The organism is Mycobacterium sp. NGS66 (assembly GCF_059812225.1).
Window position 1 is genome coordinate 55,461 of record NZ_JCALCG010000012.1, and the last position, 52,749, is coordinate 108,209.

The 52,749-nt window shown below is 65.6% G+C and carries 61 protein-coding genes and 1 pseudogene (2 of these 62 running past the window's edge); 29 read left to right on the plus strand and 33 right to left on the minus strand.

Annotation, left to right across the window (positions count from 1 at the left end; translation table 11 throughout):
* The 3 genes from AC5Y2L_RS20385 to AC5Y2L_RS20395 all read right to left on the minus strand — a co-directional run.
* Window positions 1-87, minus strand: the 5' portion of a protein-coding gene (locus AC5Y2L_RS20385; RefSeq protein WP_499937593.1) for a hypothetical protein. The gene continues 354 nt to the left of window position 1, outside the view; only the first 87 of its 441 coding nucleotides appear in the window; its start codon is at window positions 85-87; the stop codon falls past the left edge of the window.
* 76 nt (window positions 88-163) lie between these two features.
* A complete protein-coding gene (gene aceA, locus AC5Y2L_RS20390) occupies window positions 164-2,452 on the minus strand; it encodes an isocitrate lyase ICL2 (RefSeq protein ID WP_499937595.1) in 2,289 nt (762 codons plus the stop codon).
* 195 nt (window positions 2,453-2,647) lie between these two features.
* Window positions 2,648-3,349: an MBL fold metallo-hydrolase gene (locus tag AC5Y2L_RS20395; protein WP_499937597.1), complete on the minus strand. Its 702-nt coding sequence runs from the start codon at window positions 3,347-3,349 to the stop codon at window positions 2,648-2,650.
* Window positions 3,350-3,408: 59 nt separating this feature from the next.
* Here AC5Y2L_RS20395 and AC5Y2L_RS20400 point away from each other — a divergent pair, with 59 nt between their 5' ends.
* The 4 genes from AC5Y2L_RS20400 to AC5Y2L_RS20415 are packed head-to-tail and all read left to right on the plus strand — an operon-like array spanning window position 3,409 to window position 6,217.
* The gene (locus AC5Y2L_RS20400) at window positions 3,409-4,125 is read left to right on the plus strand and encodes a hypothetical protein (protein WP_499937598.1); all 717 of its coding nucleotides are present in this window, start codon (window positions 3,409-3,411) and stop codon (window positions 4,123-4,125) included.
* 27 nt (window positions 4,126-4,152) lie between these two features.
* Window positions 4,153-5,157: a synaptic vesicle VAT-1 family membrane protein gene (locus AC5Y2L_RS20405; RefSeq protein WP_499937600.1), complete on the plus strand. Its 1,005-nt coding sequence runs from the start codon at window positions 4,153-4,155 to the stop codon at window positions 5,155-5,157.
* Between the two features lie 54 nt (window positions 5,158-5,211).
* On the plus strand, window positions 5,212-5,658 hold the full coding sequence (locus AC5Y2L_RS20410) for an SRPBCC family protein (RefSeq protein WP_499937602.1): 447 nt from the start codon (window positions 5,212-5,214) through the stop codon (window positions 5,656-5,658).
* A gap of 37 nt (window positions 5,659-5,695) precedes the next feature.
* Complete coding sequence (locus AC5Y2L_RS20415) at window positions 5,696-6,217, plus strand: YbhB/YbcL family Raf kinase inhibitor-like protein (protein ID WP_499937820.1); 522 nt, start codon at window positions 5,696-5,698, stop codon at window positions 6,215-6,217.
* An 11-nt stretch (window positions 6,218-6,228) separates the two neighbouring features.
* Here the strand turns inward: AC5Y2L_RS20415 and AC5Y2L_RS20420 are convergent, their stop codons facing one another.
* Window positions 6,229-7,797 carry a phytoene desaturase family protein gene (locus tag AC5Y2L_RS20420; protein ID WP_499937604.1) on the minus strand — a complete coding sequence of 523 codons (1,569 nt, stop codon included), beginning with the start codon at window positions 7,795-7,797 and terminating at the stop codon, window positions 6,229-6,231.
* A gap of 133 nt (window positions 7,798-7,930) precedes the next feature.
* Between AC5Y2L_RS20420 and AC5Y2L_RS20425 the strand changes: the two genes are divergently transcribed.
* Window positions 7,931-8,530, plus strand: a complete 600-nt coding sequence (locus tag AC5Y2L_RS20425; protein ID WP_499937821.1) for a TetR/AcrR family transcriptional regulator — start codon at window positions 7,931-7,933, stop codon at window positions 8,528-8,530.
* Between the two features lie 67 nt (window positions 8,531-8,597).
* On the opposite strand, the gene AC5Y2L_RS20430 is transcribed toward AC5Y2L_RS20425, so the two are convergent.
* On the minus strand, window positions 8,598-9,287 hold the full coding sequence (locus AC5Y2L_RS20430) for a hypothetical protein (protein ID WP_499937823.1): 690 nt from the start codon (window positions 9,285-9,287) through the stop codon (window positions 8,598-8,600).
* Between the two features lie 105 nt (window positions 9,288-9,392).
* Here AC5Y2L_RS20430 and AC5Y2L_RS20435 point away from each other — a divergent pair, with 105 nt between their 5' ends.
* From AC5Y2L_RS20435 to AC5Y2L_RS20445, 3 genes are read left to right on the plus strand one after another with little or no spacing between them, the layout of a single operon-like run.
* Window positions 9,393-9,962: a carboxymuconolactone decarboxylase family protein gene (locus AC5Y2L_RS20435; RefSeq protein WP_499937606.1), complete on the plus strand. Its 570-nt coding sequence runs from the start codon at window positions 9,393-9,395 to the stop codon at window positions 9,960-9,962.
* A 23-nt stretch (window positions 9,963-9,985) separates the two neighbouring features.
* On the plus strand, window positions 9,986-10,615 hold the full coding sequence (locus AC5Y2L_RS20440) for a nitroreductase family protein (protein ID WP_499937608.1): 630 nt from the start codon (window positions 9,986-9,988) through the stop codon (window positions 10,613-10,615).
* Window positions 10,616-10,627: 12 nt separating this feature from the next.
* A complete protein-coding gene (locus AC5Y2L_RS20445) occupies window positions 10,628-11,122 on the plus strand; it encodes an SRPBCC family protein (protein WP_499937610.1) in 495 nt (164 codons plus the stop codon).
* A 30-nt stretch (window positions 11,123-11,152) separates the two neighbouring features.
* Here the strand turns inward: AC5Y2L_RS20445 and AC5Y2L_RS20450 are convergent, their stop codons facing one another.
* Window positions 11,153-11,464 (minus strand): hypothetical protein, encoded by a 312-nt coding sequence (locus AC5Y2L_RS20450; RefSeq protein WP_499937612.1) that lies wholly within the window; start codon window positions 11,462-11,464, stop codon window positions 11,153-11,155.
* Between the two features lie 226 nt (window positions 11,465-11,690).
* On the opposite strand from AC5Y2L_RS20450, the gene AC5Y2L_RS20455 reads away from it, so the two are divergent.
* Window positions 11,691-12,263 carry an Rv1352/Rv1906c domain-containing protein gene (locus tag AC5Y2L_RS20455; RefSeq protein WP_499937614.1) on the plus strand — a complete coding sequence of 191 codons (573 nt, stop codon included), beginning with the start codon at window positions 11,691-11,693 and terminating at the stop codon, window positions 12,261-12,263.
* Window positions 12,264-12,286: 23 nt separating this feature from the next.
* Entirely contained in the window at window positions 12,287-13,246 is a 960-nt protein-coding gene (locus AC5Y2L_RS20460) for an FAD-dependent oxidoreductase (RefSeq protein WP_499937616.1), read from the plus strand.
* Window positions 13,247-13,298: 52 nt separating this feature from the next.
* Here AC5Y2L_RS20460 and AC5Y2L_RS20465 read toward each other — a convergent pair whose 3' ends face one another.
* Window positions 13,299-13,718 (minus strand): anti-sigma factor antagonist, encoded by a 420-nt coding sequence (locus tag AC5Y2L_RS20465; RefSeq protein ID WP_499937618.1) that lies wholly within the window; start codon window positions 13,716-13,718, stop codon window positions 13,299-13,301.
* A 264-nt stretch (window positions 13,719-13,982) separates the two neighbouring features.
* Between AC5Y2L_RS20465 and AC5Y2L_RS20470 the strand changes: the two genes are divergently transcribed.
* On the plus strand, window positions 13,983-14,687 hold the full coding sequence (locus AC5Y2L_RS20470) for an enoyl-CoA hydratase/isomerase family protein (protein ID WP_499937620.1): 705 nt from the start codon (window positions 13,983-13,985) through the stop codon (window positions 14,685-14,687).
* Between the two features lie 11 nt (window positions 14,688-14,698).
* Here AC5Y2L_RS20470 and AC5Y2L_RS20475 read toward each other — a convergent pair whose 3' ends face one another.
* Both AC5Y2L_RS20475 and AC5Y2L_RS20480 read right to left on the minus strand, forming a co-directional pair.
* Entirely contained in the window at window positions 14,699-15,097 is a 399-nt protein-coding gene (locus tag AC5Y2L_RS20475; protein ID WP_499937622.1) for a phage holin family protein, read from the minus strand.
* Window positions 15,098-15,121: 24 nt separating this feature from the next.
* Window positions 15,122-16,189, minus strand: coding sequence for an amidohydrolase family protein (locus tag AC5Y2L_RS20480; protein WP_499937624.1), 1,068 nt, complete (start codon window positions 16,187-16,189; stop codon window positions 15,122-15,124).
* Window positions 16,190-16,319: 130 nt separating this feature from the next.
* Here AC5Y2L_RS20480 and AC5Y2L_RS20485 point away from each other — a divergent pair, with 130 nt between their 5' ends.
* The gene (locus tag AC5Y2L_RS20485) at window positions 16,320-17,534 is read left to right on the plus strand and encodes an MFS transporter (RefSeq protein WP_499937824.1); all 1,215 of its coding nucleotides are present in this window, start codon (window positions 16,320-16,322) and stop codon (window positions 17,532-17,534) included.
* Between the two features lie 22 nt (window positions 17,535-17,556).
* Here AC5Y2L_RS20485 and AC5Y2L_RS20490 read toward each other — a convergent pair whose 3' ends face one another.
* The 3 genes from AC5Y2L_RS20490 to AC5Y2L_RS20500 form a co-directional block, all read right to left on the minus strand.
* On the minus strand, window positions 17,557-17,994 hold the full coding sequence (locus AC5Y2L_RS20490; protein ID WP_499937626.1) for a type II toxin-antitoxin system VapC family toxin: 438 nt from the start codon (window positions 17,992-17,994) through the stop codon (window positions 17,557-17,559).
* On the minus strand, window positions 17,981-18,238 hold the full coding sequence (locus AC5Y2L_RS20495; protein WP_499937628.1) for a ribbon-helix-helix protein, CopG family: 258 nt from the start codon (window positions 18,236-18,238) through the stop codon (window positions 17,981-17,983). The genes AC5Y2L_RS20490 and AC5Y2L_RS20495 overlap by 14 nt, the downstream gene beginning before the upstream one ends.
* Before the next feature lie 103 nt (window positions 18,239-18,341).
* Window positions 18,342-19,637: a competence/damage-inducible protein A gene (locus tag AC5Y2L_RS20500; RefSeq protein ID WP_499937630.1), complete on the minus strand. Its 1,296-nt coding sequence runs from the start codon at window positions 19,635-19,637 to the stop codon at window positions 18,342-18,344.
* Window positions 19,638-19,709: 72 nt separating this feature from the next.
* On the opposite strand from AC5Y2L_RS20500, the gene AC5Y2L_RS20505 reads away from it, so the two are divergent.
* Window positions 19,710-20,201, plus strand: a complete 492-nt coding sequence (locus AC5Y2L_RS20505; protein ID WP_499937826.1) for a macro domain-containing protein — start codon at window positions 19,710-19,712, stop codon at window positions 20,199-20,201.
* A gap of 64 nt (window positions 20,202-20,265) precedes the next feature.
* On the opposite strand, the gene AC5Y2L_RS20510 is transcribed toward AC5Y2L_RS20505, so the two are convergent.
* The gene (locus tag AC5Y2L_RS20510) at window positions 20,266-20,565 is read right to left on the minus strand and encodes an MTH1187 family thiamine-binding protein (RefSeq protein ID WP_499937631.1); all 300 of its coding nucleotides are present in this window, start codon (window positions 20,563-20,565) and stop codon (window positions 20,266-20,268) included.
* 57 nt (window positions 20,566-20,622) lie between these two features.
* Here AC5Y2L_RS20510 and dtd point away from each other — a divergent pair, with 57 nt between their 5' ends.
* The gene (gene dtd / locus AC5Y2L_RS20515) at window positions 20,623-21,054 is read left to right on the plus strand and encodes a D-aminoacyl-tRNA deacylase (RefSeq protein ID WP_499937632.1); all 432 of its coding nucleotides are present in this window, start codon (window positions 20,623-20,625) and stop codon (window positions 21,052-21,054) included.
* A 16-nt stretch (window positions 21,055-21,070) separates the two neighbouring features.
* On the plus strand, window positions 21,071-21,982 hold the full coding sequence (locus AC5Y2L_RS20520; protein ID WP_499937634.1) for an SAM-dependent methyltransferase: 912 nt from the start codon (window positions 21,071-21,073) through the stop codon (window positions 21,980-21,982).
* Here the strand turns inward: AC5Y2L_RS20520 and AC5Y2L_RS20525 are convergent.
* The 5 genes from AC5Y2L_RS20525 to AC5Y2L_RS20545 form a co-directional block, all read right to left on the minus strand.
* Entirely contained in the window at window positions 21,979-23,004 is a 1,026-nt protein-coding gene (locus AC5Y2L_RS20525; RefSeq protein ID WP_499937635.1) for a zinc-binding dehydrogenase, read from the minus strand. The genes AC5Y2L_RS20520 and AC5Y2L_RS20525 overlap by 4 nt on opposite strands.
* A gap of 10 nt (window positions 23,005-23,014) precedes the next feature.
* Window positions 23,015-24,955 (minus strand): flavin-containing monooxygenase, encoded by a 1,941-nt coding sequence (locus tag AC5Y2L_RS20530; RefSeq protein ID WP_499937637.1) that lies wholly within the window; start codon window positions 24,953-24,955, stop codon window positions 23,015-23,017.
* Between the two features lie 109 nt (window positions 24,956-25,064).
* Window positions 25,065-26,117 carry an NAD-dependent epimerase/dehydratase family protein gene (locus AC5Y2L_RS20535; protein ID WP_499937639.1) on the minus strand — a complete coding sequence of 351 codons (1,053 nt, stop codon included), beginning with the start codon at window positions 26,115-26,117 and terminating at the stop codon, window positions 25,065-25,067.
* Between the two features lie 120 nt (window positions 26,118-26,237).
* On the minus strand, window positions 26,238-26,675 hold the full coding sequence (locus tag AC5Y2L_RS20540; RefSeq protein WP_499937641.1) for a type II toxin-antitoxin system VapC family toxin: 438 nt from the start codon (window positions 26,673-26,675) through the stop codon (window positions 26,238-26,240).
* Window positions 26,672-26,968, minus strand: coding sequence for a hypothetical protein (locus AC5Y2L_RS20545; RefSeq protein WP_499937643.1), 297 nt, complete (start codon window positions 26,966-26,968; stop codon window positions 26,672-26,674). Before AC5Y2L_RS20545 ends, AC5Y2L_RS20540 begins: the two co-directional genes overlap by 4 nt.
* 216 nt (window positions 26,969-27,184) lie before the next feature.
* On the opposite strand from AC5Y2L_RS20545, the gene AC5Y2L_RS20550 reads away from it, so the two are divergent.
* Window positions 27,185-27,649, plus strand: a complete 465-nt coding sequence (locus tag AC5Y2L_RS20550; protein WP_499937645.1) for a hypothetical protein — start codon at window positions 27,185-27,187, stop codon at window positions 27,647-27,649.
* A 115-nt stretch (window positions 27,650-27,764) separates the two neighbouring features.
* Complete coding sequence (locus tag AC5Y2L_RS20555; RefSeq protein WP_499937646.1) at window positions 27,765-28,895, plus strand: nitronate monooxygenase; 1,131 nt, start codon at window positions 27,765-27,767, stop codon at window positions 28,893-28,895.
* 5 nt (window positions 28,896-28,900) lie between these two features.
* Here the strand turns inward: AC5Y2L_RS20555 and AC5Y2L_RS20560 are convergent, their stop codons facing one another.
* The 3 genes from AC5Y2L_RS20560 to AC5Y2L_RS20570 are packed head-to-tail and all read right to left on the minus strand — an operon-like array spanning window position 28,901 to window position 29,878.
* Window positions 28,901-29,125 carry an Rv1893 family protein gene (locus tag AC5Y2L_RS20560; protein WP_499937648.1) on the minus strand — a complete coding sequence of 75 codons (225 nt, stop codon included), beginning with the start codon at window positions 29,123-29,125 and terminating at the stop codon, window positions 28,901-28,903.
* A gap of 58 nt (window positions 29,126-29,183) precedes the next feature.
* Complete coding sequence (locus AC5Y2L_RS20565) at window positions 29,184-29,474, minus strand: hypothetical protein (protein WP_499937650.1); 291 nt, start codon at window positions 29,472-29,474, stop codon at window positions 29,184-29,186.
* Window positions 29,471-29,878, minus strand: coding sequence for a hypothetical protein (locus tag AC5Y2L_RS20570; RefSeq protein ID WP_499937652.1), 408 nt, complete (start codon window positions 29,876-29,878; stop codon window positions 29,471-29,473). The genes AC5Y2L_RS20565 and AC5Y2L_RS20570 overlap by 4 nt, the downstream gene beginning before the upstream one ends.
* Window positions 29,879-30,180: 302 nt before the next feature.
* Between AC5Y2L_RS20570 and AC5Y2L_RS20575 the strand changes: the two genes are divergently transcribed.
* Genes AC5Y2L_RS20575 through AC5Y2L_RS20585 form a run of 3 tightly spaced genes read left to right on the plus strand, consistent with a single transcriptional unit; the run spans window position 30,181 to window position 33,038 of the window.
* Window positions 30,181-31,461 (plus strand): cytochrome P450, encoded by a 1,281-nt coding sequence (locus AC5Y2L_RS20575; protein ID WP_499937654.1) that lies wholly within the window; start codon window positions 30,181-30,183, stop codon window positions 31,459-31,461.
* A gap of 18 nt (window positions 31,462-31,479) precedes the next feature.
* A complete protein-coding gene (locus AC5Y2L_RS20580; protein ID WP_499937656.1) occupies window positions 31,480-32,493 on the plus strand; it encodes an alcohol dehydrogenase catalytic domain-containing protein in 1,014 nt (337 codons plus the stop codon).
* A complete protein-coding gene (locus AC5Y2L_RS20585; protein WP_499937658.1) occupies window positions 32,490-33,038 on the plus strand; it encodes a YceI family protein in 549 nt (182 codons plus the stop codon). Before AC5Y2L_RS20580 ends, AC5Y2L_RS20585 begins: the two co-directional genes overlap by 4 nt.
* On the opposite strand, the gene AC5Y2L_RS20590 is transcribed toward AC5Y2L_RS20585, so the two are convergent.
* On the minus strand, window positions 33,035-34,114 hold the full coding sequence (locus tag AC5Y2L_RS20590; protein ID WP_499937828.1) for a DUF7159 family protein: 1,080 nt from the start codon (window positions 34,112-34,114) through the stop codon (window positions 33,035-33,037). The genes AC5Y2L_RS20585 and AC5Y2L_RS20590 overlap by 4 nt on opposite strands.
* A gap of 586 nt (window positions 34,115-34,700) precedes the next feature.
* Here AC5Y2L_RS20590 and ag85B point away from each other — a divergent pair.
* Window positions 34,701-35,681, plus strand: coding sequence for a diacylglycerol acyltransferase/mycolyltransferase Ag85B (gene ag85B, locus AC5Y2L_RS20595; RefSeq protein WP_499937660.1), 981 nt, complete (start codon window positions 34,701-34,703; stop codon window positions 35,679-35,681).
* Between the two features lie 144 nt (window positions 35,682-35,825).
* On the opposite strand, the gene AC5Y2L_RS20600 is transcribed toward ag85B, so the two are convergent.
* Window positions 35,826-36,407, minus strand: coding sequence for a lipoprotein LppJ family protein (locus tag AC5Y2L_RS20600; RefSeq protein WP_499937662.1), 582 nt, complete (start codon window positions 36,405-36,407; stop codon window positions 35,826-35,828).
* A gap of 249 nt (window positions 36,408-36,656) precedes the next feature.
* Here AC5Y2L_RS20600 and rpfC point away from each other — a divergent pair, with 249 nt between their 5' ends.
* From rpfC to AC5Y2L_RS20625, 5 genes are read left to right on the plus strand one after another with little or no spacing between them, the layout of a single operon-like run.
* Entirely contained in the window at window positions 36,657-37,076 is a 420-nt protein-coding gene (gene rpfC / locus AC5Y2L_RS20605) for a resuscitation-promoting factor RpfC (RefSeq protein WP_499937664.1), read from the plus strand.
* Between the two features lie 43 nt (window positions 37,077-37,119).
* Complete coding sequence (locus AC5Y2L_RS20610) at window positions 37,120-37,593, plus strand: SRPBCC family protein (protein WP_499937829.1); 474 nt, start codon at window positions 37,120-37,122, stop codon at window positions 37,591-37,593.
* Window positions 37,594-37,630: 37 nt separating this feature from the next.
* Window positions 37,631-38,464 (plus strand): SDR family oxidoreductase, encoded by an 834-nt coding sequence (locus tag AC5Y2L_RS20615; protein WP_499937666.1) that lies wholly within the window; start codon window positions 37,631-37,633, stop codon window positions 38,462-38,464.
* Window positions 38,465-38,508: 44 nt separating this feature from the next.
* Window positions 38,509-38,943 (plus strand): lipoprotein LpqH, encoded by a 435-nt coding sequence (locus AC5Y2L_RS20620; protein WP_499937668.1) that lies wholly within the window; start codon window positions 38,509-38,511, stop codon window positions 38,941-38,943.
* A gap of 43 nt (window positions 38,944-38,986) precedes the next feature.
* Window positions 38,987-40,312, plus strand: coding sequence for a cytochrome P450 (locus AC5Y2L_RS20625; protein ID WP_499937670.1), 1,326 nt, complete (start codon window positions 38,987-38,989; stop codon window positions 40,310-40,312).
* A 19-nt stretch (window positions 40,313-40,331) separates the two neighbouring features.
* On the opposite strand, the gene AC5Y2L_RS20630 is transcribed toward AC5Y2L_RS20625, so the two are convergent.
* The gene (locus AC5Y2L_RS20630; protein WP_499937831.1) at window positions 40,332-42,257 is read right to left on the minus strand and encodes a potassium transporter Kup; all 1,926 of its coding nucleotides are present in this window, start codon (window positions 42,255-42,257) and stop codon (window positions 40,332-40,334) included.
* Between the two features lie 160 nt (window positions 42,258-42,417).
* Between AC5Y2L_RS20630 and AC5Y2L_RS20635 the strand changes: the two genes are divergently transcribed.
* Together AC5Y2L_RS20635 and AC5Y2L_RS20640 are read left to right on the plus strand one after the other, a co-directional pair.
* Complete coding sequence (locus AC5Y2L_RS20635; RefSeq protein WP_499937672.1) at window positions 42,418-42,879, plus strand: nuclear transport factor 2 family protein; 462 nt, start codon at window positions 42,418-42,420, stop codon at window positions 42,877-42,879.
* 46 nt (window positions 42,880-42,925) lie between these two features.
* A complete protein-coding gene (locus AC5Y2L_RS20640) occupies window positions 42,926-44,275 on the plus strand; it encodes a phenylacetate--CoA ligase family protein (RefSeq protein ID WP_499937674.1) in 1,350 nt (449 codons plus the stop codon).
* Window positions 44,276-44,423: 148 nt separating this feature from the next.
* Here the strand turns inward: AC5Y2L_RS20640 and AC5Y2L_RS20645 are convergent, their stop codons facing one another.
* The 7 genes and pseudogenes from AC5Y2L_RS20645 to bfr all read right to left on the minus strand — a co-directional run bounded on the left by AC5Y2L_RS20645 (window position 44,424) and on the right by bfr (window position 51,349).
* Window positions 44,424-44,858: an SRPBCC family protein gene (locus tag AC5Y2L_RS20645; protein WP_499937676.1), complete on the minus strand. Its 435-nt coding sequence runs from the start codon at window positions 44,856-44,858 to the stop codon at window positions 44,424-44,426.
* A pseudogene (locus tag AC5Y2L_RS20650) lies at window positions 44,858-45,713 on the minus strand (lysophospholipid acyltransferase family protein). The gene AC5Y2L_RS20645 and the pseudogene AC5Y2L_RS20650 overlap by 1 nt, the downstream one beginning before the upstream one ends.
* Window positions 45,714-45,721: 8 nt before the next feature.
* On the minus strand, window positions 45,722-46,840 hold the full coding sequence (locus tag AC5Y2L_RS20655; RefSeq protein WP_499937678.1) for an amidohydrolase family protein: 1,119 nt from the start codon (window positions 46,838-46,840) through the stop codon (window positions 45,722-45,724).
* Window positions 46,837-48,192: a type I glutamate--ammonia ligase gene (locus AC5Y2L_RS20660; RefSeq protein ID WP_499937680.1), complete on the minus strand. Its 1,356-nt coding sequence runs from the start codon at window positions 48,190-48,192 to the stop codon at window positions 46,837-46,839. The genes AC5Y2L_RS20655 and AC5Y2L_RS20660 overlap by 4 nt, the downstream gene beginning before the upstream one ends.
* A gap of 10 nt (window positions 48,193-48,202) precedes the next feature.
* The gene (locus AC5Y2L_RS20665; protein WP_499937682.1) at window positions 48,203-48,697 is read right to left on the minus strand and encodes a carboxymuconolactone decarboxylase family protein; all 495 of its coding nucleotides are present in this window, start codon (window positions 48,695-48,697) and stop codon (window positions 48,203-48,205) included.
* Entirely contained in the window at window positions 48,694-50,802 is a 2,109-nt protein-coding gene (locus AC5Y2L_RS20670; protein ID WP_499937684.1) for an MDR family MFS transporter, read from the minus strand. The genes AC5Y2L_RS20665 and AC5Y2L_RS20670 overlap by 4 nt, the downstream gene beginning before the upstream one ends.
* A gap of 67 nt (window positions 50,803-50,869) precedes the next feature.
* The gene (gene bfr / locus AC5Y2L_RS20675; protein WP_499937685.1) at window positions 50,870-51,349 is read right to left on the minus strand and encodes a bacterioferritin; all 480 of its coding nucleotides are present in this window, start codon (window positions 51,347-51,349) and stop codon (window positions 50,870-50,872) included.
* Between the two features lie 276 nt (window positions 51,350-51,625).
* On the opposite strand from bfr, the gene AC5Y2L_RS20680 reads away from it, so the two are divergent.
* Entirely contained in the window at window positions 51,626-51,805 is a 180-nt protein-coding gene (locus AC5Y2L_RS20680; protein WP_067241322.1) for a (2Fe-2S)-binding protein, read from the plus strand.
* Between the two features lie 51 nt (window positions 51,806-51,856).
* On the opposite strand, the gene AC5Y2L_RS20685 is transcribed toward AC5Y2L_RS20680, so the two are convergent.
* Complete coding sequence (locus AC5Y2L_RS20685) at window positions 51,857-52,609, minus strand: enoyl-CoA hydratase/isomerase family protein (RefSeq protein WP_499937687.1); 753 nt, start codon at window positions 52,607-52,609, stop codon at window positions 51,857-51,859.
* A gap of 35 nt (window positions 52,610-52,644) precedes the next feature.
* Window positions 52,645-52,749, minus strand: partial view of a TIGR03618 family F420-dependent PPOX class oxidoreductase gene (locus tag AC5Y2L_RS20690; protein ID WP_499937688.1) — the end only. 339 nt of this gene lie beyond the right edge of the window; the window shows 105 of its 444 coding nt (coding positions 340-444); its start codon lies beyond the right edge, outside the window; its stop codon occupies window positions 52,645-52,647.

Below are 52,749 nucleotides of genomic sequence, written 5' to 3' on the forward strand. Positions count from 1 at the left end.
CTTATTGCCGCCGCCGCAGCCGACCGCCGCAACGAGCATGGCGGCACCTCCGAACACCGCGACGGCCGTCCTCGCTTGTGATTTCATCCGCTCCCCAATCTCGTTCAGTCCTCGGACGTGCCTACCCCGCCAAGGGTGGGTACAAACGAGACTCGAGATGCGGCTAGCCCTCTTTGGTGATCAACCGGCGCAGCGCCACCTGATCCGGTTTGAGCAGCTCTTCGATGCGGGGGTGGTTCACCTCGGCGACGATGATCTCGCCGACCTCCTGGTACACCTCGCTGAAGATGCCGTGCGACTTCATCTTTGAGGTCTGATAGAGGTTGTCTTCGGTCGGCGTCACGTATATCACCGCGTCGGCCTTGAACCGGTGTACCAGCCAGAGGTGGATCAAGGTCATCAGCCGCTTCTGCCGCAGCTTCTCGGCGAACGTGTTCTGGTCGCGGACCTGAAGGATGCTGCGGCCGTGCCGATCCTTGATGGGGTCGACGACGACGTTGGCCAGCTGCTCGTCATCGCCGCCGTAGATGCCGAGCTCGAGCACGTCCGAACCGGCGCGGCGCGGCCGCAGTTGCACGCGTAGTTTCTCGCCGAGCTCGTAGTGGTCGCTCCACAGCGCCAGCCACTCCTCCAGCAACTTCTTCGGCACCTCGGTCTGCACCAGATGCTGGTGCTGAGTGGAGCCCTTGCCCATCGCCTTGGTGGTCGCCGTGCGCCCCGAGGAGGCGGCCAATGCGGCGTCGCTGCGCGGCCCGCCGACCAGGGTCTGCGGCGTCCGGTAGGGCGACTCGACCAGGCGCATCTTGCGCTGTAGCCGAGCCAGTGCCAGCATGCCGTCCTGTCGCAACGCGGTGGCAAATTCCTCGGCGGCCACACCGTCGATCTGATGTCCGCCGTAGGTGATGAAGTTGAAGACGAAGCCCATCTTGCCGAGCTCCTCGGGGAAGCGCTTCATCTCCTCGTCGGTCATGCCGGTGGTGTCCCAGTTGAACGACGGCGAGAGATTGTATGCCAGCATCTGATCGGGGTAGACGGCATGAATCGCGTCGGCGAACTGCCGGGCGTCGGCAAGGTCGGCGGTTTTGGTTTCCATCCACAGGATGTCCGCGAAGGGCGCGGCCGCCAACGACTTTGCGATCGCATACGGGATCCCGCCACGGATCTGGTAGTAACCCTCGGGGGTTTTGGCCAGCTCGCAATCCCACGGCGGATGCACGCCCAGTTCCTTGGCCTTCGAGCGCGCGGTGTACAGCGACGCCCGTTCGGCGAAGGCGAGCCACTCGGCAGGGCTCATATCGATCTGCTCGCCCTCGCTCTGGTCGAATTCGAGCACTTCGGCAACGGCCTCTGAATAGGTCATCAGGCCGGCGTCGTCTTCCCAGGCAGCGACAAACCGTGACTCGACTTTGTCGTAAAGGTCGTCGACGGATGCCGTGTCGCTCTCCCGCCAGGTGTCGACGGCCTCGGAGATCGCGTCCATTAGGCCTTGCCGCTCCAGCCATGCATCGGCAATGGCGTACTCGCCGTCGGCGAGTGCGTAGAGCAGATGACCGTTGAGTTCTTTGATGCCCAGCTCGTAGAAGCGCCGCATCATCGCCAGGAAGCACGATTTGTAGGAAGGAACCTTGAGATTCGTCGCGCCCAGCAGGAACGGCTGATCTCGCTCGTCGGCTCGGCTGTCGATCAGATTGGCCGCCTCCGCGTCGGTGCGGGCCACGATGATGCCCGGCACCCGCATGACGTCGAGCTGGAAGCGGGCGGCATTGAGGCGCTTGATCTGTTCGTCGGACGGCACCAGAACCTTGCCGCCCTGGTGGCCGCACTTCTTGGTACCCGGCCGCTGGTCTTCGATGTGGTAGCCCGGGACGCCCACTTCGACGAAGCGGCGGATCAGGTTGCGTACGTGCGGGTCACCACCGTGACCGGTGTCGGCGTCGGCGATGATGAACGGTCGGAAGTCATATTCCGGGCTGGTCGCGCGCTGCTGCTCGGTCATCTGCAGCCGCAGGTATTGCTGATTGCGGTCGGCGGTGAGCAGGGCGCGCACCAGAACGGCGGCATCGTCGGGCACCTGGCTGAGCGGATAACTGGCCAGGTCCGGCCCGGGATCCTCGGTGGTGGAGCCCTTCGCCGAGGTCGCCCACCCCCCGAGGTAGATCCCCTCGATGCCCATCCGCTTCATGCTCACGGCTTGGCCCGGCGAGTAGGGACCGAATGTCGTGATGCTCTTCTTCGCGGCGAACAGTTCACGCAGGCGGTCATAGAACGCCGCCGCGGCCTCCCGCGCCACGGTGTAGTCGGTAGGAATGGTGCCGCGCTGCTCTACTACTTGGCGGGCGGTGTACAGGCGAGTGATGCCGGCGAAGCGCGGACCGTCGAAGTACCGCTGGGTGGCGGCGACTTCTTGTTCGAACGGTGAATGGACTTCAGTGTCCGATTCGATGATGGCCATAGCCCTACACTCCCTCTGCAGCACGGTTCCGCTGCCTGACAGAGTGTATCCCTGGACCGGCCTGTTGAATCACCGGTCAGCAAAGCGCTGAAGGCCATGGCCGTCGGCTCGCAGAGATCACCTACTCGCCAGTCACTTTGGCGACTTGAAGCCGGCTACCGCGGCGTCGGGTCCGCACTATCGGGCCCGAGGTGTTCAGTAGGCGCGTCGGCTCAGCCAATCCCGCTGACGGCGCACAAATTCCCCGTCGACCAGCCTGCCGTGGCCCGGGACGTAGACAGCGTCCGCTCCCCCGGCCGCCAGTAGCCGATCCAGCGTCGCCGGCCAGGCCGCCACGTCGGAGTCGCCGTCGATCGACGGATCGGCCGATTCCTCGACGAGGTCGCCGGTGAACACCACCGCCCGTCCTGCGGCGTCGTGTGTGATCACCACCAAATCCGCGTTGGTGTGGCCGCGGCCCAGATGGGTGACTCTGACAGCGCGATCACCGAGATCGATAGTGGCGTCGGTGATCACATGTTGCGGTGACCGCAGGGCCGCGATCGCACGATCGATCTCCGCGGCATCCGCGCCGTAACTCACTGCGTCCCTGCGAAGTTCGCCCCGCGCTGACGACAGGTGTTCGGCGACTTCGGGTGCGCAGTACATCTTGGCGTCGGGAAAGCCCCCGGAGCCCAGCACATGGTCGAAGTGCTTGTGCGTCAACACAATATGGGTAACCGGTCCGTCGGTCAGCTCCCGGGCGTCGGCATCGACCGCGGCGGCTTCGGTAAGAGTGGTGCCGGTGTCGACGAGTAATGCTCCTGCGCTGCCGCGGATCAGGCCGATAGTGACGTCGCAGAACGCCATTCGGCTGCGATGCACACCGTCGGCCACCTGCTCCCAGGCAAGATACATAGAAAGAGCATAGAAACAAACGCGGCTGTGCATACACTGTGGCACAGTACGATTCGCGCATGGGTTGGAGATCTCCCGGACGGATAATCGTTGCGGTCATCGCCGTGGTGGTCTCGATTGTGGGAGTGGCGACATGGCTGCTGGTCCGCTTCGACTTGATGCCCGACACCGACGCGGGGTCGCTGCACACCACTGCCGCGAACGGCACCCAGGTCGTTGTGGTGATCGCCGTCGACGCCAACGGGCAACCGGTCGGCGATTTCCGGCTGGTATCCGCGGCCCCGGGTCCGGGCGCGGTCCCAGAGGTCTCCGGCTGCGCCACCTCACCGGCGGCGGTCGGGGACGATATCTACTACTGCGCGCCCAACGCGGCCGGGGCCGACGTCTGTTGGCCGTCGACCCCGGGATCGCTGCTGTGCCTCAACGATCCGTGGGACAAAGGCCTACACCGGGTGACCTACACACCACCGCTTCCGCGGGTGAAGCCGCCGGCCACGCCGGAACCGTTTGCGTTGCTACTCGACGACGGCACGCAATGCCGTCTGCGTAACGGCGGTGCATGGGGCGGACGTGACGACGGCCTGGTCGGCGCCTACGGTTGTCCCAACGCAAACCTGGCTGTGCTCGTCCCGCAGCAGCGGGAAGGTAACGCATCGCCGATCGACCGGTCACAGTCGATGTGGACGGTCAAGATCGGTTCGCTGGGCGGTCCCGGTGCGCATCTGCCGCCGCCGCAGACGCACTCGGTGAAAACCGCATGGTTTGCCGGCTCTTGAGGCCGTGTTTTCACCGAGGAGGAATGAATGCGCGCAGTGGTCATCACCGAGCATGGTGACCCGTCGGTCTTGCAGGTGCAGCAGCGGCCCGACCCGCCGGCGCCCGGCCCGGGCCAACTGCGGATCGCCGTTCGCGCCGCCGGTGTGAACTTCGCCGACCACCTCGCCCGCGTCGGCCTGTATCCGGACGCCCCGAAGCTTCCCGCGGTGGTGGGCTATGAGGTCGCCGGAACGGTCGAAGCGGTAGGCGCCGGGGTCGACGAGAGCCGCATCGGTCAACGTGTCCTGGCCGGCACCCGGTTCGGTGGTTACTCCGAAATCGTCAACGTCGCGGCCAGTGACTCGGTGGTGTTGCCCGACGGAGTCAGCTTCGAGCAAGGTGCTGCCGTCCCGGTCAATTACGCGACCGCCTGGGCCGGCCTGCACGGCTACGGTTCACTGCGGGCCGGCGAGCGGGTGCTGATTCACGCGGCGGCCGGCGGTGTCGGCATCGCCGCCATTCAGTTCGCGAAGGCCGCCGGCGCTGAAATACACGGCACCGCATCGCCCGGGAAACATCAAAAGCTGGCCGAGATGGGTGTGGACCGCGCCATCGACTATCGCCGCGACGGCTGGTGGAAGGGCTTGGAGCCGTATGACATCGTGCTCGACGCGTTGGGCGGCACGTCGCTGCGGCGGTCCTACGATCTGTTGCGTCCCGGCGGACGTCTTGTGGCCTACGGGATTTCGAACATGCAGCAGGGCGAGAAGCGCTCGTTGCGCAAGGCGGCACCGCACGCGTTGACCATGCTGCGCGGGTTCAACCTGCTTGACCAGCTCTCGGAGTCCAAGACGGTGATCGGGCTGAACATGCTGCGACTGTGGGACGATCGCGGCACGCTCGAGCCCTGGATCACCCCATTGGCCCAGGCGCTCGACGACGGCACCGTCGCCCCGATCGTTCATGCCGCGGTGCCGTTCGCCGAGGCGCCGCAAGCGCACCGGATCCTGGCGGCCCGCGAGAACGTGGGCAAGGTAGTGCTGGTGCCCTGAGCAGAATGGCCTGATTTGCGGTTGTCGGCGCTGCCAATCTGCCAATATTGCGCCATGGCAGTCAGCGATACCCGCGAAGTCGTCATCGAGGCGACACCCGACGAAATCCTCGACGTGTTGTACGACCTCGAGAAGTTGCCCGAGTGGTTCCCGATGACGAAAACGGTCGAAATCCTGGAGCGCGACGACGAGGGCCGTCCGCGCCGGGCCCGGCAGGTCGTCAAAGTCGTGGGGGTTACCGACGAACAGGAACTGGCCTACTCGGACGAAGACGACGGCGTGAGCTGGACGCTGGTCAGCGCCAAAGGGCAACGCGCGCAGGAAGGCCGGTACCGGCTGACCCCGCAGGGCGATTCCACCAAGGTCCACTTCACGCTGATGATCGACTTGACCATTCCGGTTCCCGGGTTCCTGATCAAGCAAGGGACCAAGGGGATCATGGATCAGGCAACGAAAGGACTGCGCACGCGAGTGCTCGAGGTCAAGAAGGGCAAGAAGTAGCGCCGTGGTCAGTACCCGTCGTCGAATCGCAGGCGCCATGCTCAGCCTGGCGCTGGCCGGCTTCGGTGGCCAGACCGGCACCGGCACGGCCAACGCGGCGCCACCTGACGGACCACTGGCGATCTCGAGTCCCGCGTTCAGCGATGGTGCGTCGATACCGGTGCAATACAGCTGCAAGGGGGCCAACATCGCGCCGCCGCTGAACTGGTCAACGCCTGGGGGCGCGGCGCTGGTGGTGGACGACCCGGACGCCCCGGGCGGCACGTATGTCCACTGGATCGTGACCGGAATCCCCGCCGGTTCCGGCAGCACCCCGGAAGGTCAAACTCCTGGTGGCGGCAAGGTGCTGCCGAATTCTGCTGGGCAAACCTCCTACAGCGGGCCCTGCCCGCCGGGCGGCAGCGGTAAGCATCACTACCGGTTCACGCTGTACCAGCTGCCGGACAAGTACCAGCTCCCCGGCCACCTGGCCGGCGCGCAGGCGGCGCAGACGATCGCCGGCGCCGCAACCGCGCACGCTCAGCTGACCGGGACGTTCGAGCTCGCGCTGCACGGATAACCAAGCGCGACTTATGAATTGTCTTCCAGTGCCTGATAGGCGGCGTTGTACCCGGGAGTGAACGTGATGCCGGGGCCGCCATGGCACCCGGCGCCGCCGAGGTAGAGGCCATCGACGGGAATCGGGCAGTCGAGAAAACCCTTGGGCCCGGGGCGGTTCGGCCCCATCAGATCCGGGTGCAGCAGGCCGTGACAGAAATCGCCGGCCGGCGCGCCGAACATGGTGTTCATGTGATAGGGCGCAAACGTGATGTGCCGCATCACGATGTCTTTGAAGTTGGGCGCGAATCGGGTGATTTTGTCGATAACGCGTTGGGCCATCTCGTTTTTCAGGTGGCCGTGCTGGTCGCGATCAACTTCCACCGGGAAGGCATAGGCGAATGCGCTGGCCGCATGCTTGCCCGGCGGGGCCATGCTCGGGTCGTGCACCGAGGGGATCTGCATCCCCATCGACGGGTTGTCCGGCACGATGCCCCGACGACAGGTTTCCCATTGCAGTTGCTGCTCTTCGGGCGAGCCGAAAATACCGACCGACTGTTGCATGCCCGCCTCGTTCAGCAGCTGGTAGGGCGGAGCGAACTCGGGCAGGCCGTCCAGGGCGAAGTGAATCTGCACGAAGGAGGCTCGGTGGTCCCGGCCTGCTACCCGCGAAAGCAGTTGTGCCGGAACGTGGTCCGATCCGACGAGTTCGGTGAGGGTGAGGTCGGGTGAGAGGTTGGACACGACGATCGGCGCGCTGAGCGTCGATCCGTCGCGTAGCCGCACTCCGGTCACCGCGCCGTGGTCGACCAGAATCTTTGCGACCTTGGTGCGGAAGCGGATCTCGCCGCCGTGGGACACGAAAAGCTCACGCAGGTGTTCGGTGAGTGCCCCGATGCCGCCCTTGAGCTTGGTCATCATCGCGGTGCTGTTGTCCGGCACCGCGAGGGCGAACGCCAGGCAGGTGGCACTGCCCGGCGTATAGGGTCCGCGGTAGGTGGAGTTGACCGCCAGAAATGCCAGCATCCCGCGCATGACCGCATGCTTGCTCTTGTCGGGCAGATACCGGTCGATGACGTCCATTGCCGAGCCGAAGAGCATCTCGTGGATGGCCCGGCGTTCGGCTTCGTCGGCAGCGCAGGCATACATTTGGTCAATCGTCTTGGGCGGCTGGCGAACATCGAAGCGACCGAGCGCCTTGGCCGGCCCCTGGCTCCACGCAATCAGCTCGGCCATGCCGGTAACGGCCTCGAGGCCGTGCTTGTCACCTAGATGCGTCATCAGCCGTATCGGGTCGCGATAGAAGACCATCGGCTCCTCGCCGTGTTCGCCGATGTTGGTCGACATCACCTCCGGCTCCACGGTGGGCAGCGTGTCCAACCCGAGATCCTTGGTGATCTGGCTTGCGGTGGGGAACTGGACCGACCCGGCGATCTCGTAACGGAATCCGTCGATCAATTCGACCGTCGCCGCCATTCCGCCCGCATAGGTGTTGGCCTCCAGGCACACCGTGCGCAAACCTGCCCGTTGCAGAATCGCCGCCGCGGTCAGCCCGTTGTGCCCCGCCCCCACGACAATCGCGTCAAAGTCCGTCTTGCTCATGGTCCTCACCCCGTTCTCCCGATCGGTGGCAGCCGATTGCGCCCGACGGCCCCGGCCCAGAATATGTCAGTTCTGACACAATTTGAAGATGTCAGTTCTGACGAGATGGTCTCGGGGATACCATCGGCTGAACATGACCGCGCCGCCCAACCGTCACGAGCTACGCCGGCGGTCGACGCATGAGGCGCTTCGCCAAGCGGCGCTGAAAAGCTTCGCCCGCAAGGGATTTGCAAACGTGACCGTCACCGAGTTGGCCCAGGAGGCCGGCGTCACCGAACGCACCTTCTTCCGCCATTTCCCCACCAAGGAGGCGGTGCTGTTCCAGGACTACGAGACACACCTGGAATGGCTGGCCGAGGCGCTCGCGCAGCGCCCGGCGTCGGAGTCGCTGTTCGACGCGGTGCTGGCCAGCGTCGCTACCTTCCCGCATGACCTGGAAGTGGTCCGCCAGGCCGCGACCGCGCGGGCCGAATTGATCAGCGCCGAACGCATCGCGGGCCACCTCAGAGTGGTGCAGTCGTCATTCGCGCAGGTGCTGACCGAATTCGTCAAAAGCCGGCGCCCGCACGCCCCGAATCCGGAGCTCACGGCAGAGGTCGCCGGCTCCGTTCTCGCCGCGGCTCTGGTGGCGGCAGTCGAGCATTGGGGCCGTAACGGTTGCACCGGCGACCTCGGTGAACTGGTGGCCGCCAGTTTGGACTTGGTCCGGTCAGGTTTGGCACCGCTCGATTAGTTGACTTTGCGGGTACGGCGAGGAAGTGCGAGTGAGGCACGCCCTCAACGCAGGGTCAACGACCGGGTCAATAGAGCGGCGACCACACCGACGTGCGCAGCAGCCGGCTGGTCCACTGGTCGCGCAGGTCCAGCGCATCGTGCATCCAGGTCCCCGGGGCCCGGTGTTCTGGGGGAATGTGGCTCCGCAGCAGCTCCAGCAGCGCCTCCGGTCGGCGAATCCGCTGCATCAAGGTCACCTCGCGGCGCTGGTGGCTGCCCAGCGCGGGCTGAAAAGCGGCGTGGATCGACAGCATCGACGACGGCCGCTCGAGGCTCTTGGCATAGACCACTCCGCACCGGTCGATGTACTCCTCGAATTTGTGCTGATAGGGCCACATGGTGTCTTCCATGTAGAGACTCGGATCGTGCTCGCGGCCGTCGACCGGCACCTCGTGGAACGGCACTTCCTGCAGCGGCGACCACGGGAGTGGCATGAGCAGCTTGGCCTCGACGTCGTGGCGCAGTTCGTCCACCCGACGCATCCACTTCTGCAGCTCGCCCTGTTGCGCCCGAAGTGCAAGCCGTTCCCACGCGGCCCCGTCCCGGATGGCGGTGATGGTGACGACGGTGTAGGCGGGACCGCTCCCCTGGGCGTGATCGGCATACCAGAGCAGCCGGGCGTCGTCGTCAGCGGCGAGCATGGGCATCCAGCCGTCCCGGAAAGCGGTTTCGAAATCGGCTACGGCGCGGCCGCGCACCTGGTGTACCTCGTGCATGAACAGCACGCCGGACCTCCCATACGGGCGACCCACGTTAAACGCCCACGTTCCACGGACGGTATCCCGGGTGCCTTTCGGACCCGACGCCGGGTCTATTTAGCCATGCTCGGCCCGATCGGTGACCTGGACAGCAAAGCAGAGGATCTGGTTTGCTCGAACGGCGCCGTGTCTAGCGGGCAGGAGTTCAATTATGGCCAGGATCGACGTGCCGGACGGTCCCGGCGGCGAGCCGCGATGATCTGGTCGCTACGACCTCAGCTCGGCGGCATGGTCGAGCGGATGATTCGCGGCGCCTATCAGCACAGCATTCTGCCGGCCGACGAGCGCGAACTGGCCAGAATGCGCATCGCGCAGATCAACGACTGCACCGCCTGCTCGGGGTTCCGTGCTCAGTCGGTGCAGGACGCCAATATCGCACCCGAGCTCTACGACAACGTCGCGGCTTATGCCGAATATCCCGGCTATACGCCGCGGCAGCGGCTGGTCATCGAGTACGCGGAGCGGTTCGCCACCGACCACGCGTCGCTGGACGACGGTTTCTTCACCCGGTTGCGGGCATTGTTCTCCGACGCCGAGATCCTCGATCTGACACTGTGCGTCGCGGTGTTCCTGGGCCTTGGACGGTCGTTGACCGTGTTGGGCGTCGACCAATCCTGCGCGTTGGATCTGTAAACGACGGCGGCGGTTGAAGACGGGTGGACATCGCCTCGGTTGACGAACTGCTCACCACCACGCGGTCGGTGCGCAAACGGCTGGACCTGACCAGACCGGTCGGTCGAGAGGTGATTCTCGACTGCATTCGGCTCGCCATGCAGGCACCCACGGCCAGCAATGCGCAGGATTGGCGCTGGATGGTGGTCACCGATCCGGGTAAGCGGGCGGCGATCGCCGACATTTACCGAGGCATCGGTGAGCAGTACCTGGCGCACGCGGTCGAAACCGAGCCGGATCCGCAGACCCGGCGGGTCTACGCCAGCGCGATGAGCCTCACTGACACGCTTGCCCACGTCCCGGTGCATGTGATCCCGTGCCTGAACCGCCGTTTCGACCGGGCTGACCTGGGCATCGCTGCGGCGGCCTGGGCATCGATCATCCCGGCGGGCTGGAGTTTCCTGCTTGCGCTTCGGTCGCGCGGGCTGGGATCGGTGTGGACGACGATGCACTTGTTCAGGGAGCAGGAGGTGGCCGAGCTGCTCGGCATTCCGCCCACGGTCACCCAGGCCGCTCTGTTCCCCGTCGCTTACACGATCGGCACTGACTTCCGGCCGGCCCAGCGTCCACCGCCGGAGACCGTCACTTCCTGGAATACCTGGGAAGACAGCTGAGGGAGAAGGCTGATGCAGTCCTACACCGTGCGCTTCCATGTCGATGCCCCACCGGAGAAGGTTTGGCGGGTGCTACACCCGCCGGCGCCGCCCAACTCGCCGCGGCCTCGGGTCCTCAAATGGCCGACGGGCAGCATGGAAATCCTCAATGAGGGCGACGAGGCCGGCGAGGGCCTGGTCCGCACCTGCATCTTCGAAGTGCCCAAGTATTTGCTGACCGGCGGCAAGGGGCGGTCGTGGGAAACCGTGACCGAGGCGAAGCTGCATAAGCTTTCGCGGTATGTGGCGGTCGGTGCGCCATTGTGGTCGCGCGCCGAGGGCTATCACGAACTCGAGGAGCAGCCCGACGGCAGCACGGTGCTGACCTTCCACGAGACCTATCACGCCTACAACCCGCTGCTGCGCTTCTTGCTGGAACGCCCAGTGCACGCGAAGATCTCGCGCGACAACCTCAAGACCTATGAGCACGCATTGAGCTACGCCGGACAAGTGCAGCGGCTGGAGTAGATGCTGCGGCGCCGCCAGGCTGACGTGGCCTCACACCAGCCAGGTGAGAAACGCCAGGAGGGCGACGAACCCCGCCACGATCGCCGCCAGCACCAGGAGCGACCCTGCTGCAGCGAGCCGGTGATTGTGATCCGCGTTCTCGTCGCGCATGACCGTGAGACATGTACGCATGCCGCGGAACAAGTCCGGCCACGCCACCCGCGTCGTGGCCCGTCTGACCCCGGTGGGGTCCCCCGGTGTGCGGCGATGCGGCGCCACTCCGGAGCCGTTGGCGAAAAGCACCAAACCGGCCAGGAACAACACCACAGCCAGTACTACCAACCCACCTGCCAGCCACTGCATCATGCTCCTCCAGCTCTGCCAGCAGCCGCCGTCGAACTGCAATCTCGCTGAGGCGCAACGTGATTCAGCGCGGAAGCCGCTATGCGCGGATTTTCCCGATCACTGGTCTATTCGAATTTGTCTGGGCTTGGATACCCGTCCCACGATCGGCGAAAACGACGGGCTTTCTCCTGGTCGGTAGTGCAAATATTCGAAAATGGCTGTCCACCCCGGTAACCTGCTTTCCATGGGTTTCAAGTCCGGAGTCGTCACGGCAAGATTGGTCGCCGCCGGTCTGATGATTGCGGGTTGGGCTGCTTGCGCGGGCGTTGCCGGCTCGGATCCAGGACCAGGACCGCGTCCGGGGCCGACGCCGAGTCCCGGTCCCGCACCGGGGCCGCCGCCGTCGGCCGCCCCCGGGCCCACGACATCCGCCACGCCGCCGGGGCCGCCCTCTGCCACCGCCGCGCCGGGCGGACCGAAGACGACTATCGACCACGACGGCACCTACCTGGTCGGCAAGGACATCATGCCGGGCACCTACAGTTCGGCGGGGCCGGTCGGCAACGGCACGTGCTATTGGAAGCGGATGGGCAACCCCGACGGCACTCTCATCGACAATGCCTTGAGCAAAAAGCCGCAGGTAGTGCAGATCGAGGCGACCGATAAAGCGTTCAAGACCAACGGCTGTCAGCCCTGGCAGCCGACCGCGGCCGCCCCGTCCGGTGAGGTGCCCGGACCGCTCGCCGGTGCCCAACTGCAGAGCAACCTCGCGATCCTCAACGGCTTGCTCGCCCCCAACGGCCAACACGTGCCCTAGTCCCGGCGGATCCCGACGAACTCATGGCGACCGGCCGGCAAGTTGTGGTGATCGGCGCCGGCGTCAGCGGGTTGACGTCGGCGGTGTGTCTGGCTGAAGCGGGATGGCCGGTGCGGGTATGGGCAGCCGAAATGCCCAGGCGGACGACATCGGTGGTAGCGGGCGCGGTATGGGCTCCCCCCCGGCCCGGTGAACGCGCTGACCAGACCATGGCCTGGACCGCGCACTCTCTGCAGGTCTTTCGTGAGCTGGCCGACGATCCGGCCAGCGGAGTGCGGATGGCGCCGGCGCTGATCGTCGGCGACTTAACCCAATACGACGCGATGTCGTCAGCGGCCAAGCTGGTTCCCGACCTGCGACCGGCCGATCCGGCCGACCTCCCCGACGGCTTTGGCAGCGGGTTTCACGCCACCATGCCCATGATCGACATGCCCCAATACCTCGAGTACCTGACCAAGCGGCTGGCCGCGGCCGGCTGTCAGATCGAGATCCACCCGGTGCACTCACTGTCCGAGGCCGCCGACGTCGCGTCGACCGTGGTCAATTGCACGGGCCTGGCCGCCGGAGCGCTGACCGGGGACGAGAGCGTACGGCCGCTCTTCGGCCAACATGTCGTCTTGTCCAACCCCGGTCTGCGGCAACTATTTCTGCAAATCGACAGCGAGTCGGAGTGGACCTGCTATTTCCCGCATCCACAACGCGTCGTGTGCGGCGGGATCAGCATCCCCGACCGTTGGGACCTCACCCCCGAACCCGACGTGGCCGATCGCATCGTCGAACGCTGCCGTCGCATCCAGCCCCGGCTTTCCGAGGCCGACGTCATCGAAACCATCACCGGTCTGCGTCCCGACCGCCCGACGGTACGAGTCGAGGCGGAGCCGCTCGGGCAATCGCGGTGCATCCACAATTACGGTCACAGCAGTAACGGCGTGACGTTGTCCTGGGGGTGCGCCCGCGACGTGGTTCGATTGGCGAGCGTCTGATCCTGATGGTGGTGACCCGGTTCGCCCGGCTGCGCCGCGCTCCCGATCACCACTAATCGGGCGAAAGGGCCGTGTCTACCGACGAATACAACGGCAGCAAGCGCTGCAGTCCGCAGGCGGCGATGGTCCGGGCCACCACCGGCTGGCTGCTGACCAGCCGCAGATGAACCCCACGCCGCTGGCACTGCTCGGCCTCGCGGGCCAGGACGGCATAGCCACAGGAACCCATGAACTCCAGGTCACGCACGTCGATCACGATCGGACCCGGCGCAATGGCGATCGAAGCGCTCCGGCTGACCAACCGCTGCCAACTACCTTCGTTGCTGGCGTCGATGTCACCGCCGACGTGGACCACCACCGCCGAGCCGCTGCATTCGGTGAAGGACCGCAATCCGCTGTGGGTGTCTCCGAAATGCGGACCCGGACGGGTGTTCGCGGGCCCGGAGAACGTCCCGATTGCGCCGGTGTCCATCCTGACCAATTCCCCGTCGTCGTGTACTGGTGATAGCTGACGTCTTCCGGAGTGCCGGAAGGGCCGCCAGCGGCGTGTCTTCATTGGAACGGGATTCCCGTTTTATGGGTGTTGCTAAGCATATGTGTAACAAGGACTGACAACCAGGGATGTCGGCGGCCGAAATTGAGAAAGGAAACGCCGTGACCATTGACTATGCGCTGGACGGCCACATCGTCACCATCACAATCAATCAACCGCCCCGAGACGCGCAATTCACTGGACATGGAACATTTCCGCGATTTGGCTCGTGCGTGGGCCGCCTTCCGCGACGAACCGGACGCCTGGGTCGCCGTCGTCACCGGCGTCGGACGGGATTTCTGCACCGGAGCCGATCTCAAGAAATTCATCCCGGAACTGAATGGTGACTTGCCCCAACCGGAGGGCTGGAACAAGCTCGACGCGATCCATGCGGTGCTGCACCGGTTCCCGATATACAAGCCGATCGTGGCGGCGGTGAACGGGACGTGCGTCGCCGGTGGCTTCGAGATGCTCGGTTCCACCGACATTCGGGTCGCGGTGCCCGAGGCGCGATTCGCGGTGATGGAGCCAAAACGTGGCTTGTTCGCGGGCGGAGGCACCACGGTGCGACTGCCGCGCCAGATTCCCTACGCGATGGCTATGGAGTTGCTGCTGACCGCCGACATGGTCGACGCGCAACGGGCGCTGGAGATGGGCTTGCTGAACCGAGTGGTGTCGGCCGACCGGCTGATGGACGCCGCGTATGACTACGCCCGGCGTATCGCGGTCAATGCGCCGGTGGCGGTATCGGCGACGAAGCAGTCCGCCGTGGAAGCGCTGTCGCTTGACCTCGACGCGGCCTACGACAACGAGACCCGACACAGCGACCGGGTCTTTGCCACCGAGGACGCAAAGGAGGGGCCGCGCGCATTCGCGGAGAAGCGGCCGCCGCGGTGGCAGGGGCGTTAGTTCCCTGAAAGCTATCGCTTGCTGCGCTTAACCCGGCGGCCGATGAGCGAGAGAATCCAGGTCACGATCGACAGCAGGATGGCGGCCCAGATGGCGTCCCACCAGAAGTGGTCGACTTGCAGTCCCCACCTGGTGGTGTGTTCGGTGATCCAGGCCGTGAGCCACAGCATGAACCCGTTGATGACGACATGAAAAAGGCCGAGCGTCAGGATGTACATCGGAATGGACAGGATCTGCACTATCGGTTTGACGAATGCGTTGACCAAACCGAAGATCACCGCCACCACGAAGATGATGCCGAGCTTCTCCAATTTTGTGTCGCCACCGACAAAGTGCACCCCTTTGACGAACAGCGTCACCAACCATAGGGCGAAACCGGTCAATGCGGCGCGCAAGAAGAAGGGGCCCATGCGCCGATCTTCGCATGCGCCCGGTCAATTCAGGTTGTAGAAGCGCTGCGCGTTGCTGCCGCCGATCTTTTCGCGCGCCTCTTCGCTGATATCGGTTCGGGTGCGCAGATGTTTGGTGCTTTCCGGCCACTCGCCGTCCCAGTGCGGGTAGTCGCTGGCGAACATGATGAAATCGTCGCCCAGCACGTCGATCACGCCGGGCAGGATCGGCTCCTCGGGTTCGCAGGTGACCCAGATGTTGCCCGCCGCGAGGTATTCGTGCGGGTCTCGGCGCCAGCCTCGGGCGATCCAATCGCCACGTTTCTCGTAGTGCTCGTGCAGGCGGTCGATGAAGAACGGGACCCAGCCGGCGCCCGCCTCGAGGAACGCGACCCGCAATCGTGGATGTCGTTCGAAGACTCCGCCGGAGACCAGCGCAGTCATGGCCGTCATCTGGTCGAACGGGAAGCTGATGCAGTGCACCTGAATGTAATTGGTGAACCGGTCCACGCCGATCTTGGGTAGGTGGATCCCCGGTGCGCCGTGGATGCCCAGCGGCATGTCCAGCTCCACGGCGGCGGCGTAGAACGGGTCGAGGTCGGGGTGGTCGAGGTTGCGGGTTTTGAGCGCGGGCGGGACCAGGGTCGCCACCAGCCCCAGGTCTTTGGCCTCGCGCATGATGTCGATGGCCACCTGCCCGTGCTCGACCGGCGTCACGGCGACACCGCGCAACCGGCCGTTGGTCGGCGCACAGTAGTCGGCGATCCACTGGTTGTACAGGCGCGCGAATCCCGCTGCGAAATCCGGGTTTTCGAGGCTGGGTACGCACAACCCGAGGCTCGGGTACAACACCATGGTGTCGATGTGGTCGCGGTCGGCGTCGCCCACCACGCCCTCGGCCGTCCGGCAGTTGATGTCGGGTGCCTTGGTGATCCCGTGTTCGGGTGGGCAGCCCGCACCGGGGCCTTCGTCCTCGGGGTAGTTGCGGCCCTCGAACATCAGCCGCATGCGCTTGTCGGTGCTGGGCTTGACGTGATCGGGCCAGCGTTTGATCGCTTCGGTCGCCAGGGAAGCGTTCTCGGCGACGTGGCCATCGGCATCAATGATCCGCATAGACCGGGAACTTACTCCCGCGGACCACATGGTCAATCAACTCGCGCCGGCGCGGCTACTACGCCACGATGCTCACGTGACGAGTACTCAGAAGATCAGCGGCGACCAGCGCAACTCTTTCGTCGCGGCGATGCTGGGCTGGACGATGGATGCCTTCGACTACTTCATCGTGGTGTTCGTCTACGCCGACATCGCGAAGACGTTCCACCACAGCAAAGCCGAAGTCGCGTTCCTCACCACCGCCACGTTGATGATGCGTCCAGTGGGCGCCTTGCTGTTCGGGCTGTGGGCCGACCGGGTGGGTCGGCGTTTGCCGCTGATGGTCGACGTGATCTTCTACTCCGTTGTCGGGTTCCTGTGTGCCTTCGCCCCGAATTTCACCGTGCTGGTGATCCTGCGGCTGCTGTACGGCATCGGGATGGGCGGCGAATGGGGGCTGGGTGCGGCGCTCGCCATGGAGAAGGTGCCGGTCGAGCGGCGAGGGTTCTTCTCCGGATTGCTGCAGGAGGGCTATGCGTTCGGCTATCTACTGGCCAGCGTGGCAGCGCTGGTGGTGCTGGACTGGCTGCATCTGTCGTGGCGTTGGCTGTTCGGCTTGTCCATCGTTCCGGCCCTGATCAGCCTGATCATCCGGTATCGGGTGCAGGAGTCCGAGGTGTGGGAGGCCGCGCAGGACCGGATGCGACTGACCAGCACCAGAATCCGCGACGTGCTGCGCAGCGGCGCCGTCGTCCGCCGGTTCTTCTACCTGGTGTTGCTGATGACCGCCTTCAACTGGATGAGCCACGGCACGCAAGACGTGTATCCCACATTTCTCCGGTCTACGGCCAACGAAGGCGCGGGTTTGGCCAGCTCGACCGTCAAGTGGATCGTGGTCGCCTACAACATCGGAGCGATCATCGGCGGCCTGGTCTTCGGCACGCTCTCCCAGCGGTTCAGTCGCCGCTACACGGTCGTCTTCTGCGCGCTGCTGGGCTTGCCGGTCGTGCCGTTGTTCGCGTTTTCGCGGACCGCGGCGATGCTGTGCCTCGGCTCGTTCCTGATGCAGCTCTGCGTGCAGGGCGCCTGGGGGGTGATCCCGGCCCACCTGACCGAGATGTCCCCCGACGCGATCCGTGGCCTCTACCCCGGGGTGACCTACCAGCTGGGGAACCTGCTGGCGGCGTTCAACCTCCCGATCCAGGAACGTTTGGCGGAGTCGCACGGCTACCCCTTCGCCCTGGCCGCGACGATCGTGCCGGTGCTGATCGCCGTCGCAGTATTGACGCTGATTGGCAAGGACGCCACCGGTATTCGGTTCGGGACGACGGAAACTGCTTTTCTCCCAACGGAAGTGAAGAGCTAGCTGGCCGCTCGGTGTGCGGGTCTCAGCTTTCCAGCTCCAGCGGATGACTCCACCGCAGTCGGTGGAAACGTGCAAAGCCGCGATCGGCGCTGAGCCAAGTCGCGTTATTTTCTACCGCGTATGCGGCCAAATATGCGTCGGCGATGTCATTTCCACGGGCATTGATCTCGTCTGCAAGCTGTCGAAACAATCCCCAGTGACGCTCTCCTGCAACAAGTTGCATGGCCGCGGGGGCGGCAAGCAATGCGTCGACTGCGCTCCACGCTTCGTCCAGACTCGTCGGCTCGGTGAAGATCCGCCGGTTGGTCATGACCCGTAGGAACCCGAGGAGGGTGAGATCCGGTAGACCCAGAGGTTGGTCGTCGTTGGCCAATCGCTCGAGCAGTCGCCGATAGTCCGAATGTTCTGGGAGGTCCTGCCGGTGCGCATAGACAAGAACGTTGACGTCAACGCACAGCATCGACTGACATGCCCTCGTCCATCGTCTCGGCGACAGCGGCGTTGGAAGCGAGATCCACGCCTGGGCGAAGTCCTCCCTTGCCCGTTGATGGCACCGCGTAACGGGCGCCACCGCGCTCCCCTGGCGGGTTGAGGCCACGCCGGACCGCGTCTTCGAGAACAGCTGCCACTGTGCGCCCCGAACGAGCCGCCCGCGTCTTGACCTCGCGGTAGAGCTCGTCATCGATCCTGATCGTTGTCCGCATTTTGACATCTTAGCATCTGCAGGAGGCATCAAGATGCCACACCGGGACTGTCATCGTCGACCACGCGCATTGAAGTGCTTGTGCCGCAGGGTAATTCAAGTGCTCAAGCCGATTCGCTGCCTGTGAGAGCCCGTCGCAGCAGATGCATCGCGACCGTCGTCGAGCGTTCACGGACGTCGGAGCGGTTCCCGGGCAGCCTTAACGTTCGCGTGTCCGTCGTGCCCTCCGCCAACGCCACGGTGAAACAGACCGTTCCGACCGGCTTTTCCGGCGTCCCTCCGCCGGGCCCGGCGATTCCGGTGATCGCGACGGCGGTGTCGGCGCCGAAGCGTTGCAGCGCGCCGGCCGCCATGGCCTCGGCCACCGGTTCGGACACCGCGCCATGCTTGTCGATCAGCGCCGGGTCCACGCCCAGCAGGTCCTCTTTGGCCTGATTGGAGTAACTCACGACGCCGCCCATCATGTACTCCGACGAACCGGCCCGGTCGGTGAGCCGTGCCGCCAGCAGTCCCGCGGTGCAGGATTCCGCGGTGGCGATCCGACGGCCGGCCAGCAGTTTCGCCACCAGATCGTCGACGTGCGAACCGTCTTCGGAGTAGAGCTGATGTCCGTGTTTGTCGCGCAGGAGTTGCGTCAGCTGGGCGTACGCATCGGCGGCGTCGGGCTCGTAGCGGGTGACCATTTCGATCTCGCCGCGCCGCAGACAGGTGGTGATCTCGAGCCGGTCGAAGCCCTCGACGGCATGTTCGGCCGCGCGCAGCGTCTCGGCCAGCCCTGACTCGGGCAGCCCGAACATGCGCAGGGTCTCTTGGCGGTAGACCGTCCGTCCGGTGATCGCTTCCTGAGCGGCGGGAGTCTCGATGGCCTTGTGCCACATGGGTTGTAGCTCCCGCGGCGGGCCCGGCAGCACTATCACGGCGGGCTTTCCGGGCACCACTACACCCGGCGCGGTGCCCACCGGGTCGATGACGTGCGCCCCGGCGGGGATCATGGCCTGCTTGCGGTTGGCGGCGCGGACCGATTCGAAGGTGCCGGGGTCCAAGGCGGATTGGAAGGCGGGGTTACGTGCCATCAGCTTTTGCAGAATGTCGGCGATCTTGTTCTCGACCTCGTCGTCGAGCACCAGCTCGCGTCCACAGAAACGGGCCACCACCTCGACCGTCATGTCGTCGGCCGTCGGTCCCAGACCACCGCTGGTGACGATCAGGTCCACACCCTGGTCGGCCATGAACCGCAGCTGCGCCTCGATGTCGGTGGGGCGGTCGCCGCAGATGGTGATGTGCGCCAGCTCGACGCCCAGCTCCAGCAATCGATCGGCGATCCAGGGACCGTTTCTGTCTTGAACCCGGCCGGTGAGAACCTCGGTTCCGGTGACCACGATGCCTGCGCGTGCACTCACCGGGATGAGCCTACGCATCGACTAACACCCATGTTCGGCGAGTGATGCGCGCCGCTGCGCGACAATGTGACGATGATCGAGTTAGAGGTTCTGCAGGCCGATGTGACCAAACTCGAGGTCGACGCGATCGCCAACGCGGCCAATACCCAGTTGCGGCACGGCGGCGGTGTGGCTGCGGCAATCGCCCGTGCCGGCGGCCCGGAGGTGCAGCACGAGTCGAACGAGAAGGCGCCGATCGGGCTCGGCGAGGCGATCGAGACGACCGCCGGCGATATGCCCGCGCGCTATGTGATCCACGCGGCGACGATGGAGCTGGGCGGCCCGACGTCGGCGGAGATCATCGCCAGAGCCACCGCCGCTACCCTGCGCAAGGCCGATGAGCTCGGTTGCCGCTCGCTCGCGCTGGTCGCGTTCGGCACCGGTGTCGGCGGCTTCCCGCTCGAGGAGGCGGCGCGGCTCATGGTCGATGCCGTCCGGCAGCACCAGGCCAGTTCGCTGCAGCGGGTCGTGTTCGCCGTGCACGGCGACGAGGCTGAGCAAGCGTTCCGGGCGGCGGTGCGGTAGGTGGTGAGCAGACGCAAAAGCCCCCAATTCGGTACGAATTCGGGGGATTTTGCGTCTGCTCGCGCTACTGAAGGTAACGCTCGACAGATTGCACCTTGTGCGTCATCGCGTCGACGGCCCCGGCTCGCCAGTCCGCCTTGATCACCGTGCTGACCCGCGGAGCACGAGCGGCGACCGCCTCCACCGCGCGCTGCACCACCGCCATCACCTCTTCCCAGGTATCGCCTTCGATCACGGTGAACATCGAATCCGTCTTGTTCGGCAGGCCCGAATCACGAACCACCCGAACTGCTTCGGCGACGACCTCCCCGACGCTTTCGCCCACGCCCATCGGAGTGACGGAAAACGCGACCACCACAGACATCCACCGAGCGTACCCAGAACGAGAGGCTTCAACGCCGGCCTGGCAGCATCGGGGACCATGCGGGTTCTGGTGCAACGGGTTTCCTCGGCCTCGGTGTCGGTCGAGGGCCAGGTGGTCGGCGCTATCCGGCCCGACGGCCAGGGCCTGCTCGCATTCGTCGGCGTCACCCACACCGATGACACAGACAAAGCCCGTCGCCTTGCCGAAAAGCTTTGGCAGCTAAGGATTCTGACTGAAGAACAGTCTGCGGCCGCCGTCAATGCGCCGATCCTGGTGATCAGCCAGTTCACCCTCTACGCCGACACCGCGAAGGGCCGTCGGCCGTCGTGGAACGCCGCCGCACCGGCGACGGTCGCCGAGCCGCTGGTAACGGCGTTCGCGGAGGCGTTGCGGGCACTGGGCGCCAACGTGCAGACCGGCGTGTTCGGTGCGAACATGCAGGTCGAATTGGTCAACGACGGGCCAGTAACGGTAATGCTGGAGCTGTGAAGCGAAGAGGGGACCGATGACGCCGGCTGAATTCGGGTCGCTTCGATCCGACGACGACAACTGGGACATCGTCAGCAGCGTGGGCTACACCGCCCTGCTGGTGGCCGGGTGGCGCGCATTGCACGCGCTAAGCCGCCAACCGCTGGTCCGCGACGAGTACGCAAAGTACTTCATCGAGGCTGCCCAGGATCCGTTCTTGTTGGGCGTCCTTGCCAATCCTGGGTCCTCCGACGACGAGACCGCCTTTCCCCGCCTCTACGGCGTCCAAACCAGGTTCTTCGACGACTTCTTCGCCGCTGCGGGCGCGGCGGGTATCCGACAAGCGGTGATCGTCGCGGCTGGGCTCGACTCTCGGGCCTATCGCCTCGAATGGCCGCAAGATACAACGGTTTTCGAGATCGACCTGCCGAAAGTGCTGGAATTCAAAGCCAGCGTACTCAACGAGCGGGGTGCCACACCCAAAGCCCGCAGGAAAGGGGTCGCAGCCGACCTGCGCGCCGACTGGCCGGCGCCGTTACAGACGGCGGGGTTCGACGCCCAACAACCGAGCGCCTGGTCGGTGGAGGGAATCTTGCCGTACCTGACCGACGACGCGCAAACTGCGCTGTTCACCCGGATCGGCGCACTGTGCGCACCGGGCAGCCGAATAGCGTTGGGGGCGTTGGGATCACGTTTGGACCGCGAAAAGTTGGCCGCGCTGGAAACCGACCACCCTGGAGTCAACATGTCAGGCGACGTGGATTTCTCGGCGCTCACCTACGAGCCGAAGACCGACCCCGCGGAATGGCTGGCCGCGCATGGATGGGCTGTCGAGCCCGTCCGCAACACACTGGATTTGCAGGCCCGCTATGGTATGACGCCACCCGCCGTCGACGTGAAGATCGACAGTTTCATGCGGTCGCAGTACATCACCGCAACCCGGCTTTAGGGTCTCAATAGCACCTTCACGCTGTCCCCCGATCGTGACCCCGCCGTCGCGTATCCCTTGGCCGCCTCGTCCAACGGCAGCGCGGTGGTGAAGACGCCGTCGACGTCGAGTCGCCCGGATTGCAGCAGCGGGATCAACTCCGGCCAGGTGCGCGGCACGGGCGCCAACGTCATGCGCAGCGTGATACTGCGCAGTAGGCCACCCAGCGCAGGGAACGGGAACGGATGTAGGTCGTGCACTCCGACAACCGAGACGGTGCCGCCGGGCCGCACGGCGTTGAGGGCATCGGTCATGGAGGCGTCGGTGCCGACGGCGTCGATCACCGAGTCGGCACCTCGCCCACCCGTCGCGGCGAGAATGGCCTCGGCGGCCGGCGTCTCGACGGGTGTGGCGCCCCACTTCGCGGCCCGCTCCAACCGACCCGGCACCCGGTCGACAGCGAAAACCTTTGCAGCACCTTGCACAAACGCGCTGCGCAGCGCGCACAAGCCGACGGCGCCCAGGCCTAGCACCGCGGCGGTGCCACCGAACGGCAGGTCAGCGCGCTTGGCTGCGCTCCAGCCGGTCGCCAGGTTGTCGGTCAAAAGCAGGGCTTGTTCGGTGCTGATCCCTTCGGGAATCTTGAGCACCAGGAAGTCGGCGGCGGGAACGGCGAGCAGGTCAGCCTGCGCGCCGCCGAGCACACCTCCGCCGAAGATCTGCACGCCCGACGAGCACATGACCGGGTCCCGCGTGGCGCACCCCGGACACGAGCCGCAGCCGGCGACCGCCGACACCATGACCAGGTCGCCGACCCGGACGCTGCGCACCTGAGGTCCGGCCTCGACAACCGTGCCGATCGCTTCGTGTCCGAGCGCCACGGGCTCTTCAAACGGGTATTCGCCCTCGTAGAAGTGCAGATCGGAGCCGCAGATCGCGGTTGCGGTGACCGCGACGATCACTCCGTCGGGCCCGGGAAGTTCGGGATCGGGACGTGTTTCGACCCGGACGGCGCCGGGCCGGTCGATGACTACCGAGCGCATGCTGACGTACTCACTTCCGTTGTCGTGCAATGAATTCTGACCAGTCGGGCTCGCGCACGTCGGCCCAGTACTCGTTGAGGCGCCATGGGCTGACGGTGTGAATCTCCCCGTCGGCGTTCTTGAAGTACGAGTGTTTCACAGCCGGATGCGACCACACCATCTTCTTGATCTCGCTCTGTGTGCGTTCATGCCAGGCGGCGGCCGCCTGCGCGGTCGGCTCCAGCGAATGCAGGTTCTCCTCCGCCAGACGCCGCAGACACTGGTCGATGTAGCGCATTTGGAGTTCGGACTGGAAGATCAGGCTGCCGCCGTGCGCAAGATGCGTGCCCGGCCCGTAGATGAGGAAGAGGTTGGGAAATCCTGGGACGGTGATGCCCAGATACGCGTACGGACGCGACCCCCACCTGTCGTGCAGGTCAATTCCGTTGCGGCCCAATACTTTCAGCGGCCACAGCACATCGGTATGCCGAAACCCGGTGGCGTACACGATGACGTCGACGTCGTATGCAACCCCGTCTTGTGTCACGATTCCGGTGCGCGTTATCCGCTGAATCGGCGTGCGCACCAGTTCGACATTGTCGCGTTGCAGGGTCCGCAGCCAGCTGCCGTTGTCCTGCAGCGTGCGCTTGCCGGTGGCGGGATAGTCGGGCATCACCTTGGCCAACAGCTCGGCCGAGCGTGGGCCGTCGCCAACCTGGCTGGTGATCCACTGGGTGAACATCATTCGTGCCGCCGCGTTGATGTCGCTGATGGCGTAGTCCTGATCGGCATAGCCCGGGTCGGTCCGCGCCGCATCGAGGCCCTTGTCGGCTCCGGGCCACAGCAACAGGAACCGGTACCACCTGCCGTAGAACGGCAGGTGACGCATCGCCCAGCGCACGCCGTCGCCGACTTCGTCGTGGTACATCGGGTTGGGGAACATCCATTGGGCGGTGCGCTGGAACACCGTCAGATGCGCCACGTCGCCGGCGATAGCGGGTGCGATCTGGAAGCCGCTGGCCCCCGCGCCGACGAGGGCGACGCGCTTGCCGGTCAAGTCCACGGAATGATCCCAGGCGGCGGAGTGAAACGATGGCCCCTGAAATGTGTCGGCGCCCTCGAATTCGGGTATGTGCGGCCGGTTTAGCTGACCGACCGCGGTGATGACCGCCCGCGCGCGCAGCGTGCTCGTCTGGCCGTCTGCGGAGCGCACGGAGAGACGCCACGTGCCCTCGCCGTCGTCCCACTGCGCCGCAAGCACTTCGGTGTTCCACCGCACCCGGTCGACCAGGTCGTGCTTGTTCATCACCGCGGTGAAATAGTCCTGCAGCTCGCGCTGCTCGGCGAAGAAGTGGGTCCAGTCGTTGTTGGGTTCGAAACTGTAGCAATAGAAGTGGTTGGCCACGTCGACGCGCGCACCGGGATAGCTATTCTCCCACCAGGTTCCGCCCGGGCCGGGATTCTTTTCCACGATGGTGAACGGGATGTTGGCTTGTTTGAGCCGGATTCCGGCCAAGATGCCGGATTCGCCGCACCCGATCACGACGACCGGGAGGTCTGCGGCGAGCTCGGCCGGCAAGGGCGCGGGACGACGTGGGTCGATCCCGTCGAGGTCCATTTCCTCGACAACCATCGGTACGTAGTCGTCGGTAACGTGCTCACAGGCCGCCCAGTCCAACATCTCTCTGATCAGCTCGCGGCTCAGCGGTGCCGGTTCGCGGCAGCCGCGGTCGCGGTAGTCGGTGAGCACCGGCAGCGCCTCGGCACGGGCGCGGGCCTTGTCCTCCTCGGACATGAATCCCTGGACCTCGTTGAGGAACAGTCCCACTTGCTTGAAGTCGCGGATGAAGCGCGGATCGCCGGTGATGTGTACCAGCGACAGCAGCAGCGTCGGGATGCTGACGTCCTCCAGCGCGGCGGCGATCTCCGGTGTGGGTGTGGTGAAGGGCAGGCCGGCGTACACACTGCGCATCGAGGCCGAATCCTTTCGATGGTCCGCAATTACGCTACCCATAGGTTCGTAATTGCGACGACCACGCTACCCGCGGGGCCACAGTCGATCAAGGGTTCCTGTGCGTGGGTTAGGCGAAATCGAGCGCCGCGTCGCCGAATCGGGCCCGAAGGGCCGCCCGCACGTCGGCGTATTGACCGGGCGCATTGCGATACGCCGCTTGGTGTTTGGTGAACTGACGCGCCAAGGGTGCGGCCAGCCGCATCGGATAGCGCTTCCAGCCGCTGTGCGCGCGCAGCTCGGCAAGCATTTCGGGCCACGAATGATGCTGGAATTTCAAGAGCTGCTGCGCCCGGCTGCAATCCATCCAATCGTTGATGTACCAGTCCTCATCGTCGGCGTCCGGGTCGCCGGGTCGACCCTCCGGCATCAGACCGGGCAGGCCCTGAGCGGAGGCCATGGCGGGTCCAATCTCCCCTATCCGGAGCAAAAGCGAGTCGTCGCCGGCGACCAACAGGATCTCCCCGACGACGTCCGCCGTCGCCGCCGCCGCGAAAGCCGTTGCGACGTCCCGGGTATCGATGCAGTGCACCCGGATGTCTGTCGGCTGCGCACTGCCGAAGTACAGGGTGTCGGAGTTGTAGGGCATCGCAGACGGGTCGACGCTGAGCACGCCGCCGAGTCTCAGCACCACCCAGTCCAGCTTCGAGGACCGCACCAGTTCCTCGGCCTCGAGTTTCGAGGCGCCGTAGATCTCGCTCGGCCTCGGCGGCGTGTCCACGGTCAGCCGATCGGCGTGGCGATACGGATTGCGTCCGCCGTACACGGCGGCGCTGGAAGCATGCACGAAACGGGGCGGATTCGGTTCGGCCTCGGCGGCACGTATCAACGCGGCCGTGGCGTCGACGTTCACCCGGCGCGCCAGTTTCGGGTCGCGGTAGACCGCTGGCGGAATGACGCCCGCCAGGTGGATTATCGCCGCGGGTGACACTTCGGACACCAAGCGGTCGACTTGCGCGGCGTCGGTGAGGTCAGCCCAACGTGTTTCGACGCCGGTCGGTAAGGCTTTGTCGGCGTTGCGGTGAGCCGTGGCAACCACATGCCAGCCGTCGGCAGCAAACCGCTTGACCGTCTCCGGTCCGACCAAACCGAAAGCGCCCGTGACCAACGCGGTCTTCGACATGGGTGTCCCCGATCCAGCAAACATCACCCTGCTGTGCCGACGGTAAACCACTTTCTGCGGAATAGCGCGGGTTTGGCTGCTATCGCGGTGGCACAACTGGTGTAGGTAGTCTGCGGTGCATCAGGGGGGCGTCAATCCTTCTGCCGCGGCGGCCGTGCTCAGTGCCCCGTCGTAGGCGAGGAAATCGACACCGTCCGGCACCGCCTTAGCCACTGCCAAGGCGCTCGCGAGCTGCATCGCATCGTATGCTCGCAGTCCGTGAACAGCCACGAGGTGCGCGGCAGCGTCGATGATGACCGCGGTAACCGCTACGACCGCGAACCGCGGTGGCTCGTCGATATCGCCGAAGTAGTCCGCTTCGAAGTCGGCAATAAGGACAACCACATCCGTTGCGGGGAGTTCACCCATGCGATGTTTTCGCCAGAGCGCCGCCGGAACCTCGACTCGAGCCAGCTGACTGACCACCAAAGTGGAGAGTTTTCTGACGTAATCCGACTCCTGCTCGTCGGCGTACAGCTTGACCAGGGCGGAAGAATCAGCGAAGACCCCAGCGCTCACCCTCGATCCCGTACGACCAGGCGGGACAACGGAGTGCCCTCACCCGCGGCCTTTCGTGCGCGTGCGACAGCATCTCGGTCCGGCCGCGCGCGCCGCTGCCCACCTTCGACCAGCAGCCCCGCTAATGCAAGGCGCTCACGGAGCCGGTCAACATCGTCACCGGCAAGAACGGGGTCCGTCGCCGCCTGGGCCAATCGGGTGAGAAATTCGTTCAGGCTCCAGCCACGCCGCGACGCGACCTGGCGTACTCGTTCGACAAGCTGATCTGGGGCGCGCCAGGTCACCTGAGTCATGAATGCATGCTAGCATTCATCCGGCCCAGTGGGCGGCCGAACCTCCTGTCGCACAAGCATCCAAACGGGCCTGGATCACCGACACGAGGACATCGCGCAGGCGTGGTCGGGCGAATCAGTCTGCACGGGCGCCCAACGCCCGTCGCGATGGAATGGTGCAGTTTTGATCTGCAATCACTGTTGCGCCGGTGATTTTCAAATCGGAGGTAAAAACTTATGGCTCCGTTAATCACGGCCTGCAGCGGCTTCCTGCTCGCAGTGTTGTGGATGGACCTCATCTTCGATGTCCAGGTTTGGAAGCACCGAAGTGCCGGTGCCGAACTGCCCGAGCCGGTGCTGGCGTCCATCGCGAACTATTACCACCGTGCGACCACCACGTCGCGTCCGATGGGCCACGTCATTGCTCTGGTGATGGTTATCCTGTTGGGCGCGTTGGCCTTTCAAGCATGGCGTGGAAGCGCTCCCGGTTGGCTGCTGATCGGTTCGGCAGTCCTGGCCGGTGTCCCGATTCTGCTGGCGCTGACGCACACCGTCCCGTGCGCGGTTCGGCTGGGACGGCGCGCCGACAGCGCGGCGGAACAGAGTCGGCTGGCGCGGTCGATCTGCCGCGATCACCTGATCTGCGCCTCCTGCATGCTTGCGTTGCTGGTCGGGTGGCTGACCCAGACCCTGGCGATCTGAGCGGCGGACGCGACGGGTCGTAGTTTCTCGCCATGGGACCTGGCTGGCCACGGGCGCCGCACGCGTACTAAACTAGAACACGTTTCAATTCGGCGGACGGTCCCCAGGAGTAGGCATGCACACCGCGTTATGCGACGAACTCGGCATCGAGTTTCCCATCTTCGCCTTTACCCATTGCCGCGATGTCGTGGTCGCCGTCAGCAAGGCCGGCGGCTTCGGTGTGCTGGGTGCCGTCGGCTTCACCCCCGAGCAGCTGGAAATCGAGCTCAACTGGATTGACGAGAACATCGGCGACCACCCGTATGGCGTCGACATCGTCATTCCGAACAAGTACGAGGGCATGGACTCGCACCTGTCCGCGGAAGAACTGGCCGAGACGCTGCGGAAAATGGTGCCCCAGGAGCACTTGGACTTTGCCAAGAAAATCCTCGCCGACCACGGCGTGCCGGTCGAGAACGCCGACGAGGACACCCTGCAGCTGCTGGGCTGGACCGAGGCGACGGCTACCCCTCAAGTCGAAGTGGCACTGCGGCACCCCAAGGTGAGCATGATCGCCAACGCGCTCGGCACCCCGCCGGCCGACATGATCAAGCACATCCACGACGCCGGGCGCAAGGTCGCCGCGCTGTGCGGTTCGCCCTCCCAGGCCCGCAAGCACGCCGACGCCGGCGTCGACATCATCATCGCCCAGGGTGGCGAGGCCGGTGGCCACTGCGGCGAGGTGGGCTCAATCGTGTTGTGGCCGCAAGTCGTCAAGGAAGTGGCACCGGTGCCGGTCCTGGCCGCCGGCGGCATCGGCAGCGGTCAGCAGATCGCGGCGGCGTTGGCGTTGGGGGCACAGGGTGCCTGGACCGGTTCGCAGTGGCTGATGGTCGAGGAGGCCTCGAACACCCCGGTTCAGCAAGCCGCATACGCCAAGGCGAGCAGCCGCGACACCGTGCGCAGCCGCTCGTTCACCGGCAAACCGGCCCGCATGCTGCGCAACGACTGGACCGAGGCGTGGGAAAAGCCGGACAACCCGAAGCCACTCGGGATGCCGCTGCAGTACATGGTCTCCGGTATGGCGGTGCGTGCCACCAACAAGTACCCGAACGAGACCGTCGACGTCGCCTTCAACCCGGTCGGTCAGGTCGTCGGCCAATTCACCAAGGTGGAGAAGACGTCTGCGGTCATCGAGCGCTGGGTGCAGGAGTACCTCGAGGCGACGACCCGGTTGGACGAACTGAACGCCGCCGCCAGCGTCTGACGCTCTTACTCCAGGTCGTCTTCGTCCTTGCGGCCTTTGATGACGTCCATCGCCCTTTCGGCCGAGTAAGTGGCGATGTCGATCGAGTCGTGGACGATCCCGCCGACGCCGTCGGCGACGTGGCCGCGAATCACGTGGCTGGCGTTATCCACGATGTCCGATGCCTTTTCGACGGCATGGGTCGCAACATCACGTACCGCGTCGACTGCATCTCTCGGATTGAAGGCCATGCGAGTCTCCTATGTCGGTGCCCGAATTCAGAACGAACTTCGTATGACTTTAGACCCGTCAATAGTGCACCAGCGTGCGCCAGTAGTCCTCGGGTATCTCGGCTCCGGCTCGCAAAACCCGGGCCAGGCCGACGGCCATGGCGATTCCCAGCAATGCCAGCCATAGGCCGGCCAGCGCGATCACCCACCACAGCACGGTGGTGACCAGCGGCCACGGCGACAGCAGGGCCAGCGCGGGAGCGAAGAAGAAGCCGGCGCCGACGTACCACGCCGAGCCGGCGCGGTCGGATGCCATCACAAAACGCAGCCAGCGCGGAACTGCCGGTGAGGTGGCTGGCCGACTTGTCATGGCTCCGGCGGGAAGAATCCTGCCCCGGTGAACCACCCTTCTTGCCATCCCTGAGCTCCCAGACACAGCATCGGCAAGCCGGCCGCGGACTGGGCCGCAGCTTGCGGACCCGGACATTTCGCGCCGGCCTGCTGTACTCCATACAGCGGGTAGGAGATGACCCAGTACCCGGTGGTGGCCGGCGGGAACTGGTTCGGCGGCGGGAAATGGCAGGCTTCGGCCTGGCCGCTGGGCCCACGCCCGAAGATGAACCGCTCGTAGTTGTCACAGGGCGCACCCAGTGATGCGTCGTAGTTCATGCCGGGCACATCCCCCGGCCAGCGCCCGTTGTCAGCGACTGCGCACGGTGACACGCCGATCGTGGCACCCGTGATCGCCGCGGCGGCAAGTAGTTCGCGAATCATGTTCCACCTTGGTGTCTCTAGTTCCCGGGCCCCCAAGTACCGCCGGTGACCTGCACCAAAGCATAACGATTGCGCCCAGCCCCACAAGATCGTTTTTCGCGAGTTGGCCAGCTGGTAAAGGGGGCGCGCGGTTCTTCTGCGCTGCCGACGGCGGCTGAGCCCAGCCCCGGCACCGCTGAACACGTTGCAATTCAGCACCGCAATCCGGCGTTAGTGCTTCACAACCGCGGTGCGGCAGTGGTTTATTGGGCACTAGAAAACTAGAACGATTCGTGTCGATTCGCATCGGAGGAATGGGTCTCATGCCGTCCCAGCCAACCCCCAATCTGCCTCCCGGGTTCGATTTCACCGACCCAGACATCCATGCCGAGCGGTTGCCGGTCGAGGAGCTTGCCGAGTTGCGCCGAACCGCACCGATCTGGTGGAACGAACAGCCGATCGGCGTGGGCGGGTTCGACGACGGCGGCTACTGGGTGGTGACCAAGCACAAGGACGTCAAGGAGATATCACTGCGCAGCGACGTGTTCTCCAGCCTGCAAAAGACCGCGCTGCCCCGCTACCGGGACGGCACCGTCGGCGAGCAGATCGAAAGAGGCAAATTCGTCCTGCTCAACATGGATGCGCCGCAGCACACCCGGTTGCGCAAGATCATCTCGCGGGCCTTCACTCCCCGGGCCGTTGAGCGGCTGCGCGAAGACCTCGCCGAGCGCGCCCGCCGCATTGTCGAAGCGGCGGCGGCCGAGGGTTCCGGCGACTTCGTCGAGCAGGTGTCCTGCGAGCTGCCGCTGCAGGCCATCGCCGGGCTGATGGGTGTGCCGCAGGAAGACCGCAAGAAACTGTTCCACTGGTCCAATGAGATGGTCGGCGACCAGGATCCCGAATTCGCCGACAACGACGCCATCACCGCATCCGTCGAACTCATCATGTACGGCATGCAGATGGCCGCCGAGCGGGCGAAGAATCCGGGCGACGACCTCGTCACCAAGCTCGTTCAGGCCGACGTCGACGGCCACAAACTGTCCGACGACGAGTTCGGCTTCTTCGTCATCCTGCTGGCGGTCGCGGGTAACGAGACCACCCGCAATTCCATCACCCAGGGCATGATGGCCTTCACCGACTTCCCCGACCAGTGGGAGCTGTACAAGCGGGAGCGTCCCGCCACCGCCGCCGACGAGATCGTCCGCTGGGCCACCCCGGTGACCTCGTTCCAGCGCACCGCTCTGCAGGATTATGAGCTGTCCGGCGTGCAGATCAAGAAAGGTCAGCGGGTGGTGATGGTCTATCGCTCGGCCAATTTCGACGAGGACGTCTTCGACGACCCGTTCACCTTCAACATTTTGCGTAATCCAAACCCGCACGTGGGATTTGGTGGCACTGGGGCGCACTACTGCATCGGCGCCAACCTGGCGCGGATGACCATCGATTTGATGTTCAACGCGATCGCCGACGCGATGCCCGATCTGGAACCGATCGGCAAGCCGGAGCGGCTACGATCGGGCTGGCTCAACGGCATCAAGCACTGGCAGGTCGACTACCACAGCAATGGAGCCGCGTCCAAAGGGCAATGCCCTGTCGCACATTGACTCGTCGGGGGGAAGCGTATGTCCACGCATCAAGCTGTGCACGTTCAGTCCGCCGGCGCCCCCTTGGAATTGGTTGACGTCGAGACGAAGCCACCTGGCCCCGGCGAGGTGCGGCTGACCGTCACCGCCTGCGGCGTGTGCGGCACCGACCGCCACTTCGTCAACGGCGGCTTCCCCGGCATGTCATGGCCGCTGACCCCGGGACACGAAATCGCCGGCACCATAGCCGAATTAGGTTCAGGGGTAAGCGAATTCGCGGTCGGCGATCGCGTCGCGGTCGGCTGGTTCGGCGGATGCTGCTACCACTGCGACCCCTGCCGCAAAGGCATTTTCATCCACTGCGCGAACGCGAAGATCCCGAGCTGGCATTATCCCGGCGGGTATGCGCAATCGGTCACCGTGCCCGTCAGTGCGCTGGCTCGGATACCGTCCGGGCTCTCCGACGTGGAAGCCGCCCCGATGGGCTGTGCGGGTGTCACGACGTACAACGCCCTGCGCCACACCAAGGCCTTGCCCGGTGACCGGGTCGCGATCCTCGGTATCGGCGGGCTGGGCCACCTCGGGGTGCAGTTCGCCCGGGCCATGGGTTTCGAGACCATCGCGATCGCCCGCGGGACCGCCAAAGCCGAAGACGCCCGCAAGCTGGGCGCCCATCACTACATCGACTCCACCAGCGGCGACGTCGCCGAAGCGCTGCGAGTGCTGGGCGGCGCCGCGGTCGTGCTGGCCACCGCGGGTAACTCGGCAGCGATGGCCGACACCGTCGGTGGCTTACTGCCACAGGGTGAGCTGATCACCATCGGCGTGACCCCCGACCCGCTGCCGATCAGCCCGGTGCAGTTGATCACCCCGGGCCTCAGCATTGTCGGCCATCCCTCCGGCACGGCCAAAGACGTCGAAGAGACCATGCATTTCGCGGTCTTGTCCGGCGTGCGGGCGTGGGTCGAAGAACTACCGTTGTCCCAGGCCGCAGCGGGATATGCGGCGATGGAGCAGGGGCGGTCGCACTATCGCACCGTCTTGACCATGTGACGGACACAGTATGGTCCCTCGACGCATCCGAGGGCGAATTGCTAATCCGCACAGACGTTTCCGGCAGAGCCGCGCGAATGGGCCATCGCCTCACTATCGCGATGCAGCGATGGCAGGCCGAGGTGCGCTGGAGCGACGCTGAACCGGTTGGCGCCGAGGTGAGCATCGACGTCGATTCGTTCGAGGTGTTGTGCGGCGAGGGCGGCGTCAAAGCACTCTCCGGACCGGAGCGGGCCCTGGTCAAGTCGAACGCGCTGAAGTCGTTGGGCGTCAAGCGTTATCCGCAGATCCGCTTCACGGTTGAGACGATCGACCCTACCGAGGACGGATACCGCCTGACCGGGACCCTGCAGATCCGGGGAACCTCGCGGCAGCACGCAATCGACTTGCGCACAGAGGATCTCGGCGACTCTTGGCGAATGTCGACCGAATCCACGGTTCGCCAATCCGACTACGGCGTCAAGCCGTACTCGATGCTGCTGGGCTCCATGCAGGTGACCGACGAGGTCGCAGTGGTCTTCACCGCGGAGCACCCCAAGGGTTAGGGGTGCGGCGGCGTGTCGTAGGCGCCGGGTATGTGCTCGAGCACTCTGGCTGAGGGCGGCCGCCCGGTCGGCTCACCGGCGCCCGGCTGGTCGGAGGTAAGGCGCAGCGGTGGTAGCGGCCGCGAGGCTTGCGGTTCGGCCGCCGGTGGCGCAGGCACTGCCGGTGTGACGGCCTCGGCAACCTGTGGGGTCGGTGTGTGGACCAGCCCACTCGACGGCCCCGAGTGCCGATCTGGTGCCAACTGCAGACCCACGGCCAGGGACAGCGACGCGACGAACGTGACCGCGCCCGCGGCCAGGGCAGTCACCGCTCCGGCGTAGGAGGTCTGCCGCGACCGGGAGGGGGCGGCAAGCGGGTCACTCGGTTCTTCGGCGGCGCTCACCAGCTGCTCGTCGGTGAACTCGGTGCTTTGGGCCGCTGCCAGCGCCGCGCCCCGCGCGATGGTCACCTGCGCCATAGATTGTCCGAAAACGGGTACCGGCAAAGACTTTTCGAGCTGCCAGGAAAACGCGTCGATGTCGCCGTCGGAGCCGACGACCACGACTCCGGCGGGGTGCCATGCGTTGCGGTCGAACATTCCGGTCAGCCAGGAAGTGAGCCCGTCCAAGCCGCCGCGCACGTGCTTGACGGCAGTTCGGGTTTGGCCGTCGCGGCTGTCGACCATGACGACCGTCGCCCATTCATGTTCGAGAATGCACACCGCGGTCTGGTCGTACCCGATGACCGGCGCGATGGCCTGTGCCAGCGTCTCGACGGCATCGAGCATCCGGATCGGCACGACATTGTCGAATCCGGCGTCCGTCAACGACTCCAACAGCAGCGCCGCCTGAGCGGAGGCCTGGTCGTTCCACGTCACGCCGATGACACGCAGCCGGTGATCGCTACCGGCCGCGGCCGCGTTCACCCGTAAAACCTCGTCGGTCACCTGTTGCGCGGTGCCGACCGCGCGTACCCCGGGACCGGACCGCAGCCGCAACTCTCGATGATCCACGATGGTGCCGTCGGCACTGTGCCCCTCAGCGAGAACCCATCCGACGGTCGTCGGCGTCACCGACAGCCCAAGTACCGCGTCCAAAATCTGCATCCTCAATCATCCGCGGGCCTCCGATGCCCCCAAGCGCCCTACGTCGCGCACCATCGATACGTGGGTCCTGAGAGCCGGGATGGACCGGGACAGTGTGGTCTCCATCGGCTTGCTTCGTGAGAGCCTACGCGGTCGGCGCAAGTTGGGCCGCCCGGGTGCCGAGCCACTCCCGACCGACCTGTTCTTGCTCGATGGCGCGCAACGGCAATTTGTCCGGACGGTCGCATCATCCGGGCAACCGGGCCCCAGACCCGGGTCGGACACCATTGCGTCGGGCACGCCGACTTATAAAAACGGCACCGCCATTTTGATTAGATGAGCTTTGTACAGTGCGCCCGGAGGAGTTCTGCGCCTTCGTCGTCGGCGTGTGCTACCGCCATTTGAGCTGGTGGTGTGGTTCCATAACGGTCATGCGGACGCAGCGGTGGCCTTTGCCGCACGTATATCACAGTTGCTGTATTGATGGCGCTAATCGATACAAAACTGAGATTGCTTCGCATCCAGATCGACATTTGGGCGATTCGCACGGTAAATTCTGCCGGGAACGCGCGGCGACAGAAGGATAAGGGGCGCAGGTATGACAGATGTGAGCGAGAAGATCCGGGCTTGGGGGCGCCGGCTTTTGGTCGGTGCGGCGGCAGCCGTGACGCTGCCGGGTCTGATCGGTCTTGCCGGCGGAGCGGCCACCGCGGGGGCATTCTCGCGGCCGGGTCTGCCCGTCGAGTATCTGCAGGTGCCGTCGGCCGCCATGGGCCGCAATATCAAGGTGCAGTTCCAGAGCGGTGGTAACGGCTCCCCGGCCGTATACCTGCTGGACGGTCTGCGCGCCCAGGACGACTACAACGGCTGGGACATCAACACCCCGGCGTTCGAGTGGTACTACCAGTCGGGCTTGTCGGTCGTCATGCCGGTCGGTGGGCAGTCCAGCTTCTACAGCGACTGGTACAACCCGGCCTGCGGCAAGGCCGGCTGCACCACCTACAAGTGGGAAACCTTCCTGACCAGCGAGCTGCCGCAGTACCTGTCATCGCAACGGAGCGTCAAGCCCACCGGCAGCGCGGCGGTCGGTATCTCGATGGCCGGCTCGTCGGCGCTGATCCTCGCGGCCTACCACCCCGACCAGTTCATCTATGCCGGTTCGTTGTCGGCCCTGATGGACCCGTCCAGCGGGATGGGGCCGACGCTGATCGGCCTGGCGATGGGCGACGCCGGTGGCTACAAGGCATCGGACATGTGGGGCCCGTCCAGCGATCCGGCGTGGCAGCGCAACGACCCGACCGTGCAGATCCCGCGGCTGGTCTCCAACAACACCCGCCTGTGGGTCTACTGCGGTAACGGCAAGCCCACGGAATTGGGTGGTGCCAACATGCCCGCGGAGTTCCTGGAGAACTTCGTGCGCAGCAGCAACCTGAAGTTCCAGGACGCTTACAACGCGGCCGGCGGCCACAACGCCGTGTTCAACTTCCAGGCCGACGGGACGCACAGCTGGGAGTACTGGGGAGCACAGCTCAACGCGATGAAGCCCGACCTGCAGGGCGCGCTGGGCGCGCACGGATAACCCGCCACAACGCCTACTGCGCTTGACGGCAACCCGTCAGGCGCAGTAGGTGTTTGGTCTAGCGGCGATCGCAAGAGCGGCGAAGCCGGTCGCGGCGGGTCGCCGCCGTCCCGTCTAGCGGCGATCGCAAGAGCTGCGTTTGGTCTAGCGCTGCCCGGCGAGCTGGCCCGTGACATCGGTCCACCCGTCGTGGCGATGATCGTTCATGTTCCGGCACTCGCCGTACAGCCGCAGGGTTCCCACGCCCGGGTTGTCGCTGTCGCGATAGATGATGGCGGTGACGGCGTCCTTGGACACCATCCTGCCGTCGGTGTGGTTGGCGGGCTGAGGGCCCTCGATCCAGCCGTGGCTGACCAGCGTGGTGGCGATTGCCGGAATGTACTTGTCTGGGGCTTCTGGGGGCAGCGCGAAGGTCAGATAGATCGCGCCTTGATAGGGCGGGTCCTTACGGTCCTTGCAGGACATCGGCAGATACCCGGCCGACGTCGTACGCAGCCCGGCGAGGGTGACGATTTGCTTCGCGGCCTGTAGCACTTGCGCCCTGCTCTGATCGTCTGTGAGCGGATTGGCGGGGTGCTCGATGGCATCAGCCGGTGGTGGACGCAGTTCGCTCACCACCAGAAACGCCGTACCCAGCGTCAGCGAGACCACGAGAGCGGCCAAGATCAGCGCTCGCGCCGGTCCCGAGCGCAGCCATTCTGCGGGTCTGCCATCGCGCTTGTTCATACCGGTACCTACCGCAGCCAGGCTAACGCGAAACCGAGCAGCGCGGCCGCCGACGAGTCGAATTGAGAACTGGGCGGACTTCCTAACGAATTCTCTTAATGGACTCTCATTCAATGGTGCCCGAATTCTTAGACAGTAGTTAGCGCCTCGCGCGGCCTGATTTGGGTGTTGACCTGCCAATCTCGACACGATAGATGTCCCATCTCGCGGCATATTCGGATTGGTAACGCTTTAGACACATCCGGCGAAATGCTTGACATGACAAAAATCTGCAAGCGTCTTGTGACGGCTGCCGCCGGCGCGTTCGCCGCAGCGTCGATGATCTTGTCCAGCGGTGTGGCCAGCGCCGCCCCAACTCCCAACTGGGACGCCGTCGCGCAATGCGAGTCAGGCGGGAACTGGCACGCTAACACCGGTAACGGCATGTACGGGGGGCTGCAGTTCAAGCCGGCGACGTGGGCCAGGTACGGCGGCGTCGGCAATCCGGCGGCGGCCTCTCGGGAACAGCAGATCGCGGTGGCCAACCGGGTGCTGGCCGATCAGGGGCTGGACGCATGGCCGAAGTGCGGCAACGCATCTGGCCTGCCCACGGCGGCGTGGTCGGCTCCTGGTCGGGGCGTGACTTCGATCATCAACCAGATCATTCAGGCGGCGACGCCGCGCGCATGAGTAGGCGCTCCCCGCGGTCCGAGGTCTATGAGCACGCGCAAAGCTGTGTTTGGATCGGGCCATGGAAGGTTCGGCGACGGTTCACATGGCGGCACCCGCGGACAAGATCTGGGATCTGATCGCGGATGTGCGTAACACCGGGCGGTTCTCCCCCGAAGTAATGGAGGCCGAGTGGTTGGGCGATGCGACTGGCCCATCGCTCGGCGCCCGGTTCCGCGGGCATGTTCGGCGAAACGAGATAGGACCGGTCTACTGGACGACATGCGAGGTGACTTCGTGCGAACCGGGGCGTGAATTCGGCTTCGCGGTATTACTGGGCAACAGGCCGGTGAATAATTGGCATTACCGTTTAACCCCGGCCGGCGAGGGCACCGACGTGACGGAGTCATTTCGTCTTTCTCCGTCACCGTTTAATGCCGTGTATTGGGTACTCGGCGGCTTTTTGCGCAAGCGGCGCAATATCCGCGATATGACGAAAACTCTCCAGCGCATCAAAGAAGTGGTCGAGACTTCTTGAAAGTGGCTCGGCTATTCGTCGGCAATGGAGGGTCCACATGCCGGAGGTCAGATCGATTTTCATCACCGGAGCCGCCAGCGGAATCGGCCGAGAGGGAGCCAGGCTCTTCAAGGCCAAGGGCTGGCGGGTCGGTGCGGTGGACCGCAGCGAGGACGGCTTGGAGGCGCTCGCAGCGGAGCTCGGGGCGGGGTTGTGGACCCGTGCGGTCGACGTGACGGACAAGGCGGCATTCGATTCCGCGCTGGCCGACTTCTGTACCGACCACGGGGGCGGGCTCGACATGATGTGGAACAACGCCGGCATCGGCGCCAGCGGCTGGTTCGAGGACGTGCCGTACGACGAGGCCATGCGCGTGGTCGAGGTCAACTTCAAGGCCGTGCTGACCGGCGCCTATGGCGCACTGCCCTACCTCAGGAAGACGCCGGGCAGCATGATGTTCTCGACGTCGTCGTCGGCGGCCACTTACGGGATACCGCGCCTGGCGGTCTATGCGGCGACCAAGCACGCGGTGAAGGGCTTGACCGAGGCACTGAGTTTGGAGTGGCGCCGGCACGGTGTCCGGGTTGCCGACGTTTTGCCCGGTCTGATCGACACCGCCATCCTCACCTCGACGCCAAATCACTCCGACCGCGGCGCCACCATGTCCGCCGAGGATATTCGCGCCAGCGCACCGAAGAAGGGCATGTTCCGGCTGATCCCCGCCAGCAGCGTGGCGCAGGTGGCGTGGCGGGCCTACCACCACCCGACACGGCTGCACTGGTACGTGCCCAACAGCGTTCGTTGGATCGACCGGATCAAAGGCCTCAGTCCGGAGTTGGTGCGCAATCGGATTGCCCGAGAACTGCCCAGACAGATGCCGAAACGGCAGTAGAGTTTCCTCACTGCAGCCCCGCCACGACGGAACGGAGGTGCCCGGTGCCGAAGCCATGGGTCAAGGTGGCAGGCGTTGGCCTGATCCTCGCCGCTGGCGTGGCCGGCTGCGCGAGCTCCCAAACGGTGCCTCGCAAAGCCGCGCGGGTGACCCTGGACGGCGTCACGCACGTCGCGAGCCCTGCCGCCTGCACTCGGGTCGGTGAAGACAAGGGGCAGTACCAGACCCTCGACATCCGCGACCGCGGCGGCCACGTCGAAGTGACGGTGCTGCTCAGCGGAGACAGGGCGATCCCCAAGTGGGTGAAGATCCGCAACGTCGACGGATTCAACGGCAGCGCGTGGGAAGGCGGCGTGGGCCAAACGCACGTCGACCTCGCCAAAAGCACCTACACGATCACCGGCAGCGCGTACGGCATCAATGGCAAGGACCCCAATAAGGTCGTGACGACGGACTTCAAGATCGTCGCCGACTGCTGATAAGCGCCAGCTAGGCTGGTCAACACACTCAGCGGGAGGATCCGTGAAGCAGAGATTGCATTGGCTTGTGCTGCACGGATTCGTCCGGGGCGTCGCGAAGATCGGAGCCGGACGGGGCGACTTGCCGGCCAGGCTGATCGCCGATCCGACCGTGGTGGCCGATCCGGTGTCGTTCTACGACGAACTGCAGCCGCTGGGCCCGCTGCTCAAGGGCCGGGCCAGCTACCTGGTCGTCGGCCATACGCTCGCCCACGACCTGCTGCGATCCGACGACTTCCGGGTGCTGATGGTCGGCTCGAACCTGCCGGCGCCGATTCGTTGGCTGGAGGCTCGCGCCCGCGACGACCTGCTCCATCCGCTACGGCCGCCGTCGTTGTTGGCCGTCGAGCCGCCCGACCACACGCGCTACCGCAAGACGGTGTCGGCGGTGTTCACCAGTCGGGCGGTCGCGGCGTTGCGTGACCGCGTCGAGTACACCGCGGCCAAACTTTTGGATGAGCTGGCCGCTGACTCCGACAAAGCCGGAGTGGTCGACATAGTCCGGCGGTATTGCTCCCAACTTCCCGTCGCGATCATCAGTGACATCCTCGGCGTGCCCGACGCCGACCGGCCCCGCGTCCTGGAGTTCGGGGAGCTGGCCGCGCCGAGTCTGGACGTGGGTCTGCCCTGGCGGCAGTACCGTCGCGTCCAGCGGGGAATCACCGGATTCAATTTCTGGCTCGCCGAGCACCTGCGGCAGTTGCGGCGCAACCCCGGTGACGACCTGATGAGTCAACTGATTCAGCAGTCCGAAAACGGCCCTGCCGATGCGCATCTGTCGGAGACCGAGCTGCAGGCGCTTGCCGGACTGGTATTGGCTGCCGGCTTCGAAACGACGGTCAACTTGTTGGGCAACGGGATTCGCATGCTGCTGGACATGCCGGAACACCTGGACACGCTGCGCCGGCGTCCGGAGCTGTGGCCGAATGCCGTGGAAGAGATCCTGCGGCTGGACTCACCGGTTCAGCTCACCGCGCGGTTGGCGCGCAACGACGTGGACCTGGGCGGTGTGACCGTCGGGCAGGGCGCGTTGGTGGTGATCTACCTGGCCGCCGCCAACCGCGATCCGGAGGTATTCCCCGATCCGCATCGCTTCGACATCCAGCGCGCCAACGCCGGGCGCCATCTGGCGTTCTCGGGCGGTCGGCACTTCTGCCTGGGAGCCGCCCTGGCGCGCGCCGAAGGGGAAGTCGGCCTGCGCACCTTCTTCGAGCGCTTCCCGGAGGTGCGGGCCGCGGGCGCGGGAAGTCGGCGGGACACCCGGGTGCTGCGCGGCTGGTCTTCGCTGCCGGTGACACTTGGACCCGCGCGCTCGATGGCTCCCACTTAGGCTTTCGCGGGCTTTCGCGCTACACCTCGATGCGCGAACCCATGATCACCGTCCGGTCCAGCGGCAGCCCGAAGTACTCGGCGGCGTCGGCCGTGCTGTAGGACGTGGCGATGAACAGGCGCTTGCGCCACTGCGCCATGGTCGGTGCCGCACCTCTGGTCAGCTCGAGTTCCGATAGGAAGTATGAGGCGCCGTCGATGTCGATCGGGCCTTCGGTCTGTTTCGGATCAAGCAGCCGCAGCACGTTTGGCACGTTGGGTGTTTCCATGTACCCGAATCGTGCGGTCAAATGGACGATCCCGTCGGTGGCGTAGCCGAGAGCGTCGACGTCCGTCCGCTCGGAGTCGGGTACCCGCGGCACCGGCAGGGTTTCGATCGCCATGATGACCACCTGTTCGTGCAGCACGCCGTTGTGCTTTACGGTGGCGCGCATCGCAAGCGGCGCGGTTTCGTTGCCGCGGTTGAGGAATATCGCCGTGCCGGGAACCCGGATCAGCGGTGGCTCGCGGTCGGCGAGGCTGTCGACGAACTCGCGCAGCGGTCCTTCCGCCTGTTCCCGTGCGCGCGTGACGATTTCACGTCCGCGCTGCCAGGTGGTCATCACGGTGAACGCGATGATGGCGATGAGCAGCGGAAGCCACGCCCCATGAATGAGTTTGGTCAGGTTGGCCGCCACGAACATCAGATCCACCAGCAGCAGAGCTCCCCCGCCGGGAATGATCAGCCACAACGGCGTCCCCCATTTGCTGCGCGCGATGTAGAGGAACAGCAGCGTGGTGATGGTGATCGTTCCGGTGACCGCCATGCCGAACGCGAACGCCAGCGCAGCGGAGCTGCGAAACGCGAAAACCAAGGTGAGCACCGACACCATCAAGAGTCCGTTGACCCACGGAACGTAGATCTGCCCGATGGTCGACTCCGAGGTGTGGGCGATTCGCAGACGCGGCAGATAGCCCAGCTGGGCGGCCTGTGCAGCCACCGAGAATGCCCCGGTGATCACGGCCTGCGACGCGATCACGGTCGCGGCGGTGGCCAGCAGCACCGTCGGCAACCGAGCCCAGTCCGGGGCGAGCAGAAAGAACGGCGCACTGAGCGCGCCTGGGTTGCCGAGCAGCAGCGCCCCCTGCCCCAGATAGCTCAGTGCGCAACCGGGCAGCACAAGAAACAGCCAGCCCCAGGTGATTGGGCGCCGCCCGAAGTGGCCCATGTCGGCATAGAGCGCCTCGGCGCCGGTCACCGAGAGCACGACGGCGGCCAGTGAGAAGAACGCGATGTGAAAGTGGGAGACCATGAACTCCACGGCGTATAGCGGCGAGAGCGCCTTGAGAATTTCGGGATGCTCGGCGACCGCGGCCACTCCGAACGCGCCGATCGCGGTGAACCACACGATCATCACCGGCCCGAACAAACGCCCAACGGTGGCCGTGCCATGACGCTGCACGGAGAACAGCGCCAGAATGATCACTGCGGTGATCGGAACTACCCAGGTATCTAGTTGTGGCGCAACCACTTTGATGCCTTCAACCGCGGACAGCACTGAGATGGCCGGGGTGATCATGCTGTCGCCGAAGAACAGCGCGGCCCCGATGAGACCCAGGGCGGTCAGCGCGGCCACTACGCGGTGTCTACCTCCGCTGCTCCAGCGAGAGAACAGCGTTATGAGCGCCATGATGCCGCCCTCACCGTCGTTGTCGGCCCGCATCACCAAGCTGACGTAGGTCAGCGTCACGATGATCATCACCGACCAGAAGATCAACGAGACAACGCCGTAGACGTTGTCGGTGCTCATCGGCACCGGGTGCGGGTCCGCCGGATTGAACACCGTCTGGATCGTGTAGATCGGACTGGTGCCGATGTCGCCGAATACGACGCCGAGTGCGCCGACCACCGCACTGGCCGCCTTGGCCGGGCCATGCCGTTCCGCGCCGACGACGGTATGAGACAGCGACGTAGGGCCGGAACTTGTTTGCACGGCAGGTTCCCTCGTTTCGGCGGCGGCTGATCGATCGTACTGTGCCGGTCGGCTCAGGTGCCGACCGAACCAGTCCAGCAGTATGCGCCGGCGCCGTTGACAGGTGTGCTGCGGCCGGGTGTTATTGGCGACTATGACTGAGGTCTCTACGAATACGGTCGAGGCGGCGGCGGTTCTCGGGCTGTGGCAGGCGCTTTCGCGGCGGGATTGGGAGGCGGTCGAGACGTTCTTGGCCCCGGACTGCCTGTACGTCGACATGCCGATGCCCGCCGTGTCGGCCCGCGGTCCCGAGGACATCGTCAAGCGGCTCAAGATTGGACTCGCGCCGCTGGCCGGCTACGAAAACCATGGCGGGTTGCTGCTGTCCGACGGTCCCGACGTGATGTACGAGCACTCCGAGAAATGGACGTTCGAGACAGGCGAGCAGGGCGTGCTCAGGTTCGTCAGCGTGCACCGGGTCGTCGACGGCAAAATCGTGCTCTGGAAAGACTATTGGGACATGAACAGCCTCGTCAGCTTTGCTCCGCCCAGCCATTTCGAGAACCTGGCAACCGGGGACACCAGCTGGGTATTCGACGCGACAGGCCTAGTCTGACGCTGTTATCGAGGCGTCGCCGCGGCCGCATGCCAGACTCGCAGGCATGGACGCAGCGATGTCGGCCTACCGGCGAATGCGCGCGGCGCATCTCGGCGCAGTTCAAGCCAGCCTGGTTGACCATGTCGCGCGGCTGGATTGGTCACGCGAACAGATCGAGAACTACCGAGATCACCGGCTGCGCGCCCTGCTGACCTACGCGCGGGAGCGGTCGCCGTTTCACGCGCGACGGCTCGGGTCGCTCGACGCGTCGCGTGCCACCGTAGCCGACCTGGCGTCGCTGCCGTTGATGACCAAGCAAGTTGCCGCACCCGGCCTGGACCGCGCCAGCGCGGAGCGGATTCTCCTTGAACAGCAATGGTTTTCGTATACCGCTGCCGATCAGCAGATCTTCAGCTCGGGCGGATCCAGCGGGGTGCGCGGTGTCTATGTGTGGGATTGGCAGTTCTTTGTCTCGGCAGCGTGCCTGGCCTGGCGAATACAGGCCCGGGAAGAGCAACGGGCGCCTGCCCTTTCGGGCCCGGCCCGGCTCGCCGTGCTCGAGGCCGGCATTCCGCCGCACGCCAGCACACCGCTGTTCGACATCCCCACCGTCGCAGGCATGCAGACAGTGGTGATCGCCGCGGGCTCGCCGTTCGACGAGGTGCTGGCCGCGGTTGCCGACGCACACCCCACCCACCTGGTCGGCTATCCGTCGGTGATCGGACGGTTGGCCCGCGCTGCGCTCGCCCGCGACCTACGGATCAGACCGGTGCGGGTGAGTACCAACTCGGAGCCGCTGCTCGACGAGGACCGCGACGCGATCGTCGAAGCGTGGGATCCCGTGATCCACAACGTGTGGGGCTCCACCGAAATCGGGGTCCAGGTGGTGGGTTGTGGGCTTGGCGAGGGCCTGCACGTGTGCGAGGACGAAGTCATCCTGGAACGCGTCGACGATGGCGGGGCGCCCGTCGGCCCGGACGAACCAGCGGCACGGACGCTGGCCACCGGTCTGGCGAACCGGACGTTCCCATTCATCCGCTACGACCTCGGCGATCAGGTGGTGTCGCTGGAAGGCCGTTGCGGATGCGGGAGCGCCTTCGCGCGCATCGCCGTCGGCGGACGACGCGACGACGACTTCCGGTACGGCCCAATCCTGGTTCCGCCCATCGCTTTTCGCCATGTGCTGGGCACCGATCCCCGCGTGACGGAGTACCAGATCACCCAAACCCCGCTAGGTGCCGACATTCTGGTGGTTGCGACGGCGGAGCAGCCGGATATCCAAGCGCTGACTACGGCATTGATCACCGCAATACGCAGATACGGACTGCCTGACCCGGTGATTCAGGTCGCGGTGGTCGACGGTCTGCGGCGTCACCAAGCCAGCGGGAAACTGCGGCGGTTCATCGCGCTTTAGCGCCGTATACCGGGCCTCCAGCGGATCGGCCCGCCCGAGCCTGCGCTGGTGGCGTCGAGCCTGCGCTGGCTGCGCCGAAATGCGCGGCAGGCTAGCCCTGGATGCAGACTCGACGCGGGAAGCATCGAGGCGGGAAACAGCACCAGCACTAAGACTCGACGAGCCGCTTGAGGCTTTTCAGCGTCTCGGCCACGTTGCGGCCCACCTGACGCACCGCGATCCGGTCGGCGATATAGCCGAGGATGCCGCCGGGCGCCTGATACGACAGCCGGAACGTCACCTTCGTCTGGCCGTCGCCGCCATCGCGCAACCGAATCCGGCCACGCAGATTCACACCGGTGATCCCAACCCAGGCCACGTCACGGTTCTCGTCGAATTCGACCACCTCGACCAGCCCGCCCACCGGGACAGAGCCGATCTTCCAGTGCACGGTGTAGCGGGCGCCGACACCTGGCGGGTGGTCGTTGGCGGTCTCCCATCGTTCCAGGCTCGTCATGAACGACGGGTAGCGGTCCGGATCGCTGACCACCTTCCAAACCGCGTCGCGGTCCGCGTTGATCACACAGCGGCGTTCGACGCGCATCAGCCGATCACCGGGAATCTGCGCCTGGCCGCCATCCGGTCGACGGCGCCCTGCAGGCTGGCCATCACCTTGTCGTGCACGGCCTGGTCGTCACCGTCGACCTCGATCGGCTCCTGCACTTCGATCACGATCTTGGTCGGCAGCGGAATGTGCCCTGCCAGGTCGCTGATGTTCAGGCCCCACGGCAATGCCAACGATATCGGAATGCTCTTGAGCCGCAACAACTTATCCGCCATCAGCAGCTTGGCAAGCCATTGCCCGCGATCGAGGAACAACGCGCTCTCCTGCCCGCCGACGCTGGCCACCGGCACGATCGGCACACCGGCTTCGCGGGCCAGCCGCACGTAGCCCATCCGCCCGCCGAAGTCCACCTTGTGCCGCTCCCAGGACGGGCGGAAGACTTCGTAATCGCCGCCGGGGTACACCAGCAGGGCCGCCCCAGACTCCAATGCCAGGCGGGCGTTTTCATGGTTGGCTGCGACGGTGCCGAACTTGCGTAGCCAGCCGAGTGGCGGCGCGGACACGACCAAGTTGTGGGCCAGCTGGTAAAACGTTGTGGGCCAGCTGGTAAAACGGCCGCTCGACCCCGAAGTAGGAGCAGAACGCCAGCGTGAAGACGAACGTATCCGGTGGTACGTTGCCCCCGCTGTGGTTGCCCACCAAGAGGACCGGCCCCTCGGCAGGGATCCGGTCCAGGCCGTCCACCTCGGCGCGGAAGTACAGCGATGCCAGCAGCCAGGTACCGGGCAGCTGGTCGCGGATGTAGTCCGGGTCGCGCTGGTCGAGGTCGGCCTTGGGTACCCGCGACACGACCTGCTTGCGCGCCCACTCCAAGACATCCCCAGCGGTTGCCATAACGGCCCTCATACCCCCAGGCGCTTGACGTCAAACCCGTAGACCCGGGCGGCGTTGTCGCGGGCGATCAGGTCCACCACCCGGATCGCGTCGGCCTCACTCCAGTCACCGCTTTCCACGAATCCACTCAGCACCCGCTGAATACCGTTGCGCCACAACACCGCACCGAGGTAATGCAACTCCGCGGGACCGAATCCGTCCGACGAGTAGACGATCTTGCCGAAGGGTGCCAGCTCCAGCAGCCGGGCGATGAAGGCGGGGGCACGAGCGCCCAGGTAGTTCACGCTCAGTCCGCCGTCGAGGTAGACGTTGTTGAAGGCCTGCGCCAAGTAGCCGGCTTCGCGCTCATAGGGATAGCAGTGCAGCAAGACGATCGGGGTGTCGCCGGACTGGCGGAGAAAATCCAGCAGATACAGCGGGTTGGTCTTGTGCAGATCGCAGTCGCGGTCGCCGAAGCCGACGTGGAACTGCAGCGGTTTGCCCAGTCGCAGGGCCTGGTGCAAGCCGAACCGCAGCAGCACCCGATCGGATAGCCGCACATCACCGCTATCGCGCCACCGAGCGGCGGCCTCGGCGACCTGTTGCCGCGATGGCTCGGTCAGGTCGCCGTCGAATCCCCCGCGGTAGGCCAGGATGGACTTGGTGCCGACCGCGCCGGCCGCGCGCCGGTGCAGCATCTCGCTGAACGCCGACGCGTAGTCGCCGGGTGTCTGTGCGGCCTGTTCGGCCACCTGCTCGAGGCGAACCACCTCATGGGCGCGGCCGCCGGACAATCGCGCCAAGTCGTCGACGCCGGCAATCTCAGTGTTGATGCCGGTATCGACCAGCCAGTCGGTCACACCGGCGGCCGGCAGGAACAGGCGGGCCACTTCGGCTTCGTCAAGTCGGCTGCGTCGGTCCCAATACGCTTGTGGTTCAGCGTGTCTCGGCAGACCCAGCAGCGGGCTGCAGTGGTTGCGCACCGCGAAGCCGAGTTGCGAGTCGAAACCCGAGTCCGTGATGGGCTCGGTATTGGCCTCGTTGAGTGCGTTCTCGAACCGCGTCCGGTCCCCTGCCGTCAGCCAGCACCCGTGCACGTGTTGATCGATGAGGGCGACTGTGGTGACGTGTTGGGCCAGCTCGTTCACAGGCTCCAGGCCATTCGGAACTTGTCGGCCAATGGCTCCGGGCGCAGCTTGGCGTAACGCTCCTGTTCCAGCCGTCGCACCGCGACCACCATGTCGACGGCGGCATCGCCGAGTATCCCGCGAACCAGCCGTGAATTGTCAAGTGCCGCAATGGCTTCAGCTTGAGCTTCGGGCAGGCGCAGGATGCCGGCCCGCTCCCGGTCGGAATCGGAGAGCGTGGCCGGGTCCCTCGTCGTTTCCGGTGGAAGCTTCAAGTCGGCTTTGATTCCGTCAAGGGCCAACCCGAGAATCACCGCCGACGCCAGGTACGGGTTGGCCGAGGCGTCGACAACCTTCACTTCGACGTTGCCGCCATGTGGGCTGCCGGGACCACCCTGGACGAATCGCACCGCGGCCTCTCGGTTCTCGATGCCCCAGCACACATACACGCCCGCCCAGTTTCCTGGACACAGCCGCAAACCCGAGACGATCGATCCGCACAGGATGCCTTGGGCCTCACGCAATCCGCGCAGCACCCCCATCACCGCGCTCTCCCCCGCCGGGGTCATGCCGGCTACCCCGCTCCCGCCCGAGAACAGCGGGCCGTCTGCGGTGCTCAGTGAAAAGTGCTGGTGCGCACCGGATCCGACGCTGTCGGCGAAGGGCGCCGGGGACAGGCTGACGCGCAGTCCGTGGCGGCGGGCGGCGCGGCCGATGATCAGGCGGGTCAGTACCAACTGGTCGGCCGCGGCCACCGGAGGCATTGGCGACAACGAGATTTCGAATTGATTCGCCCCGTATTCGGGATGGAACTGCTCGATACCGACACCGGCCGCGGCGGTCGCGGCGTTGACATCGCGGACGAAATCCTCGTGCTCGAGTACCCCGGCCAGTCCGTACTGTGCCCAGAGCGTCGAAGGCAGCCGCTCACCGTCCGGATCCACGAGCAGGAACTCGATTTCGTGGCCGACCACCGCCTCGATGCCGGCTTCGGCAAGGGCGGCCTCGACCCGCTGCAGTGTTCCGCGGGTGCAGGCCGGTACCGGGGTGCCGTCCTGCTCGAAGAAGGCGCCGGGAGCCCACGCGAGCCCGTCGCCGATCATTCGTAGCGCCGAGAGGTCGATGCGGATGCGCTGGTCCCCGACGACGCCGACCTGCTCGGTGAACGCGATGCCGGTCTGGTCGATGGCGAAGGCATGCCACGAGGGACTGGCACCCAGGCCGGGATCGGCGAAGGTGTTGGTCCGACGGATCGGCACCGTCTTGGCCTGGGTGAGCCCGGCGGGGTTGACGACGGTGCCGATCACCGTGTCGACGCCTTCGGCCTCCAATTGGGCGATCGCCGCGGCGGCGAGGGGCGTGGCACCCGTCATGGTTGTGCGATCAAGCGCGGCTGGGCAGGGTCAGCATGCAGGCCTGGCCGATGTCCAGGGTTCGCAGCATCCTGCCCATGCCGAGCCACAGCGCGCACGACAGCGCCAGGTCGGCGAGTAGTTCTTCGGAGAAGTGCTCGCTGCACCGGGCCCAGAAGTCCTCGTCGTCGCGTAGCTTGGTGTGCTCGGTGGCGAAGCGGTGGGCGAATTCGGCGGCCAGGCGTTCTTGTTCGCTGTACCCCGGCCAGGTGCGCCACTCGGTGGCGTGCCAGTACAGCTCTTCGTCGACCCCGGCCGTCGGCCCGTCGGCGTCGCGGGTATTCAGGCAGACGACGCATTCGTTGTGATGAGCGATCACCGCCCTGGCGAGTTCGCGAGTGCGCAACGGCAGCCGATTCTTGGTGTAGACGGCCTGGCTGAACTTCGCGATCGCGCCGCCCAGATCGGGTGATTTGGTGGCCCAGCTGTAGACGTCGTCGTCAGCGAATTGTCCGATGCGGCTCATGGGCGTGATGGTACGCCCGGCCCACCGGACTGCCGGAGCCTGTTGCCGGGCAGTGCCACCGTGGGCGCGTCGTCGTGCCAATCACGTTGGGCCAGAACGCGATGCGCGATGCGCTGCAGGGCGGCTTCGACCTCACGGCGATCCGGGCGGCCTTGGAACCCGGGCGAGCGGGACAGCTTGTCGACGATCCAGGCCAGTAGCAGCGAATACACGTAGTCGACCTGCTGGCGTCCGGCGCGGGTCAGCCACATCGCATCGCCGTCGCGTTGCAGGTACCCGGCGGCGGCCAGCCGGGCGAAGGTGGGGTCCAGAACCTCGAAGGGCAGCCGCTGGTATTCGGCGATGTCGGTGAGCCGCGCGGTCCCGTAGAGCTGCGCAAAGCGATAGGTGCGCATGACGCCCCACAGGCCCGCGACGTCGAGTCGGCAATCCGGCCGCATGGCGATGCTGCGCAGGCGTACCCCGGGCTCGCCGCGCAACAGCCGCGCGATCGCGTTCTCCAGCATCCGCTCCGGTGTCTCGGGGTTGGGCATGCCGAAACCGTCGCCCAAATCGACTGCGCTGTTATGGATGTCGCGCAGCGGAACCTCGCGCAAGAACAGGGCCAGGATAAAACCGACGGCGGCGACCGGGGCCGCGCACAAGAACACCTGAGTCAGCGATTGGGAGTAGGCCGCGACGATCGGGGCCGCCACGCTGTGGGGCTGCCGGTGCAGGGCCGCCGGGGAACTGACCGCGGCGGCGGGTGCACCGCTGGCCGCGAGTGCCGCACCCATCCGGTGGTTGAGGAAGTTGACGAACAGCGTGCCGAATATCGCGGCACCGAACGAGCTGCCGATGGTGCGGAAGAACGTCACTCCCGATGTTGCCATGCCGAGGTCCTCGAAATTCGAGGTGTTCTGCACGATAAGGACCAGGACCTGCATGGACAGCCCGATACCGGCGCCCAGGACGAGCAGGTAGAGCGACTGCACCAGGGCCGGCGTCGACACCTCCATCGTCGACATCAGCAGGAAGGCGACGGCCATCAGTGCGGTACCGGTCACCGGGAAGATCTTGTATCGGCCGGTGCGGCCGACCAGGGTGCCGCTGCCGGTCGAGGTGATCAGCATGCCGATCACCATCGGCAGCGTGCGCAGGCCCGAGGTGGTGGCCGAAACCCCGTCCACGTACTGCATGTACGTCGGGAGGAAGGTCAGCGCGCCCAGCATCGCGAACCCCACCACGAAGGCCAGCACGCAGCAGACGGTGAACACCGGGCTCGCGAACAGCCGGATCGGCAGGATCGGCTCAGAGACCCGGTTTTCCACCCACACGAAGACGCATAGGGCCACGACGGCACCGGCGAACAGGCCCACGATCGTCGCCGAGCCCCATGGGTAGCGGGTGCCGCCCCAGCTGGTGGCCAGGGTCAGGCCGGTCGCGCCCAGCCCGACGAACACGATCCCCAGGTAATCGATCACCGGTTTGCTGGCCGCTGTCAGCTCCGGAATAGCGGCCGCCGCCACCATGATGACCACCACCGAGACCGGCACGTTGATCCAAAACGCCCACCGCCAGGTCAGGTAGTCGGTGAAGTAGCCGCCCAGCAGTGGTCCGACGACGGTTGTCACGCCGAAGACCGCGCCCAAGATGCCCTGGTAGCGGCCGCGCTCCCGTAGCGGGACGACCTCACCGATCAACGCGCTGGCGGTGACGGTGATCGCGCCGCCGCCGATGCCCTGCAACGCCCGCGACCCGACCAGCATGGTCATCGACTGCGCCAGCCCGCACAACACCGAGCCCGCCAGGAAGCACAGCACGGCGGCTTGGAACACCCGCTTGCGGCCGAACAGATCGCCGAGCTTGCCGACCAGCGCGGTGACGATCGTCGAAGCCAGCAGGTAGCTCGTCACCACCCACGATTGATGTCCGGCGTCGCCCAGATTGGCCACGATGGTCGGTAGCGCGGTGGCGACGATGGTCTGGTCCAGCGCCGCCAGCAGCATTCCCAGCACGATCGCCAGGAAAATGAGGTTGCGCCGCTGAGGACTGATGAAGGCGCTGCTGGGGGCGGAATCCGCGGCCTGCGACTCCGCGACCGCGGCTGCTTTCGAGGCCGTCATCCCTGCCTTCCCGTCGGCGTCCGATGCTAACGGGTACCCAGCAGCCGCCTAGCTGGACGGGCGCGGGTCAGCTCGGCGGACGGGAGACGCATTGGGCCGAGTAGAGCTCCTCTCCGAGCTTGTCCATCAACTCCAGCTGGGTCTCCAGGTAGTCGACGTGGATCTCCTCGTCGGCGACGATCTTCTCCAGCAGGGTGGCGCTGGTGCTGTCCTGCTTTTCGCGGCACATGATGATCCCGGGCTTGAGACGGTTCAGCACGTCGTATTCGATGGCCAGGTCTGCCTCGAACTGCTCGCGCAGCGTCTGGCCCACCCGTAGTGACCCGATCCGCTGGTAGTTCGGCAATCCGTCCAGTATCAAAATGCGGTCGGTGATCGCCTCGGCGTGCCGCATCTCGTCGAAGGATTCGGCGCGGGTGTGCTCGGCCAACTCGGTGAAACCCCAGTTGTCCTGCATCTTGGAGTGCAAGAAATATTGGTTGATAGCGGTGAGTTCGCTGGTCAATTGTTCGTTCAGCAGGCGCAAAACATCCGGATCACCTTGCATGACCACTCCTAGGCTGTGAGGGCTGTCGATGTCGAACTGCGGCAGATGGGCTGGGCTGGAGCACCATCTCGCCGGCCTATGGCCCGCCGGCGTGCCGATCTCAATCTAGTCCAGCAGCGCGGCCTCGGCGCGCGCTTTCACCCGCCTTCGGCGCGTCATGCGAAGGCGACGATTCGGTCACGTGTCGTTACTTAGGTTAGACTCCGCTAACCTACTTAGGATAGACTTCACTAATATGCGGTCCGTTCCAATCGGCAGTTTCGCCTAGGGGTTTGGATGTACGTGTGCCTGTGCGTCGGGGCCACCAATCAGACGGTGTCCGACTGCGTGGCCCGTGGTGCATCGACGTCCAAGGAGGTGGCCGCCGCCTGTGGGGCCGGCGCTGATTGCGGGCGCTGCCGCCGGACATTGCGGGCGATCATCGCCGCCGCGGCCCAGCTGGAGCGGGCCGGCTAGTTCGTCTCTCACCTGACTCGCCGAACGTGGGCTCCCCCGCGTTCGACGCGGTTAGCGACTCTTGTTGAAGTCCGCCAGCGCGGCGGCATTGGCCTGGGCGCCCATCAGCTCGGCGAAGTGCGCGTTCTCCCGCGCGGTGGCGGCCAGGATTTCCGGGCGAACCGGCTCGACGATCGTGTGCTTGACCGCCATCAGGCTGGAAATCGGCCGGGCCGCAAGCACTTCCGCGTGCCGACGGGCTTCGGCCAGCAGCTCGTCGGGCTCGCAGACCCGCCACACCAGGCCCATTCGCAACGCCTCTCGCGCGTCAACCCACTCCGAGGACATCAACAACCAGGCGGCGTTCTGCCGGCCCACCAGCTGCGGCAGCAGGTACGACGACGCCGCCTCGGGCGCCACCCCCAGGCTGGTGAACGGGCATTTCAGCCGCGCCGTCGACGACATGAACGCCAGGTCGGCGTAGCCGAGGATAGTGGCGCCGATGCCCACGCCGACGCCGTTCACCGCGCAGATCAGCGGCTTGGGAAAGTTGCTGAGCGCGTCGATCAAACCCGGGAAGCCGTATTTGCCCGGGGTGAAGTCGGGATCGGTGATGCGGGCCTGCATCTCGGCGAGGTCGGTGCCGGCGGAGAAGCCGCGGCCGGCGCCCGTCAGCAGTACCACCGCGACGTCCGGGTCCTCGGCGGCATCCAGCAGCGCCTGCGCGGTGGCGTCGTAGAGGGCTTCGTTGAAGGCGTTCAGTGCCTCGGGCCGGTTCAGCGTGAGGGTGCGTACCCGGTTCTCGTCGTCGATCTGCAGCATCACGAGTTGCCAACCTACCGTGCTGGCGAGCGCGGGGCTCAGCCGTTGCTGTAGACGCGGGTCGGCTCGATCAACACCACGGCACGCCGCTCCTTGGCCATCACCCGGTCGTACTCGGGCCAGTCGTCGTGGGTGCCGCCGGC

What these genes read in the sequence shown, in the direction of transcription:
- aceA (WP_499937595.1), bottom strand. Translation starts at nt 2,452, where the DNA reads ATGGCCATCATCGAATCGGACACTGAAGTCCATTCACCGTTCGAACAA.
- AC5Y2L_RS20395 (WP_499937597.1), bottom strand. Translation starts at nt 3,349, where the DNA reads ATGTATCTTGCCTGGGAGCAGGTGGCCGACGGTGTGCATCGCAGCCGA.
- AC5Y2L_RS20400 (WP_499937598.1), top strand. Translation starts at nt 3,409, where the DNA reads ATGGGTTGGAGATCTCCCGGACGGATAATCGTTGCGGTCATCGCCGTG.
- AC5Y2L_RS20405 (WP_499937600.1), top strand. Translation starts at nt 4,153, where the DNA reads ATGCGCGCAGTGGTCATCACCGAGCATGGTGACCCGTCGGTCTTGCAG.
- AC5Y2L_RS20410 (WP_499937602.1), top strand. Translation starts at nt 5,212, where the DNA reads ATGGCAGTCAGCGATACCCGCGAAGTCGTCATCGAGGCGACACCCGAC.
- AC5Y2L_RS20415 (WP_499937820.1), top strand. Translation starts at nt 5,696, where the DNA reads ATGCTCAGCCTGGCGCTGGCCGGCTTCGGTGGCCAGACCGGCACCGGC.
- AC5Y2L_RS20420 (WP_499937604.1), bottom strand. Translation starts at nt 7,797, where the DNA reads ATGAGCAAGACGGACTTTGACGCGATTGTCGTGGGGGCGGGGCACAAC.
- AC5Y2L_RS20425 (WP_499937821.1), top strand. Translation starts at nt 7,931, where the DNA reads ATGACCGCGCCGCCCAACCGTCACGAGCTACGCCGGCGGTCGACGCAT.
- AC5Y2L_RS20430 (WP_499937823.1), bottom strand. Translation starts at nt 9,287, where the DNA reads ATGCACGAGGTACACCAGGTGCGCGGCCGCGCCGTAGCCGATTTCGAA.
- AC5Y2L_RS20435 (WP_499937606.1), top strand. Translation starts at nt 9,393, where the DNA reads ATGCTCGGCCCGATCGGTGACCTGGACAGCAAAGCAGAGGATCTGGTT.
- AC5Y2L_RS20445 (WP_499937610.1), top strand. Translation starts at nt 10,628, where the DNA reads ATGCAGTCCTACACCGTGCGCTTCCATGTCGATGCCCCACCGGAGAAG.
- AC5Y2L_RS20450 (WP_499937612.1), bottom strand. Translation starts at nt 11,464, where the DNA reads ATGCAGTGGCTGGCAGGTGGGTTGGTAGTACTGGCTGTGGTGTTGTTC.
- AC5Y2L_RS20455 (WP_499937614.1), top strand. Translation starts at nt 11,691, where the DNA reads ATGGGTTTCAAGTCCGGAGTCGTCACGGCAAGATTGGTCGCCGCCGGT.
- AC5Y2L_RS20460 (WP_499937616.1), top strand. Translation starts at nt 12,287, where the DNA reads ATGGCGACCGGCCGGCAAGTTGTGGTGATCGGCGCCGGCGTCAGCGGG.
- AC5Y2L_RS20465 (WP_499937618.1), bottom strand. Translation starts at nt 13,718, where the DNA reads ATGGACACCGGCGCAATCGGGACGTTCTCCGGGCCCGCGAACACCCGT.
- AC5Y2L_RS20470 (WP_499937620.1), top strand. Translation starts at nt 13,983, where the DNA reads ATGGAACATTTCCGCGATTTGGCTCGTGCGTGGGCCGCCTTCCGCGAC.
- AC5Y2L_RS20475 (WP_499937622.1), bottom strand. Translation starts at nt 15,097, where the DNA reads ATGGGCCCCTTCTTCTTGCGCGCCGCATTGACCGGTTTCGCCCTATGG.
- AC5Y2L_RS20480 (WP_499937624.1), bottom strand. Translation starts at nt 16,189, where the DNA reads ATGCGGATCATTGATGCCGATGGCCACGTCGCCGAGAACGCTTCCCTG.
- AC5Y2L_RS20485 (WP_499937824.1), top strand. Translation starts at nt 16,320, where the DNA reads ATGCTGGGCTGGACGATGGATGCCTTCGACTACTTCATCGTGGTGTTC.
- AC5Y2L_RS20490 (WP_499937626.1), bottom strand. Translation starts at nt 17,994, where the DNA reads ATGCTGTGCGTTGACGTCAACGTTCTTGTCTATGCGCACCGGCAGGAC.
- AC5Y2L_RS20495 (WP_499937628.1), bottom strand. Translation starts at nt 18,238, where the DNA reads ATGCGGACAACGATCAGGATCGATGACGAGCTCTACCGCGAGGTCAAG.
- AC5Y2L_RS20505 (WP_499937826.1), top strand. Translation starts at nt 19,710, where the DNA reads ATGATCGAGTTAGAGGTTCTGCAGGCCGATGTGACCAAACTCGAGGTC.
- AC5Y2L_RS20510 (WP_499937631.1), bottom strand. Translation starts at nt 20,565, where the DNA reads ATGTCTGTGGTGGTCGCGTTTTCCGTCACTCCGATGGGCGTGGGCGAA.
- dtd (WP_499937632.1), top strand. Translation starts at nt 20,623, where the DNA reads ATGCGGGTTCTGGTGCAACGGGTTTCCTCGGCCTCGGTGTCGGTCGAG.
- AC5Y2L_RS20520 (WP_499937634.1), top strand. Translation starts at nt 21,071, where the DNA reads ATGACGCCGGCTGAATTCGGGTCGCTTCGATCCGACGACGACAACTGG.
- AC5Y2L_RS20525 (WP_499937635.1), bottom strand. Translation starts at nt 23,004, where the DNA reads ATGCGCTCGGTAGTCATCGACCGGCCCGGCGCCGTCCGGGTCGAAACA.
- AC5Y2L_RS20530 (WP_499937637.1), bottom strand. Translation starts at nt 24,955, where the DNA reads ATGCGCAGTGTGTACGCCGGCCTGCCCTTCACCACACCCACACCGGAG.
- AC5Y2L_RS20535 (WP_499937639.1), bottom strand. Translation starts at nt 26,117, where the DNA reads ATGTCGAAGACCGCGTTGGTCACGGGCGCTTTCGGTTTGGTCGGACCG.
- AC5Y2L_RS20545 (WP_499937643.1), bottom strand. Translation starts at nt 26,968, where the DNA reads ATGACTCAGGTGACCTGGCGCGCCCCAGATCAGCTTGTCGAACGAGTA.
- AC5Y2L_RS20550 (WP_499937645.1), top strand. Translation starts at nt 27,185, where the DNA reads ATGGCTCCGTTAATCACGGCCTGCAGCGGCTTCCTGCTCGCAGTGTTG.
- AC5Y2L_RS20555 (WP_499937646.1), top strand. Translation starts at nt 27,765, where the DNA reads ATGCACACCGCGTTATGCGACGAACTCGGCATCGAGTTTCCCATCTTC.
- AC5Y2L_RS20560 (WP_499937648.1), bottom strand. Translation starts at nt 29,125, where the DNA reads ATGGCCTTCAATCCGAGAGATGCAGTCGACGCGGTACGTGATGTTGCG.
- AC5Y2L_RS20565 (WP_499937650.1), bottom strand. Translation starts at nt 29,474, where the DNA reads ATGACAAGTCGGCCAGCCACCTCACCGGCAGTTCCGCGCTGGCTGCGT.
- AC5Y2L_RS20570 (WP_499937652.1), bottom strand. Translation starts at nt 29,878, where the DNA reads ATGATTCGCGAACTACTTGCCGCCGCGGCGATCACGGGTGCCACGATC.
- AC5Y2L_RS20575 (WP_499937654.1), top strand. Translation starts at nt 30,181, where the DNA reads ATGCCGTCCCAGCCAACCCCCAATCTGCCTCCCGGGTTCGATTTCACC.
- AC5Y2L_RS20580 (WP_499937656.1), top strand. Translation starts at nt 31,480, where the DNA reads ATGTCCACGCATCAAGCTGTGCACGTTCAGTCCGCCGGCGCCCCCTTG.
- ag85B (WP_499937660.1), top strand. Translation starts at nt 34,701, where the DNA reads ATGACAGATGTGAGCGAGAAGATCCGGGCTTGGGGGCGCCGGCTTTTG.
- AC5Y2L_RS20600 (WP_499937662.1), bottom strand. Translation starts at nt 36,407, where the DNA reads ATGAACAAGCGCGATGGCAGACCCGCAGAATGGCTGCGCTCGGGACCG.
- rpfC (WP_499937664.1), top strand. Translation starts at nt 36,657, where the DNA reads ATGCTTGACATGACAAAAATCTGCAAGCGTCTTGTGACGGCTGCCGCC.
- AC5Y2L_RS20615 (WP_499937666.1), top strand. Translation starts at nt 37,631, where the DNA reads ATGCCGGAGGTCAGATCGATTTTCATCACCGGAGCCGCCAGCGGAATC.
- AC5Y2L_RS20635 (WP_499937672.1), top strand. Translation starts at nt 42,418, where the DNA reads ATGACTGAGGTCTCTACGAATACGGTCGAGGCGGCGGCGGTTCTCGGG.
- AC5Y2L_RS20640 (WP_499937674.1), top strand. Translation starts at nt 42,926, where the DNA reads ATGGACGCAGCGATGTCGGCCTACCGGCGAATGCGCGCGGCGCATCTC.
- AC5Y2L_RS20645 (WP_499937676.1), bottom strand. Translation starts at nt 44,858, where the DNA reads ATGCGCGTCGAACGCCGCTGTGTGATCAACGCGGACCGCGACGCGGTT.
- AC5Y2L_RS20660 (WP_499937680.1), bottom strand. Translation starts at nt 48,192, where the DNA reads ATGACGGGTGCCACGCCCCTCGCCGCCGCGGCGATCGCCCAATTGGAG.
- AC5Y2L_RS20665 (WP_499937682.1), bottom strand. Translation starts at nt 48,697, where the DNA reads ATGAGCCGCATCGGACAATTCGCTGACGACGACGTCTACAGCTGGGCC.
- AC5Y2L_RS20670 (WP_499937684.1), bottom strand. Translation starts at nt 50,802, where the DNA reads ATGACGGCCTCGAAAGCAGCCGCGGTCGCGGAGTCGCAGGCCGCGGAT.
- bfr (WP_499937685.1), bottom strand. Translation starts at nt 51,349, where the DNA reads ATGCAAGGTGATCCGGATGTTTTGCGCCTGCTGAACGAACAATTGACC.
- AC5Y2L_RS20680 (WP_067241322.1), top strand. Translation starts at nt 51,626, where the DNA reads ATGTACGTGTGCCTGTGCGTCGGGGCCACCAATCAGACGGTGTCCGAC.